This window comes from Clostridium merdae (assembly GCF_900176635.1).
Taxonomy (GTDB): Bacteria; Bacillota; Clostridia; order Oscillospirales; family Acutalibacteraceae; genus Faecalispora; species Faecalispora merdae.
Window position 1 is genome coordinate 230,687 of the sequence record NZ_FXLN01000003.1, and the last position, 57,671, is coordinate 288,357.

Sequence of the window (57,671 nt, forward strand, 5' to 3'; positions counted from 1 at the left end):
TGAGCATGAATAGTCAGCATAGTAATTTGGTTCATTACCTCTATCCTTTCTATCTTCTCGTTGTTCTACTTCTATATCTTACACTTCTTTATAGAATGATAATATTTCTTGTTACCCCTTGAATGGTGTAATATAAAGAGTGTAATGCAAAAGTAGGAAAAACACAATGTCTGAAAAAACACTTTATTGAATGGATTATCATCTATTTACTGCTTTAATCTTTTCTTTTCTCCCGAAAAATGTTATAAAGAAATAGAATGTGTTTTCAGAAGCTTAAAAAGACTTTTCCAAAAAGCAAGCAACACACAACCAGAACGGAGGAATTCAATTTGCCGGAGAAACCGAATCGCTACATTTATTTACTTTCTGCAGGGCACCTCTTTACCGATATGAACCAAGGGGCACTGCCTGTTATACTCCCATTTTTAATAGCAGCGTACCATTTTAACTATGCGGAAGTTGCCAGCCTTGTTTTGGCATCCACCGTAGTTTCTTCCATTATTCAGCCGGTTTTCGGAAGTATGGCAGATAAAACACCAAGACCATGGATGATGGCAGTAGGGGTTCTGCTAGCTGGCGGTGGAATGGCGGCGGTTGGCTTTCTCTCGGACTTTCGGATGCTCTTTCTCTCGATCATGCTGAGCGGCGTTGGTGTTGCGGCATTCCACCCGGAAGGTGCGCGGATGGCCAATAAGGTTTCGGGTGAGAAAAAGGGCGCCGGCGTGAGCATCTTTTCCTTTGGCGGTAACGCAGGCTTTGCCGTTGGGCCTATACTGGCTGCGGCATCCATTGCTATGTTCGGTCTAAAGGGAACCGCGGTTTTGGCAATCCCCTGCATTCTCATGGCAGTTACATTCTTTGTACAAATCGGGAAAATGAACTCTTTTTCCGCTTCCACAGCTACCGCGGTACATAAAACCGAAAGCCCTCCGGAACCAGATCAGTGGAAGCCTTTCTCCCTGCTCAGCATTTTACTGTTTGGTCGCTCCATTGTTTTTTGCGGGCTAAGCACCTTTTTGCCACTCTTTTTCATACAGATACTGCATCAATCGGATACAGTAGGCAGTACACTACTCAGCTTTTACTTTGTAATTGGTGCCGCCAGCACCTTAATTGGAGGCCGGCTGGGCGACCGATACGGTTTTATTAAAATTACCCGCATCGGCTTTGTGCTTTTAGTGCCGGTAATGGCTGCCTTGGCGTTTACGCGCAGTCTGGCACCTACCGTACTGCTACTGATTCCTCTCGGATTTGCCTTGTATTCCCCCAGCAGTCTTACGGTGGTACTAGGGCAGAAGTACCTGCCGAGCCGCATGGGTCTTGCTTCGGGAATCACGCTGGGTCTCTCCGTGAGTATTGGCGGAATGGTCGCCCCCTTACTCGGGCGTTTGGCAGATGCCCATGGCTTGCTGGCCGCTATGTATGCGCTGGCTATTATATCGGCAATACCGGCGATTATGTCCTTTACACTAAAGGACGAAGAAAAACAAATGCCTGAATTACCAATAGAAGACGCTTAAAAGGAGCCGGAATCGCAGTCAGCGATTCCGGCTCCTTTTTAATGAACGACTGCGTTCACGCGGCAAATTGCCTTCTTCATCTCTCGAACATATTCCTCCACATGTGGCACACTGTCTCCTCCATAAATACCGATGATTTTTACTATGGCAGAGCCAACAATCACTCCGTCCGAAATCTCCGCCATCTGTTTTGCCTGCTCTGGGGTCGAAATGCCAAAGCCCACCGCTACGGGGGTATCTGTCACTTCTCGAACCAATGCAGCTATCTCTTGTACTTCAGTGGAGAATTCTGATCGTACTCCGGTAACCCCTAAGGAAGACACACAATACAAAAATCCTTGAGCCTGCTGTGCAATTTGTTTTACCCTGCTATGAGAGGTTGGGGAAACGAGAGATACAAAGTCGATGCCGTACTGTTTGCAAACGGGCTCGAATTCTTCTTTTTCTTCAAAGGGTACATCTGGCAGAATTAGGCCATCCATCCCAATTTCAGCGGCAGTTTTGAGAAACCTCTCCGTTCCATAAGAGAACACCACATTTGCATAGGTCATAAACACCAGTGGAACGGTTACCTTTTTTCTCACACGACGTACCATCTCAAAAACGAGGTCTGTCGTAACACCGTTTTTTAAGGCACGCAAATTTGCCGCTTGAATCACAGGTCCTTCTGCTGTGGGGTCTGAAAATGGAATCCCCAGTTCAATCACATCTGCTCCCGCATTCGCAATGGATTCAATCAGCCGCTCCGTCGTTTCTAAGTCCGGGTCTCCACAAGTTAGAAAGGCAACAAATGCCTTTCCGTTTGAAAAAGCTTGTTTTAGTCGATTCATTCGTATAAATCCTCCCCTCTGTACCGCGCAATGGCGGCGCAGTCCTTGTCGCCGCGACCAGAAAGATTCACAACGATAATTTGATGATTCTGCATGGTTGGCGCAAGCTTTAAGGCATAAGCGATGGCATGCGCGCTCTCAATCGCAGGGATGATTCCCTCTGTTCGAGAGAGGAATTCAAACGCGTTTACCGCCTCATCATCCATAATAGCCACATATTCCGCACGGCCAATATCGTAAAGATTTGCATGCTCCGGCCCCACCCCTGGATAATCTAGCCCAGCGGAAATGGAATACACCGGTGCAATCTGCCCGTATTCATCCTGGCAAAAATACGATTTCATACCGTGAAAAATCCCCAGTTTTCCCGTTGTAATGGTTGCGGCTGTTTCAAATGAATCGATGCCGCGTCCGGCTGCCTCACAACCAATCAGCCGCACAGAAGGCTCCTCTATAAAGTGATAAAATGCACCAATTGCATTAGAGCCGCCGCCGACACATGCCAGAACCGCATCCGGCAATCGCCCCTCTTTTTGCATCATCTGCTCTTTGATTTCCTTTGAAATTACCGCCTGAAAATCACGCACGATGGTTGGGAACGGGTGAGGTCCCATTACAGAGCCAAGAACATAGTGGGTGTCGGCAATCCGAGTGGTCCATTCCCGCATTGTCTCTGAAACGGCGTCCTTTAGTGTGGCCGTGCCGCTTGTAACCGGGTGAACCTTTGCCCCAAGCAGCCGCATTTTGTACACATTAAGTGCCTGCCTCTTTGTGTCTTCCTCACCCATGAATATTTCGCACTCCATGCCCATCAAAGCGGCGGCGGTTGCGGTAGCTACCCCGTGCTGCCCCGCTCCGGTTTCGGCAATTACACGTGTTTTCCCCATTTTCTTTGCCAGCAGTACCTGCCCGAGAACGTTGTTAATTTTGTGCGCTCCGGTGTGGTTTAAATCCTCTCGCTTGAGGTATATTTTTGCCCCACCAAGGTGCTTCGTCATATTCTCTGCGTAGTAGAGTAATGACGGTCGTCCTGCATAATTGTTCAATAGCTCTGTCAGCTCTTTGTTAAACTGCGGGTCCTCTTTATACTGTTGATACGCCTGCTCCAATTCGATGACAGCCGTCATCAGCGTTTCTGGAATGTACTGGCCGCCATGAACACCAAATCTTCCTTTTGCCATGTGAATCACTCCTTTGTTTGGTTTGCCCAGTGGAATTCTTCTGCTTCTCGTGCCGCGGTAACGGCGGCAATGATTTTTTCCCGGTCTTTCTGTTTTTCCGTTTCTACTCCGGAACTGATGTCTACCATAAAAGGGGCAAAGCGGGCAATCGCCTGCGGAATGTTCTGTAATGTTAAGCCGCCTGCCAGCACAAAGGGGCGAGTCATGCCTGTAATCAGCGACCAATCAAACGCTTCTCCCGTTCCATAGCCATTGTCGAGCAGTATAAGGTCTGCTGTGCTTTTTTCTGCCTTGCGAAGGTCTTCTACGGCTCGCACTCGGAATGCCTGCCAGATTGGCACTCCGGGAATACGCAATTTTAACTGGTTGATATACTCCGCGCTTTCGCCGCCATGCAACTGTACGATTTGAATTACTCCCTTATGGCAAAGTGTTGCGATTTGCTCCTGCTCAGCATTTACAAACACCCCTACCACCGATATGGAGGGATGAATTTTTTTACGGAGAACCTCCGCCTGTTGCACAGTCACATTGCGGTGGCTTTTTTCATAGAACACAAACCCCGCATAATCTGGCATTGCTTCATTGATAAAGTCAGCATCGCACAGGCGGTATATCCCGCAGATTTTTATCTTAGTCATAATGCGGCCCTCCGAAATTCCTCCAGCAATGCACTCCGATTTGCTGCTTTCATCAGTGCCTCCCCTACCAAAACTGCATCGGCTCCTGCTGCTTTCAGGCAGGCAATGTCCTTAGTTCCCGAGACACCCGATTCTGCAACAAATAGAACATTTGCAGGGATTTTTTCCCGTAGTCGAGCGGCATTCTCAAAATTGACGGTAAAGTCTTTGAGGTTACGGTTATTTACTCCAATCATCTGTGCACCAGCCTGCACCGCAGACTCAATTTCAGCTTCATCGTGCGCTTCCACCAAGGCAGATAGTCCTAATGCATCGCAAATCTCAAGGTAATGTGCAATGGTTCTGGTATCAAGCAAAGCACAAATGAGAAGCACAGCGTCCGCTCCCAGCATCTTAGATTCATAAAGCTGGTATTCGTCTACTGTAAAATCCTTACGAAGCATAGGAGTAGAAACCACTTCCCGAATGGTACGAAAAATTTCATCCGACCCCATAAACCACTTTGGCTCCGTCAAGCAAGAAATACAATCTGCCCCAGCAGACTGATATTCCTTTGCGATAGAAAGATATGGAAAGTCTTCTGACAAAACACCCTTAGATGGCGACGCTTTTTTCACCTCACATATAAAGGACATTTCTTTTGTTTGTAAAGCCTGCTTAAATCGCTGTTTCTTTGGCAATTGAAGTGCAGCATCACGCAGCTTTTCCAAAGGGAATAGTTCTTTTGCAGTTGCCACGCGCTGAATGGCATACGCCGCAATTTCATCCAGTATCATGACGCCGCCTCTTCTTTCCGGTTGGACTCCCGTATGAATTCTTGCAGTTTTTCCATCGCTTTGCCGCTGTCAATCAGCTTTCCGGCTAGATGAACACCATCTGCTAAAGAATCTGACTTTCCCGCTACATACAGCCCGGCTCCCGCATTGAGCAGCACCGCATCTCGCTTCGCACCTGTTATACCATTTAGAATATCAAGCGTTATTTCTGCATTCTCCTGCGGGGTTCCGCCAACCAATTCCGATTTATCGCAGGCAGTCAGGCCAAAATCCTGCGGGCGAACAACATAGGTTTTAAAGCAGTCGTCCTGAAATTCGCATACGGTGGTTGGCGATGAAAGCGAGATTTCATCGAGCTTATCCTGCCCGTAAACTACCATGCCTCGCCTTACTCCCAAATTGCTTAGAACATGAGCAAGCGGCTCTACCATTTTTTCATCATATACTCCAAGCACCTGCAAATTGGCGTGTGCGGGGTTCGTCAGCGGACCTAAAATATTAAAAATCGTGCGAATCCCCAGCTCTTTTCGTACAGGGCCAACGTACTTCATCGAGGAATGATAAGCCTGCGCGAAGAAAAAGCAAATACCCACATTTTGAAGCAGAGACACACAATCTTCCGGCGAAAGATTAATGTTCACCCCCAGTGCCTCAAGGCAGTCTGCCGCACCGCTGCGGGAGGAGGCCGCACGGTTACCGTGCTTTGCCACCCGAACTCCACCTGCCGCAATCACGATGGATGAGGTAGTGGAGATATTGAAGGAATTCGAGCCGTCCCCACCCGTTCCAACAATCTCGAGTAAATCCTCTTTGTAGTTTACCGGCAGAGCATGCGCACGCATCCCAGCGGCACAGGCGGTAATTTCTTCTATGGTTTCCCCCTTGGCAGAGAGTGCCGCAAGGAACGCAGCGGTTTGTACCGGCGATGTACCGCCGCTCATGATTTCGTTCATAACAGCCATTGCCTCGTCGTAGGTTAAATCGTTACGGTCAATCAGTTTTGAGGTTGCTTCTTTAATCATGGCGAACGCTCCTTTCACAACGCAAGAAAATTTCGAATCATTTGCATTCCGTTTTCGGTTAGGATAGATTCGGGGTGAAACTGCACCCCATAAATGGGGAACTCAGTGTGCATAACTGCCATAATTTCGCCGTCCTCTGTTTGGGCAGTCACCGTAAGGCAATCCGGCATAGTATCCGCAACGGCGGCGAGAGAATGGTAGCGGGCGGCGTTTAGCTGTTTTGGGAGCCCCGTAAACAGCGGGCAGTCCTCCTCCAACGTAATAACGGATTGCTTACCGTGCATTAACTGCTTTGCATGAGCGATGGTAGCACCGTATGCCTCGCAGATTGCCTGATGCCCCAAGCACACACCAAGCAGCGGAATCGATTGCCCCAGCTCTTTTGCGGCTCTTATACAAATCCCTGCATCTGCTGGGTAACCCGGGCCGGGTGAAAGGATAATATGCGAGGGAGCAAGCCCCTTTACCTGCTCTACCGTCAGTTCATCATTGCGCACAACACGAACATCGGGTTGATTGGTACCAACAAACTGATACAGGTTATACGAAAAGCTGTCGTAGTTATCAATCAGCAGAATCATTGTTCAGCCCCCCCTGCGCAACTTCTAATGCTCGAATTACGGCTTTGGCCTTTTGAATACATTCTCGGTACTCGTTTTCCGGCACACTGTCTGCCACAATTCCCGCACCCGAACGAACAAACACCTTGCCATTCTTTTTGTAAGCGATACGAATGGCAATGCAGGTGTCTAAATTTCCGGTAAAATCCATGTACCCAATGGCACCGCCGTAAATGCCGCGCTTGTTGTTTTCCAACTCATTAATAATCTGGCAGGCACGAATTTTTGGGGCACCCGAAAGTGTACCCGCAGGCAGAATCGCATCAATTGCATCCGCCGCGTCGCAGTCTTCTCGCAAGGTACCCCGAACAGTGGAACCAATGTGCATTACGTGGGAAAAGCGTTCAATTTGCATATACTGCTCTACCTGTACACTGCCAAACTCACTGATTCTGCCAATGTCGTTACGACCCAAATCCACCAGCATATTGTGCTCGGCACATTCCTTTTCGTCGGCTAAAAGCTCTTGTTCCAACCGTTTGTCTTCCGCCGCCGTTTTACCGCGAGGGCGGGTACCTGCTAGCGGAAACGTGTGCAGAACACCGTTCTGCAGGCGAACCAGCGTTTCGGGTGAGGCACCGGCAATCTCCATATCGTCGCTCGACAAATAAAACATATAGGGTGATGGATTTGTAGTACGCAGTACACGGTAGGTATCCAGCAGACTTCCCTCAAATCTTGCTTCCAGTCGGTTAGAGAGCACCACTTGAAAAATATCTCCCTCGAGAATGTGTTCCTTCGCCCGCTGTACCATCGCGCAATATTGCGTTTCATCAAAAAGAGCGTGTACCGGGGAGGTCATCTTTCCCGCTTCTTCCTGCTTTGCCTCTCCATTTACAAGCAGCTCCCGCAGTTTTTTGAGCTCCATTTCTGCACGGTGGTATTCGGTCTCAAGTTGATCACACCGTGCGTTTACAATCAGAATTACCTTTTGGCGGTAATGGTCAAAGGCAATTACTTTATCGAACAGCATCAAATCCAAATCTCGAAAGTCCTCATCGTTATTTGCATCTAAAACTAGGGATGGTTCTGCATATTTGATGTAGTCATAGGAAAAATAACCCACAAGTCCGCCGGTAAAGGGAGGCAGGTTTTCCATACGCGGACTGCGGTTGTCTGCCAGCACTTGGCGAATTACTTCTTTGGGGTGCTTTGTTTGTACCGTAATGGAGGAACCGGCACGCAGGGTGAGAACTCCGTCGGTACAGGTTAGCTTTAGGGCGGGGTCGAACCCAAGAAAGCTGTACCTCCCCCACACTTGGCTGTTTTCTACGGATTCCAGCAAGCAGCAATGTCTGCTCACATTTTTGAGCTTTCGCAGTGCCTCAATGGGGGTAAGGCAGTCGGCATACAGCTCACAGTGAATCGGAATGACTTGGTATTTGCCAGACTGTGCCATGTTCTTCGCTTCTGAAAACGCTGGATTTGCCATACTTCATCAACCTTTCTTTTGCCAGAAGACGACAAAAAAGCCCGCCCCTGACAAAGTAAAATTTGTCAAGGACGAGCTGAAGGCTCGCGGTGCCACCCTGATTCACGGTATAACAACCGTGCTCTTAGCGAGATACTAACATATCCCCGGCAACTCACGCATGCCTACGCGTCGCAGAATACTCGGGTTTCCCCTTTGACTGCGCCCTCTGCGGTCCATTTGATGACTTGTTTTCTGCCCGACTCTCAGCACCGCGGGCTCTCTGTAAGAGCATAATCACCGTTATCTCCGCATCAACGGTTTCATTATTTAATTTTCACTAAGTTACCACAGAAAAGTTCTGCTGTCAATACTCTGTTTAAAGAAAAACTCGTTTTGTCTTTGGAACACAATATTCAAATCGATGCTATTTGTTACAATCGTTCTTTTCATCCATACAGGCAATGTATTTTACTCCCCACACACCCACAGCATCCAACACCGGCTGAAAATCCCGGCCAAGCTGGCTAAGCGAGTATTCCACCTTGGGCGGTATTTGGTTATATACCGTGCGTTCAATCAACCCGTTTTCCTGCATCATATGCAGTTGCTTTGTGAGTGTGGCCTGTGTTAGGCGCGGCAGTGCCCGTTGTAGCTCGTTAAAACGCATGGTTTTCATGCTAAGCTGGTATAATATCAAAATCGTCCATTTTCCGGTTAACAGCTTTTGCACCGTTACATAAGGGCAAATGCCGAATAAATCTTTTTCCATACAATACGCTCCCTCAAACCCCTTGAATAAAAAACAGTATCCTAAAAGATACTAACAATACAAAATGATTGTACTTGAATTATTTTTTGTACTATGTTTAAATAGTAGCAAGAAAAAGATGATAAGTCAATAAAAGGAGATAATTATATGCTGGAAGTATGCGAGTTTTTAAAGCAGTGCGGAACTTATTATGTAGCCACGATGGATGGTAACCAGCCTCGAGTTCGCCCCTTTGGCACGGCAGAAATTTTTGAAGGCAAGCTTTACATTCAAACCGGCAAGGTAAAAAATGTGTATCGCCAAATGAAAGATAACCCTCTTATCGAAATTAGCGGAATGGCCGGCGGGCGTTGGATTCGCCTGCAAGCAACGGCAGTTGAGGATGACCGGATAGAAGCACGGCAGCATATGTTGGACGCTTACCCTTCCTTAGAAAAAATGTATCGTGCCGATGACGGAAACACCGTTGTTTTTTCCTTGGAAAATGCCACCGCCACCATTTGCTCCTTTACAGATGAGCCGAAAGTCATTCGTTTTTAATCCTTCCTTTTATAAAAAACAGCGAGCTGAAAAGCTCGCTGTTTTTTTGTCTTTCTCCGTTTTCGACGGCACATCTAACGTTTTATAGGTACAGTTTTTATTTCGAATACTCCATTAAACAGTTAGTGTGATGTGCCTTTTTAAAGATAAGCATCGATTTTCATTCGCAGCCTATTTTGTAGTTGCACTGGGTGTTTGAAAAAGTCCTTAAAAACAAGACTATTGCTGGTAACAGCTGATACAACGCAATTCTATGGGCAACCTATGTTAAAAATAACGGTGAAAACCACATCATTTTTACTAATTTCTTTTCCAACATGGCCCTTTGTTTTCATTCAATTTTTCACTTGACGAATGAGCTTTTTTTGCAATATAATGTTGTATGTTAAACAGTTCTATATAATACAATTAATCACATTAATTAATGTTCCTTAAAGACATAAAAAAATTAAAAATCGGGAAGGAAACCTACCTATGAATAAAATGAGAGTTGGGCGCGAGCTGCGCTCGCTAAACAACTTGATACGGCGGTATATTGAATTTTCTGCACCCCGCAATGAAATTGATACCGTTACCGGGAACAACGGCTGGATTATCGGTTTTATTGCGGAGCGCTCCAAACAACAGGAGGTTTACCAAAGGGACATTGAAGAATACTTTACGATTACGCGATCTACCGCTTCCCGTGTGCTGAGCCTCATGGAACAAAAAGGGCTGATAGAGCGGCACCCCGTAGCACAGGATGCACGGCTTAAAAAAATAATACTCACCCAAAAGGCAATGGATATTCGGCAAATGAGGCTGGAAGACGCTAGAAAGATGGAAGCCACACTCATTCAGGGCTTTAATGAAGATGAAATAGAGACCCTACTTTCTTACATTGAACGAATGAAAACCAACTTAACCAATACGCAGGAGGAGCATAATAACCCATGATCAAGAAACTTCTCTCCAGTGTGCGGGAGTACAAAAGAGACTCCATACTCGCACCCATTCTCGTAACTGTTGAAGCAATTATTGAAATTTTGATTCCAACCATTATGGCTTTCTTAATTGATAATGGAATTAGTAAGAACGATATGTCCTATGTGTTAAAAATGGGATTCGTTCTGGTGATTGCTGCAGCTTTTTCCTTACTTACTGGTATATTAGCAGGCCGCAGTGCGGCGGTTGCGTCCGCAGGCTTTGCTAGGAACCTCAGGCACGATATGTTCTACAATGTTCAAAATTTTTCTTTCTCAAATATTGATAAATTTTCAACCGCCAGCATTATCACGCGCCTTACTACGGACGTAACCAACGTGCAAAACTCTTACCAAATGCTGATGCGCCTTGGGGTTCGTTCCCCCATGGTAATTGTTTTCGCCCTTATTTTCTCTTTTCGAATTGATGCAAAGCTTTCTCTTATCTTTCTCGCAATTACCCCAGTGCTAGGTGTGGGTCTATACTTTATAATGTCTCGCGTTCACCCGATTTTCGTACGTGTTTTTAAAACCTACGATAAACTAAACAGCATCGTACAGGAAAATCTGCACGGCATTCGCGTGGTTAAATCTTATATTCGTGAAGAGCACGAAGAGAAAAAATTTACGGATGTATCTCAAACCATTTTTAATGATTTTACTACTGCCGAAAAGCGGCTGTCTTTCATTATGCCGCTCATGCAGTTCTGTCTGTACACGGGCATGCTCCTGCTTTCTTGGTTCGGCGCACAGCAAATTATTGCTAGCGGCAACAACCCCGCTTTGGGGCTCTCTACCGGTGAGCTTGCCGGCCTAATCACCTATGCCATGCAGATTTTAATGAGCCTGATGATGCTCTCCATGGTATTTGTTATGATTATTATCTCCCGTGCATCCGCAGAACGCATGGTTGAAATTTTAGACGAAGAGAGTGACCTTAAAAATCCAGAAAATCCGGTTTATTCTGTAAAAGACGGCTCTATCACCTTTGACGATGTAATATTTTCTTACGCGCGCCAAACCGATAAACCGGTATTGGATCATATCTCCTTTGAAATTCAATCCGGTGAAACAATTGGCATTATTGGCGGTACCGGCTCTTCCAAATCGAGTCTTGTGCAGCTCATTCCCCGCTTGTACGACACCGTGAGTGGTGCAGTAACCGTTGGCGGAGTCAACGTAAGAGATTATGATATTGAAACCCTGCGTAATGAGGTTGCAATGGTCCTACAAAAGAACGTGCTGTTCTCCGGTACCATTAAAGAGAACCTTCGTTGGGGTAATGAGAACGCAACCGACGAAGAATTGGTGCACGCCTGCGAGCTTGCACAGGCAGACAGCTTTATTCAGGAATTCCCGGATGGCTACGACACCCACATTGAGCAGGGCGGCACAAACGTTTCCGGCGGCCAGCGCCAACGCCTGTGTATTGCACGAGCACTGCTGAAAAAACCAAAAATATTAATTCTGGATGACTCCACCAGCGCCGTGGATACCAAAACAGATAGCCTGATACGCCAGGCCTTCCGAGAAAGCATTCCAGACACAACAAAGATTATTATCGCACAGCGCGTTTCCTCCGTTCAGGATGCCGATAAAATCATTGTATTAGACGACGGCAGTATTAACGCAATTGGCTCGCATGACCATTTGCTGGAGAACTGCGCTATTTACCGTGAGGTTTATGAATCACAAAACAAAGGAGGGGTCCTGCATGAGTAACCCAACCACAACAGCAAATGCAAAACAGCACCCGGCAGGGCGGCCGCCAATGCCTCGCTTTAAGCCCGGAACAATCAAACGCCTTCTCTCTTACATGGCGGAGTACCGGATACGGCTCATTATCGTAGGAATCTGTATTGTCATCAGTGCAGCTGCCTCCGCGGCTTCTGCTCTATTTTTACAAATACTGGTTGACCAATATATTATTCCCTTGCTTGGGCAAACCAGCCCAGATTTCACCGGGTTGTTCCGAGCCATTTTAACCATGGCCTTTATTTTCCTCCTTGGTATCTCTTCCACCCTGTTTTACAATTGGATGATGGTCATAGTAGAGCAGGGTACGCTTAAGAAAATTCGCGACTCCATGTTTACGCACATGCAAAGCCTGCCGATTCGCTATTTCGACACCCACCCGCATGGCGATGTTATGAGCCGCTATACCAACGATACCGACACCCTGCGGCAAGCCATCTCACAGAGCTTCCCGCAAATGCTTTCCTCTATTATCTCCGTTACCGCGGCGTTTGTTTCCATGCTATACCTTAGTGTAGGCCTAACTGCCTTTGTTGCATTATTCGCCTTGCTTTTGCTCAAGGTAATTAAAACGCTAGTGGGCAGAAGTGGTACTTTTTTCGTGAAGCAACAGCGAGCATTGGGCGATGTAAACGGTTATATTGAAGAAATGATTAACGGGCAAAAGGTTATTAAAGTATTCTGTCATGAATACAAAACCAAAGAAGATTTTGATACCAAAAACGATGATCTTCGTTACTGCGCAACCGAAGCAAATAAATACGGCAATATTACCATGCCGGTTGTGGGCGGAATGGGGTATATGCTATATGTACTTTTGGCTATCATTGGTGGTGCGGCGGGAATCGCTGGGCTACCGAACCTGAGCCTGACTGGTGTAAATGTATTAACCATTGGTACCATCATATCTTTCTTGACTCTGTCCCGCAGCTTTATTAACCCCATTGGCCAAATTTCCATGCAGTTTAACATGGTGGTTATGGCTCTTGCCGGTGCTTCCCGTATTTTTGAACTGATGGATGAAGAAAGTGAGCAGGATGACGGTGCAGTAACATTGGTAAACGCCTGTGAGGTAAACGGCGAGCTTACCGAGTGCGAAGAACGTACTGAAATGTGGGCCTGGAAATACCCGCGTAACGACGGCTGTGTAACCTACACACCTCTGCATGGGGACATTCGCTTTCACGATGTCGATTTTGAGTATGAAGAGGGCAAGCCTGTACTGCATAACATTACGCTGTATGCCGAACCGGGCCAGAAGGTCGCTTTTGTTGGTGCTACGGGTGCCGGTAAAACCACCATCACGAATCTAATCAACCGTTTTTATGATATCGCGGACGGTAAAATACGTTATGATGGCATCAATATCAATAAAATTAAGAAAGCAGATTTACGCCGCTCCCTCGGCATTGTTCTTCAGGATGTAAATCTGTTCACCGGAACAGTGATGGACAATATCCGTTACGGCAAGCTCGATGCAACGGATGAAGAGTGTATTGCCGCGGCGAAGCTGGCAAATGCAGACGGCTTTATCCGAATGCTGCCCAAGGGCTACCAAACCGTATTGGAAAGCGACGGCAGTGGGCTTTCGCAGGGGCAGCGCCAGCTAATCTCGATTGCGCGTGCCGCAGTCGCAGACCCACCTGTTATGATTTTGGACGAAGCGACTTCTTCCATTGATACACGTACCGAAGCCATTGTGCAAAAAGGTATGGACGCACTCATGAAAGGGCGCACCGTTTTTGTTATTGCCCACCGTCTTTCCACCGTACAAAATGCTGATGTAATAATGGTTCTAGAGCATGGCCGCATTATTGAGCGCGGCAGCCACGACCAGCTCATAGAAGAAAAAGGCAAGTATTATCAGCTTTACACCGGTGCCTTTGAGTTGGAATAATTTCTGACCGAGATTGAGATTGTAACCTATCCAAAGAAAAATTCGATAAAAGTATTTACTAAAAAAGCAGATGCCGGTTTCTCATTTCGAAGAACCTGCATCTGCTCTTTATATTACGCTGTTGCCAAATGTAGCCTAGCTACCCGTTTTTGTTTGTCACGCTGGTGCTTACGCACACGAAGCACCGCATAAGTGCCGAACACCACTGTGTAAAGCACTACGGAAAACACATAGCTTACCTGATAGTACAGCTCCCCTCCGCTGCCTTCACTTAGCAGCTCTATCGCAGACGGAACCATCAACCCCATAATATAAATATATAAAAGGGCAAACCAAGCATAAGAGAGCCGTTGAATCTTCTTCCAAGTGCGAGCTTTCATTTTGCGGCGTACAGTACGGAACGAAGTAACCATCAACAAAATCATAACGACGAATAAAGGCACTGTAAAAATAAGCGCTACAACATCTCGTAGAGAAAGCTCCTGCGGAGTATAAAAGACTGCGGGCACATAGTAAATTCCATAAGCAATGGAATGTGCCAAGGTAATTAGGCTGCCAATTATGGCAAGCTCACCGCGAATTTGCATCAACTGCTTTGTAACGTCGTGCTTTTTCTCAATTGCACCTAAGAACATCACAATCACGAATAAGGCGGTGGCAAATGCACCACGCCAAAAGGGCGCGATTAGATATGTATATGTCCATTCCGGAAATACCTGGTATAGGTTTGCTACCCTGTAATAGAACAGGAAAGCAACCATAGCAATTGAAATAGCATAAAATACTCCCGGGTGCTTTTTGATTGCACCCCTGCATAGGACTGCAAATAAAAGCGCTTCTACCAAAGCGATTAAAAAAGTCACGTAAATATCTCCTTTCAATATGCGTACACGGCCGTACGCTCCTCAACACAAAGTAATCGAACTTTTTAGTTAGATAAAACTAACTTAGTGACTATATCATACTTTTTCAAACGTTGTCAAGTAATTCACACTCTATTTTAAAAATAAAAATGGTATGTTCTACGCAAGAAATATTTAAAAGAAAAAAGGAGGGCTATGTAGCCCTCCTCGTTACAATATCTTATTTATTTATGCAAAAACCACCGCAATAGGTACGCTGCACCGAGCAGAAAAAACGAGACTCCCAGTACTGTAATATATTTCTTCTTCCAAAACACCAAGTAGGCAATCCACTCTCGGATAAAGGCATTGAGTGCAAAATAGAGCTTCGTTCGCGAGCCCCTACCATCACAAGGGATGCCCAAATGCTTGGCCAAAAGCAAAGCACGAAATACATGGTACCGGTTCGTTACCAGCAGCAAATTTCCTACATCGCCTTGTGCGTCCTGCTCCATACATTCGTAAGAAAATAATAAATTCTCTTTTGTATTTACAGACCGGTCCTCCACTAAAATTGCTTCTTCCGGAACTCCGTTCTGCAACGCATATTGCTTCATTGCCTCTCCTTCTGCAATGGTCTCATCACTCCCTTGCCCGCCAGAAAAAACAATCTTGCTACCCGGATTTTGCTGATACGCCTCTATCCCCTTTTGGATTCTCCCCCCAAGCAAAGGAGTAACCTCCGTACCATTTCTCAACCCACAACCCAAAACAATAATATACCGGTACTTTTTGCGCCGATTGCGAATTAAATTGAGAAAACTGCTGATGGTATACAACGCAAAAGTAGATAGCGTGAACAGAAAGACAAAGGAAACATAAGCGTAGAAAAAGCTATAAATACTGTTTGTGCGAATGTCGCTGAGCAAAGGCCACACAATCAAAAAGGAAATATAAAATACACCAAATCCGAGTGAAAGCATATGCGAAACAGAAAAACCCTCTTTTCGTATCAGTTGAATCCCTGAAACAAACAGCGTGGTAAATAATACAAACGGGAACAGCATAATGCCAAAGACAACCAGAATTACGCCAACACTTAAAATAAAATTCGCCCAATCATTATTTAACATAAGTAATAAAATAGCAATGAAAAATAGAATTGGCAACACAGCGGCCAAAAATGTGATTCCCAGCTTAATGCTTCTTTTCTCATTGCGGTACTGCCAAAAAAACCAACCTACACCCACTATTGCCGCGACGAAAAACGGCAACAAAAAATACCATTGATACTCCATACCAATCTCCCTTATTCTAATAAATACGCTTAATATTACAAAAAACGCGGCAGTCATCTTTGACCGCCGCGGATACAATCTTTGATTGAATCGAAACGCCGATAAACCAATTTTCTCTATTCCAGGAAATGACCCGAAAGCTCGCCTTCTTTTTCATAAACAAAGATGGAAGCGCGTGTTTTCTTCGCTTCGTATAACGCATAATCCGCATTGAGGAAAAGGCGAACCGCATCCATATGGAGTGAATATGGCGCTAACCCAAAGCTGGCTGTCAGTTTTAGATTTGGCTGCCCAGGGAACAACAGTGCATCAAGTTCGCACTGAATGGTATTACAGGTATTCACGGCTTCTGCCATGCTTACCTCACGGAACAGCAGGCAGAATTCATCGCCGCCATAACGGTATGGTGTAGAAAGGCCGCAATTTTGGCGCAATACCTCTGCAAAGCTAACCAGAACACGGTCACCAACATGGTGCCCCCAACAGTCATTTATCTGCTTGAAATGATCAATATCTACCACCGCTAAAATGTACCCTAAATCTTGGTTACACTCTTCCATATCTTTAAAAGCGTTATGAAGTGCTTTGCGGTTATAAATCCCTGTCATATCATCCGTACGCACGCTTTCCCATAGCTGGTAGCGTTCCACCGAATTTTGCATACTCACTTGGTTGCGTTCCTTTTCAAAACGTATCGTTACCAAGCACACAACTGAGAACGTGAAAAGGACAAAAATAGAAGTATAAAAATTACCCAAGCGCGAGGAATCTTCAAAAACGCTTGCTTTTTCAGGGTCCCACTCAATACATAACTCTGAAAAAACAAAAGCCAATATACCCACTACTGCCGTAATTAACGTAACACGGTAACGTGCGTAAATAATAGTAAGCATAGTAGCACCCGCAAAGGTGTAATACAATGCAGGATATAAAGAATGAACCGAGAATAAAATAAACGAAATCGCCACATAGGTAAGCGATACCATATATATTTTCTTCGATTGTGAGATTTTCTTAGACTTTACCACACAGCTCTCAATTGCTATGCAGGCAAGGTTTGCTAGGCTTGGTACAATTACATACTTGAATAAATACTTCTGCTCCGATATCGCAATCATATTGTAACGAAAGAGAAGTACCCCAGCCACACACTCGCATACAATTGCAACTAATACAATCGCAAAAGAGATTTGGTAATGTAGAAAAAGCCAATCGCGATCTATCTTTGAATATTCTTTTTTAATTTCTTCCATATTCAAACTATTTTGCTTCTCTTCCTGCTTTTGCTGCAGAAAACGTGTCTCCACTTTGTTCCCTCCCGGCCAAACCCCTTTATAATCAAACTGCCATTTGACATATATTTATTCGGAGCCTGTACTGCGAATTGCCTTCGCTAGTCTTAGGTAAGACTCAAAGCCATGCTGTGCACTGTCTAGCAAAATGTATTTCTTTTTGTCTTGCAATATGGTTAATAATCCATTCATATTATAGCCATTATTTTCCATTTTTTCAACTGTAACGTTTATATTACCACCTATTTCATATAATATTCAACTTATCATTGTGTGCGTAGAAAACCATCTGTCATCCTCCCCAAAAGCATGCCACCAGACCTGTTTATTTTGTCCTTCGAATTGTGGCGATTTTTGCTTATACAATAACGATTCTAATCCTTAAAAAGTGTTTTCATAATAGAGAAACAGTGTTTTAATCATTGCACTTTTTATGTCTAAAGTCAATCTTCCATTGAAAGAAAAAAACACATTCAAGCTTTTTACAAAACTTATAGAAAAGTGAAGTGAAAATGGTCTCATTTTCGAAACGGAGCAGAAAAAAACCGCCGCCAAAAAGCACACAGCTTTCGCGGCAGTTCTTAGAAGCGTTTATGCCTGTTTAAAAGGCCTTTAATTCCCCCGGTTTTATACAAACTGGGTTGCCCTCTGCTAAAAACCATACTGCAACTGCACTGGGATTATAGACCTTTGTTTGTGCAGCGTTAAGCCTTAATGCTTTGATTGCCGTTACATATTCTTTTATTTCGATATTGGTTGCGTACCATACCTCTGGCTGGTTGCCAGCTTTACGGCAAAATTCTTCCATTATGTACCAGTTATTATCACGCGAAAACTCATAGCTGTGCCCCCACAGGTAAAAAAGGAGCAGGCGTGAATCCAGCGAGCGGCCGATGAAGCTTTCCCACAGGTTCCCAAGCCGATTATGGTGGCAAGTAGGGCTCCAGCGCATAAAATCACCCGGCACACGAAACTGTCCGGTTTCTTCCACCGTTCGTGCGTATTCCATTCCACAGCCTTTTAACAAAGAGATGACCTCGTCGTTATAATCGCCAAAAGGGTAGCTCATACCACGGATGATTTCGCCGGAGGCATTCTCCAGAATCCGCCGATTCTCCATTACCTCGGTAAGTACGAGGGAGGGTGGAAGCTGCGTAAGGGATGGGTGAGAATGCGTATGAACACTAATTTCATGCCCACGGTACAAATCAGAAAATTCGCTTACCGGAAGATACTCTTCCCTACATTCAAACGCCGTGTTTAAGTGGAAGGTTGCCCGTACCCCATTTTGGTTTATAATCTCTACCAAACGGCGATCCTCTACCCTTCCGTCATCGTAACTTAGCGTTAGGCATTTGCTTTTCCCGCCTGGCCAAAGTGAAAACTGCAAATCCGCCATGTTACATCCCGCCTTTCTTGTTCGTTTCTGATGCTCCTATTGAGTCGATTCCCAATATACGGTGAACCTCTTTTTGTATTTCAAAAATCCTTTTTTGCGTGAACTCCGGGTAATCGCGAAACCATTTCATATTGAGCGGAGAAGGGTGCGGTAAAACAAAGCACGGCTTTCCGTTTAGGGTCTTATTCTCAAACGCCAAGCTTGTTATTTTCTCGTTCGGGAAGAAATGACTAGCGGCGATTCCGCCAATAATAATATAAATCTCATTTTGAACCAGTTGCATTTCTCGCTGTAACCATTGCTTGGAACAAATCGGAGGCGGTCGTCGGTCACCACCATTAGGAGACTTACCAGGGTAGCAATGCGCCATAGATACAATATAAAAATAGTCGGGATTATAAAAATCATCGTCTGAAATACGGTACCATTCCCCACGCAATCTTCTGCCGCTGGCATCGTGAAAGGGTTTTCCCGTTTCATGCACGGTTCGGGAGGGAGCCTGACTTATCTGCATGATTTTTGCGTTGAAATTGCCCTGAATAATAGGGTGCGGCTCATAACCAAATGCTTCTTGGCACAAACGGCACTGTTTTATTTTCTTCTGCAAAAGAGTTAGCTCCTGCTTTGTCTTCTGATGATTCAAACCCACTCTCATTCCCCTTTGCATCAATTTTAAGCACGTCCCATTTTTCTGCAAATTCTAGTCTCATAAAATATTTGATACAATCTATTTTACTGCAAAAAAGGAATAGAAGATAGCTTTTTTCGAAATAAAGTGTTTGTAAGAAAAAGGAAAACCACCGGCTATCCGGTGGTTTTCTTCGCATTATCCCATGGTAATAGAGAACTTATTATCGCTAAATCCCTAGGCGGAACGTTTTCTTGCATTGGGCTAAAAGATGGTGCAATTGCTGGAAATTAGATTGCATATAAAATGAATTCGGTTGGGTACACCTGCGACCCATAATACCGCAAATAAAAACGGTATGTTGGGTCTGCTTCATAAATAATACGGGGCAACTTCCACATATCTTTGTAGTTATGGTAAACGCTTAATGCAAGCTTTGGGTGGTTCTTCTTTATTTTCTCCAAACAACCCATCAGTGCATCTTCTTCCCCGCCCTCAATATCCATTTTAATAAACGTAACATCTTCCGCAATGTCATCGTCAATTTTAACAATATCCACAGCCATGGAGCCGCTCTCTGTTAAGTGGTTGACAGAAGACAAATCATTACCTGAAAGATACATGGATCCATTGCGATTGCTGGCTCCCTTATCCCTTATTACAACGTTATCCATATGGAACAATTCTATATTTTTCTCAATATATTCAATGTTTGCGGGTGCAATTTCGTAGCAATACATTTTCTTATAGCAGTTTGGTCCAAATGTCTTTTGGTAATAAACCAGTGTATCGCCAATAAAGCCACCAATGTCTACAAAGACTTCATCCTTGCTGCAAGAGATAATGTCCAAATCAAAATACTGGTAGTACGTTTTGTCGTGAATCTGATCCACCTTTTCGGGGTTGCACATGAGCCAATAATACAGAATATTAACAAAGATTCGTTTGGAGCGGTTATCGCATAGGTTGTTGTAAACCCATTCAAAATCCTGCCAATGCTGCGCCAGCGAATTTGCTCTGTTTTCTGCCAGCTCATAATCCCCTTGCTCCGGGTAGTACGTCCCCCACAGCTTCTGCTCGTTGATAAAATTAATGGTATTCTGGTAAAGCTGATAATTGGTGTTTTTAAAATTCGCTAAGTTTTGTTTAATTGCCTCGGTTAATTCTTTTTCATTTCTTTCTTTCACAAACTGCAAAAAGCTTGTAAAGTCGGAATCTATTTGGTTTGGTAAGCTCTGAGAAGAAGCTTTGCTCGTATCGAGATTATTCTCATCCGGTAATTGTGATTCATTGGTCATCCGCTATCATTCTCCTTAAAAAGTGTATTCTTAGTATCATATGTATTAACAAATTGAATGGTGTAGTTATCCTTTTCGCAAAAATAACGAAAAAAGCTGCCCGATTCGTGCGGGCAGCTTTTTATGGAGTTTTATTCAGGTATTCTTCCAGGCAAATGCCTTGCTCGTGCATTGCTTCTGCCGCATCTACCCCAACATAGCGATAGTGCCACGGCTCATGGATAACACCGGTTATATCTGTTTTATTTTGAGGGTACCGCCGAATAAAGCCATATTTATAGCTGTTTTGATCGAGCCAGCGGTAAACCTCTTCCCCCTTTGAATGAATGCCATCGGCATTGATGTCTACACTAAGGCCTAACTGGTGCTCGCTGGTATCAGGTAGAGCAACCCAAGCTTCAGCCTTGGTTTTTGCTTCTTTATTGGAAAGCCCTTGTTTTTTATATTCCTGTATTTTTTCTTTCATGATGCTCTCTTGTACTTTTTTGGTGCGGTATCCAGAAGCCACCACCGGGTATATGTCTTCTCTTCTGGCGTCATCAAACATTTCCTGCAAGGAGGGATAAATGCGATTGTCGACGGATTCTCCATTCTCAAGCTCTACTAAATCAACTTTATATTCTTTTGGAATGGGATTCCATTTGTTCACTAAAATTAAGTACCAAGCAGAATTATCGTTCCCACTGCTTGTAGAAGAAGTGTTATAACTTGCACGGCTGGTTTGCTGTTGGGAAATATGCTCTTTGATTAGCGGATTATTCTCTGTTACCAAGCAATACAATAAAGCAGCAATGGCAATAACTAAGCAAGCATAAAACAGAAATTGAATCCGCTTTATTACTTTCCTTATCATAACCTTCCCCTCCTTTCGTTGAGAGTCAAAATGAATGCACCTGTTCTATATTTATCATACCAAACGGGTGCAATTATTATTTTAATATTTCATTGTTTGATTCCTAAGAAAATCCTAAGTTTTTATAAGTTTTTCTTAGGCTTGTTTAAAACGAAAAGATTCGTAATTCCTATTCCGGCTGTGGAAGAGTAACGGTAAATTGAACCACATGATTCTCACTTTGCGCGCTAATCGCACCGCCATGCAGTGTAAGGATTTCTTTTGCGATTGCAAGCCCTAGGCCTGCCCCCCCGGTATTGGAAGTGCGTGCTTCATCCATCCGGAAAAATTTCTCAAATATGGAGTTCAGCTTTTCGCGCGGAATGGTTTGCCCTTCGTTTTGAAATGTAATTATTGTCTCACTTTTCAACTGTTCCGCAGAAATTAAAATATCGGTATTGGGGTAGCTGTATGCCGCGGCATTTTTCAAAATATTATTAAATACCCTAGCTAAATACCCGGGGTCACCATATATGGTGAGGTTTTCATCTGCCCGAATGGTAGTTGTATTCCCATTTTCTGAAAGAATCGGGGTAAGCTCGTCTGTAATTTGCACCAGCATAAAATATAAATCTATTTTTTGATTCTCGATTTGTATTTGCTGAAGATTGTAACGAGTAATTTCAAAGAACTCGTTTATCATTTGTTCCAAACGGTATGCTTTTTCAAGCGTAATGTGAACGTATTTGGCCTTTTGCTCGGTAGGCATATCTGGCGCTTCTTCCAACAGACTCAAATAGCCAATAACAGAAGTAAGCGGTGTTTTAATATCGTGAGCTAGGTACATAACCAGCTCGTTCTTGCGCTGTTCCGCAGATTGCGCCTCAAAGGCACGCTTCTCCAGCGTTTGCTTTACGGTGTTTAGCTTCTTTTCGATGGCAGCCATTTCTGCCGGCAAATGAATGGCTGCATTTTCGTCCAGCAATGCGTCGATTCCCTTGTTAATCGCGTTAAAATAGTGTGTAAACCACTCCAGAAAAAAGGCAAGAAAGATTAAAAAAACTACTACAATCGCAACCAGCCATATCACGTCCATATAGTTACGAAATACTACCTGATAGAAATCTCTTGCACTTTCGTCTTCCATGCCAACAAAATTACGCAAAAAAGAGACCACCCAGTTCCCGCCCCTGCCCTTCCAAAAAAGGAAGTAAAGAACATAGATAATCACAAAAGCGATGACAGCCATTCCAAGAAGCCGAAAACTCATCTTTCGCTTTAGCTGTGTATAATCTGCCTTATACTTACGCTTCAATTTTATACCCTACTCCCCATATGGTTTTAATGTATTTGGGATTCTCTACGGTATCGTTCATCTTCTCTCTCAAATGCCGAATATGAACGGTGATGGTATTATTGCTTTTGTTGTAGTATTCGTCCTGCCAAATCGTTTGAAACAGCTCTTGTGCGCTAACCACATTTCCCTTTTGTTCTAGCAGAATGCGTAAGATAGAAAACTCCGTAGGAGTAAGCGCAATGGGACGCTCATCTAAAAAGCACTGGTGCGTTTTTACATCCATTACTAAACCCGAATGGGCGATAACGCTTTCTTCAGCATCCATTGTGTAGGATGGATTGTATTTTTTATACCTGCGAAGCTGTGCCTTTACTCTAGCGACCAGCTCCAGCGGACGAAATGGTTTTGTCATGTAGTCATCCGCTCCAAGTGTAAGGCCAGTAATTTTATCAATTTCTTCTTCCTTTGCTGTGAGCATTACAACAGGGTAAGTGTACTTCTCACGGATTTTGCGACACAGCTCAAACCCGCTTATCCCTGGTAACATAACATCCAAAATGGCAAGATCAAGCTCTATCTTTTCAATACAAGCCAACGCATCCTGTGCGGAATAAAACTTAAAGACCTTGTAGCCTTCGTTGTTTAAAAACAGTTCCACTAAGTCCGCAATCTCATGCTCATCGTCAACAATGAGTATTTTCTCCTGCAACGTAAACTCTCCTTACTTAAATTTAGCGTTTTCCTCTAACTTATTGTAATTATTATATACGAATCATGAATTAAAACCAAACTTTCCCTTATATGCATTTTTTTATTTTAATAAGTTCCCCCAATTTATGATAGACAGAGAAGAAACGGCAGCCAAAATAAGCCGCCGTTTCTTATCATCTTGTAAAGATACTATTACGAAACTCTTTTTAATTCAAACACCGTTGCCTCTAATTGTAAAATTAGTCTTTTATGATTGATAACCAGAAACGACATGGGTATTCCAAGTTCATCGGGTGAGGCGGATACCCCTAAGACTACCACATGATCACTGTTATTCATGCTTGGCATATCTATTTTATCAACACGATAAAACGAATCTTTATTATAGTGTATCTCTTCTATTTGATAAGCCGGGTTTTTTAGTTCGAATTGATAGTCCTTATAATTTTTTAATCCCTTAGATGAAAAGAAATCTTTTTGTATCGTAATCTCATCACCAATGATCTTTTGCCCGTTTGGGTATTCCGAGGCATCATTATAGGAATTCGCGAATCCCAATAGTTTTTCTACCTTCCAAGTACCCAAGATAAACTGTTCGGTTTCGCTGTCTATCTCCTTTCTCCCGATAAATGGCTCTGTCATATCCCAAGGAGCATCACTTTCCAGCTCACTCTCCGGCTCATTTCGAGAACTAATGGATGAACTTTCTACGGTAGAATTGTTCGCTGCCCCTGAGCCTGCTACTGCCCCGTTACTACACCCAACCAAACCAATGAATAAGATAGAAAGAAACAAAGGAAATGCCTTTTTCATACAAATGAATTCCTCCAATAAAAAATTAAAAAAGTAGTAGGTCCGCTTACTTAAAACCAGAAATGTACAAAAGCAAGCTGCTTGTAAAATGAATCATACTCCTACCAAACAACATCGTCAACCCAAATAAAACTAACTTATCAATTCCTTTTCCCTCTGGAATTTAATTAAGCAAAGAAATGGTGACGATGATGTATTGCCACCATTTTAAGCTATCTTAATACTTTAGCCCATAGCCAACCGGGAACAACACCTTATCGGTTCGAATATCCTTTACATCTGCGTAATAAGGCATGGGCAAGGTACCTTGAAAGCGACTCTTACCGGTAAGAATATTCGCCACACCATCCCCCTCACTGCCTGGGAGGTAACACATGACGATGCCGTCCCATTGCTTCATAGCATCGCTCAGAATTACATTTCTTCCCGCTACGATACAGGCCACGGTTGGCTTTCCTACCTTTTTGGCGAGCTCAATTGCATCGGAGTTCCCGCTGAGGGCAAGGTTCCTGGTAATGCTGATGTCTGCACTGTCTCCGTTCCATTCCGCATATGTCCGCTCACCCAAGCACAGCAGTGTTACATCGGCATCCGCGGCTTTCTTTGGGTCGGTGATAATCGTAAGCTGATACTCCCCTGCAAGCTGGTTTAAACCATCCAGTATGGTTTTTCCTTCGGGTATCCATTTGCGGCCGTTGAGGTTGGCATCCGCATTCCCCTTCCAAGTTATCGTCCAGCCTCCGCACTGCACCCCAACATCGTTGGCGGCAGGGCCTGTTACAAACACCTTTGCCCCTTTTCGAATCGGCAATACTGAATTCTCATTCTTGAGCAGAACAAGGCTTTGTTCCACCAAGGTTCTGGCCAAATCGCGGTATTCCTTGGAGCCAACACTGCTTTGCTTTGTGGTTACCTTCTCCATCATGGGGTCATCCAGAATCCCCATTTCATCCTTCACCGTTAAGATACGGGTAACCGCTTCGTTCACACGTTCCAGAGGAATTTTCTTCTCGTTTACGGCTTCCACTATGTAGCTTCGGCAATCTTCAAATCTAGAATCCTCCATCAACATATCAATACCAGCATTGATGGCAGTGATTGTTTGCTCTTTGAGGTTTGCACCGGGTATATTATGGATGGAATCCCAATCGCTTACAATAAAACCCTTGAAATCCATCTCATTTTTTAGGTAAGAGATATACTGTTCATTGGCGTGCATTTTGATTCCATTTACACTGCTATGGCTAATCATAATGGTTTTCACTCCGGCGTCAACCATAGACTGGTATACCTTTAATAAATCCTCTATTTCAGACTCGCTTAGCTGTGCATCTCCACGGTCAATGAGTCTTTTTTCGCCATCCAATTGTTCACCCGTTCCATATAGCACGTTGCCGTCTGCATAGAAATGCTTTGCACAAGGCAGAATCCCGCCATCCATAAGCCCTTTTGAAAATGCTGTTCCAAGCTTTGTAACTAAGCCCGTCTCGGAGGAATAGCTTTCATACGTGCGTCCCCATCTGGGATCCTGTGCGGTGGAAAGGCAGGGCGAAAAGCTCCACAGCATCCCGGTCAGCTTTGCTTCATCGGCTACCGCTAAACCCATTTTGTAGGTAAGCTCCTCATTATTTGCGGCACCAATTCCAATATTATGCGGAAAAATGACAGCACCCTTACAGGTATTTACCCCATGCACCGCATCATTCCCATAGATGTAAGGGATTTTTGCTCGTGAACTCAGCGCGCTTTTCTGGTATTTGAGAATAAGGTTCTTCCATTCTGCCGCGTTAAGGGAATTGGTGCCAAAGGTAGAAAGAATACTACCGTAATCGTGTACTTTCATGCTTTCTTCCGTTATGTTGTACACCGCTCCCTGTACCATTTGAGCCGCTTTTTGGTCAAGCGTTAACTGTGAAAGAAGCTTACTTACCTTTTCATTTCCAATCGTATCGTTATTGGAATGATTCGCGCTGAAAATCGGACTGCCATTGCAGCCGGTGAGTGCCAGAGCCAATGCCAAAAGAACACCGATTAGCCTTTGTTTCATAACCAACGCCCCTTTATAAAGTAAAGATGTTAACACACGAAGAACCACCCTAAGCCTAGTAAACTCGCTCTCTTTATTGTAGCTTCACTGGCAAAAAATTACAATTACAGTTCTCACAAAGTAATAGGGGTATTTATTCTAAAATAAACAAAGCCCTGTATTCTAAAAAATACAGGGCAACCTCTAAATATTCTTACGGGAATCCAAACTGGGATTCCCTTCTCTTTTCATCGGACTTACTCCTTAACCCATGAAAATAGATAATCGAGTCCAGGCGCTTGGAGGATAGGGTTTTTCAGACGAGTAAAATGACCTATTAAATCACGCTCCTGCGCTGACAGATGAAAATGGCAGGCTGCAATTCCTACATCTGTACGCTGAATATCAATACCCAGCTTGCTCTCTTTTTCCGAGTGAATTTTATAAAAATGAAAATGCCCATTGGATTTTACTACGCGCCAAGGCTGCTTATTCACTGCGGAAGGAGCCAGGCGCAGCATTTCCAGAGGGAAAGCATAGTCGCCTGCCGCTGCCTGTGTGAGCGGGTGAGCAAAATCCTCCTCAAAGAATAAAGCACTCCACTCCTGTCGTTGGTCTGATTTTGCAACAAAACGCATCATCGATTCCAACATCCGTTTTTTCTCTTGCGCATACCCGAATGGAGAAATTACGGGGAAGAATTCATCTGGATTTCGCTTCATGGCGGAGGAAAAAGCACTGCGGTCAAACGTGCCGCCGAGCCAGCAAGTGCCAAGCCCCAAAGAGGTGATGTATAAAATCAGCTTTTCAAAGGAATAACCCAAGGCTTCTAAACCCAGCTCGCACGGAGCAACGGATGCACCAATAAAATGGGAAGCACCCTTAATGACACCATAAGTACCAAGCTTTTCACCATTAGAAGTCACATTCTTTTCCAACAGGTGTAACGAAACCTCTACGGAAAAGGGGTTCGTCAGTTCCTCCATATAGCTTCTTATTTTACTGATTACCTCGGCAGGGATTGGCGTTTCTTGATACGAGCGAATACTCTGGCGCGCTCTTACCGTTTTCTCCACGGGGAAATTCATTTTCATCATACACCTCTCCAGTTATACGAGCGTTTTGTAAAGATGCGTTTCACCCGGTTTTTCCATATATTCTGCAAATTGAGCGATTGCTTCTTTAAAATGCGGAGAAGCGCTGTGACTGCTGAGAGCGGCTTCGTCCTCCCACTCCTCCAGCATGGTTAGAACCTGCGGATTTTTCACGTCTTGAAGTAATTCATACCGAATACAACCGGAGTCATTTTCTCTCGTGGCGTGAACCAATTGCGTTGCGAGCGCAATAAAGGCTTCCACTTTATCTGCTTTAATCGTATTTTGGGCAACTAGCTTTATCATTTGTCTCTCCCCCTTACCATTTTTCGTAGTGCACACGGTCAGCCTGATAGCGGTCAACAAAATGATTCTCTTGCCCATCCGGATAACCGACGGAGATGAGTGCAAAGGGGCGAATGTTTTTGGGAAGTGCGAACAGATTCCGCACACTATCCATCACAGAATCCACGGTGGCAACACCCAACCATACCCCACCAAGGCCTAAGTGAACGGCCTCAAGCAGTATGTTTTGCGCAGCGGCGCCCATATCCTGCTCCCAACCGGTGGGTACTTTCATTTTATCTTCATCCCCCAGAAGAACAAAGGTCACTGCCGACCCAGCAACGGGCTTTGCATATGGTGAGGTTTGCGATACTTTTTCTAGCATCTCTTTGTTTTCTACTACAATAAATTCCCACGCCTGCTGGTTTGCGGCAGAGGGAGCCTGCATGGCTGCATGAAGCAGCTTCTCCACTTTCTCTGCCTCAACGGGCTGATTTTTAAACTTACGAATACTTCTTCTATTAAAGATTTCTTTCATATTAAATAGCCTCCCATTCTTTTAAAATTAGTCTTTACAAAAAAATAGATTTCATTTGAAATATTATTAACCAAACTTAGGCTTGTTGTTTGTACATACAAATATAATAGCTTAATTGTAGTTTGTCAACCTCTTTTTACTATTTACTCAATATATGAATCATCAAGGGTTACGAATTCGCTTATTCGCATCAAACCTTATAGCCCCTATCACAATCTATTTAACTAGCACTTTCTTTCGGTTCGGCCTTCTTTTTATTTCCAGAAGCTTAGGAATGTCATCAAAAAAAGAAATTTCCTCTACCATTCAATCTTTTTAATATTTCGAAGGAATATTTTACTACATACTCTTCATTTTTAGAATTGGAAATGGGTTGCCTTGCTCATCCCATTCGGTGCGTTCAAACACTGTAAAGCCTGCATGTTTGTAAAATTCCACCGCATGAGGGTTTTGTTCATTCACATCTACATATTTTACCGAGTATTCTTCCTTTGCCTTTCTTATAAAAGCTTTTCCTATACCTTTACCAATACAATTGGGTTCTAAAAACAACATCTCTAATTTCTCTTGCGCGATACCCATAAACCCTACGACCTGATTCATTTCATACGCTACAATCAATTTCTCTATTTGCAACAGTGCACTCTTAACAATTGGTCGTAGCGAAGAAATATCTTCTTCGCTTAAAAATGTATGCGTAGCTTTTACGGAGGACTCCCATACGGCTGTCAACTGCTCTATTAATGCATCTATTCTACTTGGATTCTCCATAAACATTCGGTTTAACCACCCTAATTTATAATTCTCTTGTTGTTAAATAAGATCATCTTTATTTTATAGTATAAATCAACTTTTGGCAGGGGTAATTAAACACAGTAAGCAATTCGCCGTACTCGAATCCTAAGCTCAAATACAGCTTTCTCGCAGCAAGCCCAAGAGGATCTTCTTCCCGATAGGTAATTACACTTAACTGCGTTCCCTTTTCAAAGAGCGAACACACTTTTTGGATAAGCCCTTGTGTGATCCCCATTTTACGGTAGTTTGGGTGCACAGCCAAAAAAAGTAATTCTTTTTCATTTCGGGAAAAAGCCAAAGCTCCCACTACAATACCGCCCATTTTCACTACCAATGCTTCCTTTTGTAAGATACTTGTTTTAAGCCCATTTTGGTATTCTTCCTTTTCAAGACCGGGGAAATGCTCTTCCACCAGCTCTAACAAGTGCATCCAGCTCACTACATCTTGCATACCGGCAAACTCGGCTACCACACCGCCACCCCCAAGTATAGTTTTTATACTCTTATAGTAACACAAAGAGCCTGCCCTCCGCTAGAGAAGGCAGACTCCTGATTCATCTATTGTTCGGTGTTAGTTCAATCGGGTGATTACTTTTTTCTTCGAATATCAGCTGTTATTCCATAAGGGTCAAAGGTATAGGTAAAGCCATCAATCTCCTTAGCCCCGGTAACGGGTTTGCCGTTCATAAAGAACGTCCACTCACCTGCATCGTTTCTTGCCCAGCCCTGCGCCGTTGTAGGGTCTATGGTGAGTTTGGTATAGCGGTGGAGCATTGCGCTAACCTCTGCTCTGGTTGCATTTGCTTTGGGAGCAAACTGATTGTTCTTTTTACCCATGAGAACTCCCGCCTGCTGCATTGCTGCAACCGCTGCTTGGTATTTGTTACCGATGCTGGAAGCATCCGCAAAATCACCTGCACTGCGGGTCGCCGGCAATTCACGACCGGTAACATGCATGTAGTTTTGCAGAATCACCGCAATTTCTTCACGAGTGACCGCACTTTCAGGAGCAATTTTGTTATTGGCATTTCCCGTAAGAATACCCTTGCTATAGGCCCACTCAAGGTAAGGCATATAGTAGGAGCCGGCCTTTACATCCGTAAAGCTGTTCTTGGCATAAGAGGCCACATTTACACCGGCAAGCTTTCCGAGTGCAGTAACCAGGTCGCCTCTTGTAATGGCTGTATCGGGAGTAAACTTTGCATTTGCTCTTCCACCAAACAGGCCGCGCCCAACTGCATAATCAACGCTTTCCTTCGCCCAATGGCTTCTAATGTCTGTGAACTGAGCGGGGGGAGCCGTATATCCCACACCATAAACTGAGAAATGATTGGTAACAAAAATCAAACTCTTGCTGTTCACGTCGTAAGCGGAACCGGGAACACGAACTGCATTTCCGCTAACGTCCACATAGGTCATATACAAGTACCCTACGGCTTCATTGTTCGCCGGAGTGTAAGGTACACTTACATAAACCGTTCCGTTCCCAAAGTTTGTTACATGCTTACTGCCATTTTCGTAACTTGCTTTAAAATCAAAGGTTGGGCGGTTCCCAATGGTAGTTCTGGCCGCAGGGCTTAGCCTTGTTGCATCTGTTCTTGTTACAGTAAGCTGAACATCTGCATTTGCCTGGCGATTGATTTCGGTGACCGCTGCCAAATTAATGCCCAACGTGAGGTCCGGCCGGTCAATGGCCAATTCAATCCCGGCAACCTTATTCCCAATTACCTGCTGCTGAGTGGATTTAGGCAGATTAACCGAAAAATTAGTGGCGTTTGCACCATCTGCTGAAACGTTAATTTTAACGGTTATCTCACCAGCATTCAACCCTTTTTTCTCCGCTTCTGCCTTGGCATTTGCAATTGCATCCGCAATATTCTGGTCTGTAATGCGAACGCTGGCAGTTCCGCGACCATCTATCACAGCTTTGTTTGCGGTTTCTCCCGTTACAGGTTCGGCCGGTTTGTTGCTGGGAGCAGGAGTGCTGCTGTTGGAATCACTGCTCTTATCGCTCGAGGAGCCTTGCGCCGTAGTAACGCTCAGTTCAGCACTTAATGTGCCAGGGAGCGTAGTTGCGGTTGCCTTTTTGCGAGCCACAAAGTGGTATGCTGTGTTTGCCGTTAAGCCCAAAAACACATTGCTGTTTTGCCACGTAATACCGCCATCCTTTGAGTATTCGTAGCCTGCAATTGCATTTAGCTTCACACTGTTCGCGGTTTTGCTTTCCAGTGTTGGTGTGGTGGAGGCCGCTGGAACTGCAATGGTTACAACGGTGCGTTCGTTGGTCGTTTTGTCTTTTTGTCGAACCTTAACCGAACCTGCCGTAAACGTTAGGTTTGCAGTTTCTCCTTGTGTGCAAGGTTTCCAGGTACTGCCGCCATCCAAGCTGTATTCCATATTTGCCGTGGTGCCGGTGAGCTTTCCGTCGGCTATGTGATAGCCCACTCCTGTTAAATCCTCATCAACCGTTTTCTTCTTAAAGGTGACACAAATTGTTACCGGATAAGCAGGCATGGTGAAAGCATTGCTGCTAACCGTCACCGTTGTGCTTGTGTCCCCGGTTTTGCAAACCGAAATGGCATCCACCTCATAGCCGCTGTTCGCGGTGGGGGTGATGGTGACTTTTTCATTGGATTGTGCCGAGGTTACCGCACTGCCATCCACCTTCACGGTGTAGCTGCCGTTGGTGGCGGCATTCGCCGTGATGGCATAAGTGGCGAAGCTGACTTTCACGGCATCGCTGCCGGACATTACGAGCTTTTTGCTCGCAATGCTGCCGCTGCTGCTTGTAATCGCGTTTGTGCCGTCTGTGGCATTTTCAATCGTGGCAAGTTTTTCGGTGCCGCCAACGGTGAGTGCACCGGTGTACACATTCATCGCCGCAGAAATCCCCACTGCTGCACCATTTTTAGCGGTAACCCTTCCGCCGGTAACAGCAACCGAACTTATGGCCGAGATGCCACAGCTAGCACCGCCACTGGCTGCATTGCCGCCGATGGCGGTGACAGTTCCTTGGGAGATTTCCACCTTATCAGCGAAAACGCCGACGCTGGCAGACGAGTCATCATCACCAGTCGACGCACCGCCTGTGGCGGAAACTATGCCGCCGGTGATGGATATTTTCCCTGTTTGCGCCATGATACCTATACTTGGACGGAAATTTACCGCTCCTCCTTGACCCGTAACGGCACCTCCGGTAATTTTAATATCACCTTCGGCTGCGATGCCACCGCTTTCAGCCTTTCCGCCTCCGCCGTTGCCGGCAACGGTGCCACCGCTGATGTCGATGGTTGAATTGGAATAGATACCGTAGCTTTTATTTTCAGCGCCTGTTGGCCCACCAAAACCGCCTTTGGCAGAGATTATGCCTTCGGTGATGTTGAGCGCCCCGGCACTGTAAATACCGTGGCTAAAGCCTCCATAGGAATTGTTGCTTTTGGTGTATGCTGCTGTGCCGGCAAAGGCACTGAGCGTGCCGCCGCCTTTTATGTTCAGGGCACCAGCACCATAAACGCCATAGGTATATACAGCTTCACTGCCTGAACTGGTATAGCCGCTACTTGCGGAGTTTATGGTACCCTCCGTGAGCACAATGGTTGTGCCGCCAGGAACCTTCAGGGCGGTGGCGGTAGCGGCGGTGTTGATGTTCAGGCCGGAAAGGACAAGGGTGTTGGCGGCGTAGGAATTGCTTCCCACTGTGGTTTTGGCGGCGTACCATGTCCAGCCCTCAGCGGCATTGGTGTATACGTCACCGCTTTTGTTTGAGCGGTAGAGATTGGACTCGCTGATATCCGTCAAATCCAGCGCCGTAGTGCGAACGATTTTGCCGTTCTTGATCCACTTTGCGTAATAGCGGGTACCGGCGGCACCATCGTCGCTGTCGCCCAATTTTGTACCATCGCCATTCTGCTCGGTATACCAGCCGTCAAAATCGTAGTGGTATTCATCCATATAACTACCAGGGTCATTGGGCTTTTTTGTTTTAACGTATTTAAAGCAATTGTCGTAAACCGGGGTGGTCGTACCCCACAGCGCATTGAACACTGGGTAGCCACCGTTTATGCTCCCTGTATCGGCTTGCCATGTGTAGTAGTCACCGCTGGCTTCGGCATCGACCCAGCCGTTGAGGGCGTTAAAGAGGGTGCCATAGGCAAGGGCTTGCTGAGAGGTAAACTGCTCCTCCGTACCCGCCGCCAGTTTGCTATTGTTGCTGCCAATCGTGCCGCAGCCTGTGATGACAGGTTCGCAATTGGGGTGCACACGGCCAATGCCCTTTTCCGGCATACCTGTACCGCTGTTCAAATAATAACAACCCTTGATTGTGCCAGCGCCTATACAGCCTGCCACACCGCCGGAATGGCCACTTGTACCACTGGTGGTGACGCTGGAGGTACTGTAGCAATTGCTGACAGTGATGTCGTTGCTGCCAAAACCCACCAGCCCTCCGGCGTAGGAACCATAGCCGCTGCTGGCGCTCACGGTGCCTCCCATGACGAAGCAGTTCGTGATGGCCCCATCGAATGCTTCACCCGCCAGACCACCGGCAAACACCTGCTTAGAGTCAGTAGCGGTGTTGGAAACGACGATTGACGCATTCGCCAGCCCAACGTTTTTAATGGAACCGCCGGTCATACCAAACAACCCGGCATAGACCGCTTCATTACCCGCGTAAATATCCACCGTCAGCCCTGTGATAGTGTGCCCCTGTCCGTTAAAGCTACCGGTAAAAGAGCCATCGCTTGTTCCCACCGGCGTCCACTGGAAAGCAGACACGTCGATGTCATCGTCGAGGGAGACGGTGTAGTCAAGATAATTCTTGCCGCTAGCCGACCAGAACGCCGCACCCTTTGCGGTTTTGATAGTGAGGGTCTTTTTATTGGAATCGAGCACATAGTCGGTATTGGAATCCGCCGCCGGGGAAGCCGACGCGTACTCTTCCGCCGTGGGAAGAGATGATGGTACAATGTGAATGTATTGGAAGGTCTGAATATTAATATCATTCAGCGTTGTTCTTATGGCATTCATACCGCTCGCAATATTGCTTGCCATAACTAAAGGTGCAGGCTTGTAAAGAAGTAAGCTTGGCTTTTTATTTATGGCGGCAGAGCCTTGGGATGCGCCGTCAATATCGGTGGTGCTGGCCGTCACGGTTCCGCCCGATATCTCAAAGCTATTATTATTAGAGATAAAAATACCGTAGCTTTGGAATTCCGCAGCGCCACTGGTGGCGGATAGTCTGGCACTGTCTTTCACTTTGGTGTAACCGGAGACGTACACACCGTAGCTGCTCCCATTTTCTCCTGTTGAAGTACCGCCGGTGGCGATAAGGGAGGCGCTCCCTTGAATGGTAAGGGCATCGCCGACCATAACACCCCAACAGTTCCCATTTGTTGCGTTCCCGCTGTTGACGTTAACGGTAGCATTGTCTTGAATGCTAAGATCATGTGTGGTATACAAACCGTAGCTGACGCTAGATTCAGTATCTCCGCCGGTAGCATTTAATGCTCCGTTACCCTTTATTGTAAGGTTCCCATTATTGTATACAGCGAAGCTGCACTTGCCGCTGGACGGGCTAACTCCGGTAATAGTGTTATCACTTTTTAGTTCCAAGTTTAAATTACCATCTACATAAATTCCGGCGGGACCTTCGAAATCCTCTATCAAATGACCGCTGGTAATCGTAGCACCGTCTAATGTGAGAGTATTGGTGTCGTGGTTGTAGGTGACCGTACCCGTAATGCCATCCCCTGTAATTGCATTGGAGTTGGCACTGGTTACTTGAACATTACCTACCCAAACGTTATATTTCGTAGCGGGAGCTTCCCACTTTTCACCGAGCACGGGGTAACCCTTGTTTACTGGGTCGCTTGTGCTGTCGGCTTGCCATGTGTAGTAGTCGGTGCTGGCTTTGTTATTAACCCATTGATTTAGGCTGTCAATCAGAGCATTTTCCGTCCCTGCTCCAGCTTTCATTTGAACCTCTGTTAGCGGGTTACCAAGGTTTGAATTCGTTCCTGTAATGGTTGCGGTGCTTAAGTAGTAGCAGTTGGTGACAGTGGTGTTTTCAGCTTTAAAAGCTACAATACCGCCAGCGTAAGTATCGTTGTTTCCAGTGGTTGTGACATTGCCGGTATTGTAGCAATTTTCAATTTCTACATTGCTGGCATAGGAAACAATACCGCCGGCTCGGATGATACTTGTTCCGCTGATTGCAACACTTCCAGTGCTATAACAATTTTTGATTTTACCTTTTGACGCAAAGCCCACAATATTGCCAGCGTCATTTACATAACCTCCGGTAGCCTCAGTCACGGTTACAGAGGAGCCCAACAACCCTACATTTTCAATCGTGGCATTCAAAGTTTTTCCGAACAAGCCAACGGAGGATCCTATGACATTATTTACAGTAACTGTCATCCCCGTAATAGTGTGCCCCTGTCCGTCAAAGCTACCGGTAAAAGAGCCATCGCTTGTTCCCACCGGCGTCCACTGGAAAGCAGACACGTCGATGTCATCGGCGAGTAGGACGGTGTAGTCAAGATAATCCTTGTCGCTCGCCGACCAGAACGCCGCACCCTTTGCGGTTTTGATGGTGAGAGTCTTCTTATCGGAGTCTAGCACATAGTCGGTATCGGAAGCTGCCGCCGGAGAAGCCGCCGCGTACTCCGCCGCCGTGGGGAGGGAGGCAGGCTCAACGGAGAGATAGCGGAATTGATTGAGACGACTGTCGTTACTGCTTATCTCATCTGTAAGTCCGGTAAAGCCCCCTTTGAGAATAAAGCCTGTGGCCGTCAATGTGCCGGTGAGTGCATTGCCGGGGGAACCATACGGAGAGCTATAACCACCGGTTGCGCTAACTGTGGCACTGCCTGTGACGGTAAGATTTCCGCTGATTCCGGTGCCTCCTTTTGCGTTAGCGCCTCCATATAGACCGCCAATGGCGATGAGCGATGCACTGTTTCTAACGGTGACATTCCCGCTGACACCGGCGCCGCCGTTACCGGTATTACTCAAAGGAGTTGCTCCGCCTTGGCCTCCGGTGGCGGTAAGCGTCGCTGTGCCGGTAAGCGTAATATTTCCGCTAATTCCGCTGCCGCCGTTGCAGGCATTCATAGGGTCAACAATTCCAGCGAGTCCGCCGATAAACGAGCTGTCTTTTAGAAGATTCAAGATAACACTATCGCTTGTTACGGTAAATGCATTATCACCATCAACCTTTTCTGAGATTCTATTCGGTGCGTTAATTGTCACACCATCGAGATTCAGCGTCACATTTGCCGCGCTAACAACGATTCGGTCCGTGGTAGAAGTCTTTTCACTCGCCATGCCAACGGTATATTCCCCCGCCTTGCCAAACGTTAGCACGCCTTCATTATACGTCGGCGCCACGCCATCTTCATCTACGCTAACCGAAAAGTCGCCGTAGGTAGTCGAGCCTTCCACGGGGTCAGGAGGAGTAAAAGAGACATACTGTGCATTGGTTGTAGCTTCGGTTAAAACTACTGCAGTGCTTGCATTGCTTCCAGCCTTGACTGTATAGCCTTCTCTCACGGTGATTTTGCCGCCGCCACTTCGGCTGGCGTTGCTGATAGCCATACCGGCCGAGCCAGCTGTGCCCATCAACGCTGAACCACCGCTGCCACCGGTAACGGTAAGTGTAGCTGTACCCGTGACCGTTACATTTCCAATGACACCAGCACCGCCGTTACCAGCAGGAGTAATTTCCATTCCGGCAGTACCGCCAGTACCTCCCTGCAGACTGCAATCCGCAATCACATTCAAAGTGACTGTACCACTTGTCACTGTCAGCGCATTACCTCCAACATTATACATTGCGCCATTCGGTGCGGTAATGTTTACCCCGTCAAGGTTCAGCTTAACCTCACCTGTTGCATTGACCATGATGACATTGGAGGTAGTGGTTTTTTCGCCCGCCATAGCGACGGTATATTCCCCCGCCGTACCAAACGTTAGCACGCCTTCATTATACGTCGGCGCCGCGCCATCTTCATCTACACTAACCGAAAAGTCGCCGTAGGTAGTTGGCGCGCCCATACGAAGCATCATTTGTGCGGTTTCCACCTTCACTGTGATTTTTGGCAGTTCGGCGCTCACGGTATAGCCCTTGATTACCGGCGTAAATACATAAACACCCTCGGTGTTCTTATCGTATTCCGGTTTTGAATCCCATGTTACTGGAATCTCCGCCGTTTTCACTTCCAAATTTACCTGTTGTTCGCTGGCACTTCCTTCTAAAGTTGGGCTGGAAATGCTTTCTGTTGCAGTATCTTGATTCTGTATGGGCTCTTCCGAGCTTGGTGCAGATTGCTCTGCATCCGGTTTGGGTTCTTCGGAGCTTGGTGCAGGTTCCTCTGAATTCGGCTTGGGTTCTTCCGAACTCGGCGCAGATTGCTCTGCATCTGGTTTGGATTCTTCCGCGCTCGACGCAGGTTCTTCTGTACTCGACTTTGGCTCTTCGGATGTTTTGCCACTTTTATCCACGGCGGTTCGAACCGTTGCCGTTAACTCTTGTGGTAATTCCAAGTCTTTTAAATTGGTTCCCTTTGTTACCGTTTTATCGGTTTGAGTAAGTGGAGCAAATGAAATAATTTCTCCATTCGCACCCGCATTTGCCTCTTGTGCCATCGCCGAAAATGGCATCGTACTTAATACCATGCAAAAAGAAAGGCAAATACTTAAAATTCGATTTCTCATCTTGTTATATCCTCCTATTGTAATGCTCCGCATACGCTCACGCCCAGCGCATAAAGCTCTTGACCACACATTCATCCACGAAAGAATGCAGCCTTTTTTCAATTTCAGCTCAAAAATAACATACAATAAGAAAAAAATGAGTCTTTACACTTAAAAGACTCATTTTTACACCGAAAATATAACATTTTATTTTTTAAAATAAATTCTTTTATACCAGAAGTCTTACCCGAAAAAACCCATTTTCCACTTTGTAGAGCAGCTCGCCGTCATATTTTTTAGCAAAGGCGATAACACTCTTACTTCCAATGCCATGACCCTCCTCACGAGCAAAGGGATAGCCGTCTTCATCCAGAACTGTGCTTTCCTTACAGGGATTTTCCAATTCCAATAGCAGGCGCCCAACAATTCGGCATGTTAAACGGAGGTAAGGACTTCTATTTTCCGGTAGCTTTTCACAGGCCTGAATGGCATTTTCCATCAGATTGGAAAGCACCATGGAAAGCTCCAGAGCATCCACATTTACATCTCTTGGAATATCCAAAGTAATATCTGCCGGTATACCCGCATGCCCAGCAAGACCCGCATAGTGGCACACGGCGGCATTCACGGTTGGGTTTTCGCAGTATACCTTTCCCCATTTTGGCACCACCTGATTCTGCCTTTCCAGCAAAGCAACTGCCTCCTGTGCTTTCCCCTCCTCCAACAGTTCCAGCAGAACATTGTTAAAGTGGCGTCGGTCATGGGCGGCGCGGCTGTTCTGCGCCGATACCTCCTCCATAAGCTCCAGTCTTTGAGACATATTGCTAGCGGCCAGTTGCAGGTACTCTCGTTCCGCCTGCATTTTCTGGTTTTCTTCTTTCATCCGATACTCCCTCTGAAGATTTTTAAGGCCAAGTAAGATAGAACCATAAGCGGCAATGCCAGTAAAAATAACTAGAAGCAACGGTATGGCTTGTTTTGTCAGCATCACAATAATGTCATCCGTGCTTAAAACATAGTAGTTGAATGTTATGTAAAGACCCAGAGCAACGGCGAAGTATGCAGTCCAATGCTCTACCACCTGCCGATATAGCGGACGCACATAGCGAGTTAATATTATCAGAAAAGCACCGAATAGAATAACACGCATCAACGTATTGGCATAGATGGGATATGGCAAGAACCTACAAATTTCAAAGCTGAGGATAATCACAATATCACTAATATTTTGTACGGTTAGGTAAGAGAACAACCACTGCATAAAAGTATCTTTAAACAGAGGGCGCACCGCAAAGCATAGCACTGCAAACAACACGATGTCGAGCTTTGAAAGCAGGGTTAAATTCCCGCTGAGGTAACAATAGATTGCTGTACCCAAATCAGCAGCGAGAATTCCGAGCATCGTAAACAGTGTCACTTTTTTGGAGTACTTGGGCTGCAACAGTGTCATCATTAGCAGTACGTTTGCGGTTGTGGAAACCGCTGCCCGGAGAAAATCCGGGAAATGCTCCATCATCTCTGTTCCCCCTTTGCCATTAGGTAGTCCATATAAGCATCTCGAACAGCAGGGTATTGCTTTGCTGCTATGGGAACCATTTTCCCACCGTGCAGGGTAAAGCCATCTTTCGAGAATCGCTCCACCCGCCGTAAATTAACTACAAACGAGGTATGGCATTGCATAAAATGCTTGTCTTTTAATATGGGGGCGCTATATTCTGAAAAGCTTACCCGAATGGTTCGACTGAGTACGTCTTCCCCATTCAATAAGTGAAATAAAACAGAATGACTCCCGTATTCAAGAAACAGAATGTCCGATAGCTTGATTACCCGCATGCTGCCGGATGTTTTTATAGCAAAGGTCTTTTCCTCTGCAAAATCCGCTTTGGAGATAGCAAGAGCGAGTGTGTCGTAAAATGACTGCTTCTCAATGGGCTTTATTAAATAATTAATGGGTGCTGCGGCGTACGCCTGAAGCGCAAATTGCGGCTCGGTAGTGGCAAAAATAATTTGTGCCTCCCTGTCAAGCCGACGTATCACATTTCCCAGCTCCAAGCCATTGACCATCGGCATCACAATGTCCAATATATAAAGATGATAGCTCTGCATCTCCATTGCGGTGAGCAGTGCGTCTGGGTGAGCGAATTGCGTAATTTCAGCATCCAGATTTTGAGTGGATATGTACTGGTTTGTTAAAGAGACCAGGCATTGCAGCTCATTTGGCATATCGTCGCAAATTGCAATGCGGAGCATAGCTTTCACCTCTGTTCAACTTTCAAAACTATCCCATTCCGGTTCATCCCCCTCCCGCAGGTTAAGCAAACTAAATTTGCAGACTACCGAAACGAGAAAAATTCCAGCTTACAGGTGCCACATTTACCAGAATTTGTTTTCTTCGAGTTTTATTATAGCATTATTGCATTCGAAAAAAAACGACAAATTATACTCTTTTTATCGTAAAAAAGAAGATTTAAATTTGCTAAAAAGCCAAACCCAGGCAAAACGCATTGGGAAGAAAGCAGTGTATCCGTAGCTTACTGGTGGCTTAAAATTTCAACATTTATTCATATTTTTAATTATTTTTTACCACATTTTCATGGTAACATAAAAATCATGAAATGAGATATGGTTGAGATACTATGAGTATCAAAGTTTATTTCTTACAGGAGGTTCCAAAAATGAGGAGCTGGCAAAGTTTTTTTGTAGAATTACTATTAAAGCTAACAAGGAACCGGATGGACCCGGCTACTTTTTTAGAGAAAAGAAGAATGGAAGAGAAATCGCCCTATGTACTGCCAGAAAATTTACAGCGTAAATACGGCATCATGAAAAGCAATTCCTATTCGATTGATACCTATCTGTTAAAATCTTCTACCAAGCCAGATGCAAAACAGATTTTATTTATACCCGGCGGAGGCTACACCGACCACCCTTTAATCTGGCATTGGCGTTTTTTATATGGGTTAACCCAAAATCTGAACGCTACCATTACCGTACCCATTTACCCCAAGGCACCGGTTCACCAATACCAGGAATCCTTTGAGAAGGTTCTTCCCATCTATAAGGATTTATTGGCCAAGACCTCACCAGAAAACATTGTCATTATGGGCGACTCCGCAGGGGGCGGCTTTTCCCTCGCATTATCACAATTATTATTAAAGGAAGGCATACCGCAACCAAGCAACATTATTTTGCTTTCCCCATGGCTCGACATTACCTTACAGCACCCGGACATAGCAGCTATGGATAAAAGCGAACCCATGCTAAACCTGAATTTGCTAATAGAGGCTGGTAAAGCTTATGCGGGAGATACCCCAACCAGTAATTATCTGCTAAGCCCCATTAATGGCCCGTTGAAAGGGCTTGGAAAAATCACTGTGTTCATTGGAACTCACGAGTTCTTTTTACCAGATGCCCGAAAATTCAAGACACTTGCGCAACAGCAAAACGTAGAGATAAACTATTTTGAGTACCCCAAAATGAACCATGTGTTCCCGGTTTTTCCTATTCCGGAAGCAAAGCGCGCCATGCAGCAAATTGTAGATATTATTAATAAATAGCAATATGCTTTCTATTAAAAAGAGATTGTGAGTCAAATCTCATTTCTTTAAAAATATCGAGTAAAATTAAATTGCAGCTCAAAAAGAGCGCCCTTTCGAAGGGCGCTCTTTTTGAGCTGAGATAAAATGGGATGTGACGGTCATCCTTTCAATGGCTTTTATTGAAATCAACGCCAGATTACGCCGTTTATTATTTTAAATACTTAGAAATAAAATCTTTTGTCATTTCTACTATCTCATTGGCATTTGTCCAATGCAGATAATGACCTCCTTCCAGAGTTTCCATCTTTTGTATGGAAGGGTTCGAAATAACTTCCTTATGAAGAGGTAACCACTCCTCATCATCTTCCATGGAGGCTTTCGATAAAAAGGTTAATACCGGTAATTCTTTCGGATATTTTACATCATATAATTCTGTTGTGTTTTCATTTACCATATTAAATTCGTTTATCACCGTTGCATTTAACGAATTCCAAGCAGTTGCCATTTTCTTTAATTGAAGCTGGTCAGCAGAATAATAGTTGTTTTTGTTCATACCGTCATCAGCAATAGGGAATAGATACGTTACGTCTCTTACAATTCCAAATGTATTGAGCAGCGTTAAATAGGGAGACATATCTGGGTCTTTATTGATTTTAGTTTGGTTCGGAACTGATACATCAATTCCAATGATTGCTTCTACTTCCTTTGGGTAATTGATTGCATAGTACATCGCATATACACCAGAGATTGAGTGGGGCATTAATATATAGGGCCCTTGCACATTCAACTCTTTTAATGCAAGCCTTATTTCATTTACAATATTTTTAGTAGAACGCCCTTCCCTTGTTGTATCACTAAACCCATACCCAAAATATTCGAGAATCACAACCTTATAATTAGAGCTTAATCTTTCTGCCAGCGGCATAAAATCCGCAATTGGTGAAGCAGTTCCTAAACCGCTTAGTAATACAATTGTTTTCTCACCGGAACCAGTCACATAAGCTTGCATTTTTTTACCGTTGATATTGATCGACTGACCGATTTCATACTTATTTTTTTCAAACGACTTTAGAACCTGGTGTGTTAGTGCAGAAATCAACACTAGACCTACGATTATTCCCAGAACCCAAAGTAATACTTTTCCGCTCATTTTAAGTATTTTTTTCATATTTTATCTTCCCTAGCATTCTCTCTTTTTTACACAAAGTGTGTTCAACCTTCACTATTTCTATATCTCCTCCTATTTTAACTAACTTTCTTTATTTTACCCGTTGCATCATTTAAGAAAGAGACTGGCTTTATTTTTAGGAGCCAGCCTCTTTTCTCATTTAATTATCTAAAATTGGGGTCGCAGCAAAAGAATGAAGGAAGAATTTCTGTACAACCCAACTTACTCAACGTATGGATGCAAGGTTTTAAAACAAATAGTGGTCAAACTCATCCAAACGCATCTTTAATTCTTTGGCGGCTTTTTTAATCTCCACTTCATTTTGTTGAGAAAGGATAGAATCAAAATTCTGTAACAAATAATCAAGATAATCGCGGTCTTTGCCTAAGCTTTCTTGGTAGAGGCGATCACCCCTTGCAAGAAGAAGCCGGTACTCCATACGGTCTCTGGGGTGAATTTTGATTTCTTCCAGCATTTTTAGTCTTTCCTGTATCTCTTCATCGGTCATATCGACCGGGCCGTTTTTAATAATCAGGCTCTTTTTAAGGCCTGTACTTGCAACTGTAACCTCAACTTCCAATATTCCATTAATGTCGTAGGTATAGCGAACATCCACCTTCTGCTTTCCCGCAGGGGAAGGGGGAAGATTAATATGTAGCTGACCTAGGCTTAAATTATCTTCCACTCTGCGGCTTTCCCCCTGGTAGACATCAATCAAAATCTGTTCCTGATTCTCATTTATGGTGGAAAGGCTCTCAACTCTACTAACGGGTATGGGTGTATTCCTTTCAATAATCGGCAGAAAATACCCACTTTGATAGTGATTCTGCTGCATTTGTTTTGAAACATTTACACCTAACGTATAGGGGCAAACATCAGTAAGAATAATTTCATTTAGCGCTTCATCTCGGTCCATTAAAGCCGTTTGAATGGCTGTTCCAAGGGCAATTGCCTCATCTGGGTTAATGTTGGAGTACGGGAACTGCTGAAACAGCTTGCCTATGGTGGAACGAACCAGCGGCATTCTTGTGGAACCACCAACTAAAATAATCGTTTCAATCTCTTCGGGATGAAGCGACGAATCCCGAAGTGCTCTCTCAATTGGAATACGAAGTCGAGACAGTAACTTGTCCGCCAGATTTTCAAAATCATCGCGCCCAACCTCTAGCTCAAAGCTGTTGCTGCCAAGCGTGATACGAATGTTCATCGTATCGTATTTGCCAAGCCCGATTTTACACGCTTCGCATTGCTTATATAAGGCAGAAAGCTCCTTTGGTGTGAGAGACTGCTTGTCGATTCCATTGGCTTCCAGAAAATAGTTCATCAGCACTTCTGTAAAATCTTCGCCACCCAAATAATTATCGCCTGCAACCGATTTTACTTCAATTACGCCTTCAAACAGCTCTAGGATAGAAACATCGAACGTTCCTCCCCCTAAATCACAAATCAAAAAAGTGGTTTCACTGTCGCACTCATGAATACCATAGCACAGTGCAGCGGCAGTGGGTTCATTGATTAAGCGTGTTACTTTCAGCCCTGCCAGCTCCGCGGCTCGTTTTGTTGCTTTTCTCTGCAAATCGTTAAAATACGCCGGCACGCTGATGATTGCTTCTTCCACCGTATCGTTCAGGTAGGCTTCTGCATCCGCTTTGATTGCTCGAAGAACAAACGAAGATAAATCTTCCGGCGTAAATACGTACTTACCTAAATCGTATTTTTTATCGGTACCCATAAAGCGTTTAAAGGCGGCCACGGTCACTTGGGGATGCGAGATTAACCGTTCTTTGGCAACCTCCCCAACCAGAATTTCACCGTTCTCATCCACGCTCACAACGGAAGGCGTTAAATGTGAGCCAAACACATTTGGTATCATTACTGGGCCATTGGCTGTCCAGTAAGCTGCCAAGCTATTGGTAGTTCCCAAATCGATTCCTATTTTTGTCATAAGTACCTCCGGCTTATGTTACAAATTGTCTAGGGCTTGTATGTGATTTAAAACAAACTTCTTTTAAATCTATAAAAATGATTGCTTATTGGATCATTACAAAAGACTTTTTAACTGATCTAACATGCTAAGCATTTCGTCTACGCTTAAATCCAAATCTGTGTCCGCACTCATCAGTGTATTTATCATTTCTGCATTTGAATTTTCCATCGCAAAGTTAATGGCCTTTTTGCCCTCTTTGTTTTTTGCGTTAATATCGTAATCTGTTTCTTCTTCTAAGATGTATTCCACAATATTTAAATTGTCGTTTTCGGCGGCTTCCAGTAATACAGTATTGCCATCATTCCCTCTGTCGTTTAGGCTCAGCCCCTGCTCACGTAAATATTTAACAAGTTCAAGGGAACCAAATACTGCCGCAAGATGCAAATAGGTACGGCCTTTATGGTCAATAAAATGAATATCGGCACCATGCCTCACCAATAGCTTTACAGCCTTAAAATGATTCACCGCGACGGCATAGGTAAAGGCATTGTACTCTTCATCATCGACCACAAAAATATCGGCACCCTTTTGAATGAGTAACTCCACGGCCTCGTCTCTCTCATATATAATTGCTGCCAACAGCGGCGTATAGCCTCGTTTGTCTTTTGCTTCCAAATCGGCACCTTTTGCAATTAAATATTCCATGCCAGCGATTTTAGACTCGGATGCGCACCGAAACAGTGCCGTAAAGCCGTCCGCTGTTTTCAGGTTAATATCTGCACCATTTTGTAATAGGTAGTCCATCATTTCTACATCGCCATTTAACGCAGCTTCTATAAGCGGAGAAGAGAGCTTATAATCTGTAACATTACAATTGGCGCCCTGTTCCACCAGGTATTTTACGATGTTCCTTTTCCCGTTTTTTGCGGCCAGGATTAACGCGGTCTTTCCGTCTTTTTCGTCTACCTCGTTTACATCTGCCTTTTTCTCTTGCACAAGGTATTTCACGCGCTCAAGCATACCCGCAGAGCTTGAATAAATGATATTGAGAATCGAAGCATCCGCGCCATATTCCAAAAGCAGTTCGGTTGCTTGCTCATTGCCATTTTTGGCGGCGTAAAACAGCGGCGTACAATCTCGCTCTAAATCCTCATCAAATACAGAATCATTAACGGATGCACCAAGTTCAATTACATATTTCATAATGTCTACAAAGCCGCAAATGGAAGAAAACATTAAAATACTATTCAGCTTATCGGGGAGTTCCTTTTTCTTTACCCCAAACTCAATTAGTACCTTTAAGGGTTCGAGCTGATTGCTACCGGCTGCTACCTCAAATAAATCCATATCGTTGTATTTTGCATCTAAATGAGCGCCATGCTCAATTAAATACTCAGTGCAAGCCGCATTTTGCTTTACCGCAAGGGTAAGTGCAGTGATGCCCTCTTCGTCTACCTCATTAATATCTGCACCGTGTTCATGTAGCATTTGTAATATTCGAACATTGCCGGAATTTGCAGCCGAAAAAAACGCACTAAAGCCTAGCACATTTTTCACCTTTGCATTTGCTCCATACTTCAGAAGTAGCTCTACACTCTCTTCATTCTTTGATATAACTGCATAAATAAGTGCGGTTTTCCCATTTAGCTTTTCCGTTACTTCTAGATCCAAGTTCTTGTCTAAGAGCAGCTCTAAAGCGGTACTATCATCCGACTCCGCGGCATACATCAAAGCCGTTTTTCCATTTTTGTCTGCCGCGTTGCAGTCTGCGCCCTTTGCCAGCAAACACTTTACAATTTCAGGCTCCTCATTTAAAATTGCCTCAATGAGTGCCGTTCGGCCATCTGTGCCTTTTGCCTCGATATTTACATTATGTAGTAACAGTTCTTCAACCATATCGACATAGCCGTATTTGGCTGCATAAACAAGTGACGTTTTGCCTTGCTTATTGGTAACCTCACGGTCTGCACCATTTTCAAGCAAGCACTTTACTGCATTCATACTGCCGCTTCGTACTGCCATGTACAAATTTTGCTTTACAAACGCAAGCAGTACTTCATCCATTTCACTAATATAGAAATAGCCGTCAAGCAGTTCCCATACCTCTTTGGGGAGGAGACAGTGGCTCATGAGGAAGTCCTTCATCCGGTAGCCTAACCGTTCCCTGCTTACCAGCTTGGAGACTGTCTCATGATTCATCAATTCTTGCCAACAATTAATATCGCTGCGAGTGATGGGGTCATCATAAGTAGAAAACACCAACTCCATAAACTCATCAAATTCATGGGTTAGGGGAGGCAATGTAGTTATGTCTTGCTGGTAAAATTGCTCCGATTCCTCTTCTTCCTCGTAATTCGTGGAATCAGATAGAACCTCCAGCAGTTCTACCTGCGGTTTACCCGCTGCGTGGTAGGAGGATGCAGCGCTCTCTGCTTGGCTTTTGATAAAATCCAGCGCAGCAGAATAGGCCTCTCGCAGCCTTTGGTAACCTTGGGGATTCTCTTCTGGGTGATTTTGCTTTAATAGCTTTGCATATGCCCTTTTTACGTCTTTAACATTAGTGGTCGGCTCGATACTTAAAATATTCCATATGCTCATAATAATCTCCTATCTTTTTCAAGGTATTCGATGCAATTTTGGATTCCTTTGTGTGTTTGCAAGTATTCAATTATTGCGCTATTTTTTGAAATACACTCCTGAAAGAAAATACGGCTAAGCTGATAATACCGTTTCATAGGGGTAAATTACAAGAAATATTTTAAAAAAAAGGAATTATCTGCCATAATGTGCAGATAATTCCCGTTTATTCTACTATTTTAAGACGAATGGTAACAAAAAATAAGATTCACTCTTGCCGTATAACCGGTAGACCTTCCTATTCTTTTCGAAAAGAATCCTTTATCCCGCGGCCCAAATCTCTATCTCAATCTTTATTTCATCCAGACCCAAAGCATTTACATAAGCAATTGTCATAGAGGGTGGGTTTTCGCCGAAAAAGGTACCATACACTTGGTCAAAAAAGTCCCAGTCAATTTCTTCTTTCGACCAGATATTTACCTTTATAACGTTATCTGGTACCAACTCTACGCTCTTAAGTAGATTCGATATATTTATAAATGTATTCTTTACTTGTAGATTCAACTCTTCCGGAATATAGCCGTTCAAATCTGCTCCAATTTGTCCCGAAAACGTATAGAGCACCGCATTTGGCTCAATTTTTGTAATGTGGCTATAATTCCCCACAGCCTTGCTAATTTCTGTTGAAGCTAATCTCGTAACTACATGATTCATTTCATAACAACCTTTCTCTATCGGATAAATAATTTCTAACACCATATACCACAATCAATATACAGTTATCCACTGCTAGAAATTTATCTATCAAAAACAGAGATAGAATGTTCATTTCTTTTGATACTGCAATTTATAATAAATCTCATCCCGTTCCCCCCTTTCCCATAAAATTATAGAGGTAGCCCGAATCTTTGTCAAATACGGCTGTATGGGCAAGAGGCTGGGTTAAGCTGGTACAAGCTCGTGCCCTCCCCTCTATTGACAAACAAATTCTACCGCAGTAGAATAGAATCAAAGCCATTCTACTCTAGTAAAATGTAAAGGGGCATTCCCATGCAAATTAAATTGTTTGATTCTGAACTAAAGGTAATGGATGTTCTTTGGAAGAACGGCGATACAACCGCAAAGAATGTAGCAGAGCGATTAAAAGAGCAGGTAGGCTGGAGCAAAACAACAACCTATACGCTCATTAAACGGTGTATTGAAAAAGGTGCAATTGAACGCATTGAACCGAATTTTGTATGCCATGCTCTTGTTACAATTGAACAGGCAAGGGAATTTGAAACCACGGAACTAATTAACAAAATGTTCGACGGTGCCGCAGACCAGCTTGTGGCCTCTCTTTTGGGAGGGAAAAAGCTCTCTTCCGAAGAAATTGAAAGGCTGAAACGACTTGTTGATCATTTGGAGTAAAGGAGGATGAGCATGAGCTTACTAAGCATGAGTTTTTCGGCAGCAATTCTCATTCTGGTTATTGTAATGATTCGCAGGTCGCTGCTACACAAACTGCCAAAACGAACCTTTCTTCTTTTATGGGGTGTGGCATTATGCCGTCTATTAATCCCCTTTACCATTTCATCGCGCCTGAGTATCTATTCCATCGCAAATACAATAATCGGCAGTTTTTCGAAAACAGATTTATCACTGGCTCAAATACCGGTTGTGCAAAACAATATCGTTGTTAGAAATCCCGTTCCCCTTCTACTAAAGGCAGAACAAGCGAGCTTATCCCCCATTACAGTAATTTGGCTAATTGGCTTTTTGGCCTTTGCTTTGTTCTTCCTTGTAACACACCTGCGCTGCCTCAGAGAATATAAGATGGCACTACCCATTCATCATCCTTTTATAGCGAAGTGGCAGCAGGAACACCAGATGAGGAGAACCGCTGAAATTCGGCAATCGGATCAAATCAACACACCCTTAACCTATGGCATTTTACGGCCGGTTGTACTTCTCCCAAAGCAAACTGATTGGGAAGACGAAACCAGGTTGCGATATGTTCTCGCGCACGAATTTACTCATGTGCAGCGGTTTGATACGTTTACAAAGTTCATTATGGTAACCGCGTTGTGTATCCATTGGTTTAACCCCTTTGTATGGCTGATGTTTGTGCTGCTCAATAGAGACATTGAAATTTCTTGTGATGAAGCTGTTATAAGGTCGTTTGGCGGGAGCGAATTAGCAACATATGCACTCACACTAATTGCCATGGAAGAAAAGAAAAGCTACCTTGCACCACTTGCCAATCATTTTTGCAAATGCTCCATGGAAGAAAGAGTTCGTTCAATTATGAATTACAAAAAGACTTCTCTATTCACAAGAATAGCATCAATCGGATTAGTAGCTGTTTTGATTACGGCTTTTGCTACCTCTGCACAAGCAAATGAGAACAAAGGGTTCCATGCAGCCATTCCCCTATCTCCAGTACTAAAGACCTCAAACCCTGATTCATCATTTCTTTTTGACAAGGTGGAGCTCTATTATTATGACAATGGCTGCCCCTACCTGCACGACGTTAAAACGAACAATACAGACAAAACCATTATTGAAATGCAGTATGGGATGCTGGGGTATGATAAGCTGGGTAATCCACTGAAATTGCAATGGAATTTTCTAGATTCATCCTCACAAGCAACCTATGATTATTTGGTAAAAGAGGAATCCGAGCTTTTACCAAAGCAAACCCTTGGCGTAAATGGCGGTTGGTCTTTATACGACAGTGAAACAATGGACTGGCCCCAAATACCTAATGCCGGCCCGAACAAGGTAGCATATGCCTTATTTGAAATAAAAGAGATTCATTTTGCGGATGGCAGTGTGTGGAACAACAAAGAGTATAGCACTTGGCTTGAAGCATATAAGGGCAGAGCGGTGGATGTTTCCATATTCAAAAGCTATTATCCCCGTGAAATAAAAATTACGGAGTGATTCATATGCTTAACCTCAATATAACAAGAAAAATAACCTTCACTCAATATGTGAGTGAAGGTTATTTATTTATAGAAATGTCTTATAGCTATTTAAGATAAGGATTAAAATTTTAAAGAGGCTTATTTCAAAATAGAGTTGCTGTGAATATAAAATTCTTCCTGACTGGGTTGAAACTTTTTCTCTTTTTTCTCAAGACCGTCATCAAAACGCTCCGCTTCTTTTTCGTCAACCGCCATTACGGGGCTGTCGTAGTAGACCCATTTTCGATTATCTAACGCTTCCGGCTTGAGTTCCTTGACCAGCATAGCGGATGGGAAGGTGCCGTTCTCCATACAAATGTTATACTTTTTACAGCTTTTAAAGCCACGGCTTACATAGTTACCCGGGTTCCCAAAAATAACAACTACATCGTAGCCAAGTTCAATCGCTTTACGAAAAGAATGCTCTAACAGCATTTTCCCGTAGCCTTTTCTTTGGTAATCCGGATGAATGCAGAGCGGGCCAAAGGTAAGAATCTGTTTTACTTCGCCAGACTCATCAACCAGCTTTGCTTTTGTGTACATAACATTCCCAATGATTTGGTCATCCACTTCAATGACAAAATCCAACTCCGGCAAAAAGTCCTCGTGGGATCGCATTACATGAACTAAATAATGTTCAATGCACCCTGGGTTATATAAATTCCAGAATGCCTCCCTTGTAATTTCTTCTACCTTCTTATAATCGGCTTCTTTCTCATTGCGAATTTTAACAATACCGTTCATTTTGAAACCTCCCCTAACCATTCTTTTTTTATAACGGATATTTCAACTATACAAAACAACCAGCCACGTGGCAATAGAAACTTGCATTTCACATTACTATAAATTTATTTTGCACTGCCATTGCCATATCAATTGTTTTTTTCCCAACGATTTCATCAAATCGGATGGTAGCGTAGGTGCCGTCAAATTCCGTGATGACACCTTTCCCAAACTTGGAATGCGTAACGCTCCTGCCCGCTTCTACATTGGTAAGTAAGATTTTTTGAGGCTGCGCAGTGATGCCCGTTTTCTTAATTTCCGTTCGTTTATGAGGCTGCTTCGGCTTGCTTTTGGGTGCAGCTTCGTAGGTAACCGTTGTATCGCGCTGCTCTAAAAGCTGTGCGATTGTTAACAACTGAAGCGTGCCCAACTCATACTCTACAAGCACAGAATACCCGCATTGTGCAACCACAGTACCTTTTCCATTGTCTTTATGTACATAGGTTTTGCCACATAATCTTTGCTGAAATAACGCCATAATATTGTCTGCGCCCATTACCTCTACCGGCAGAGAGTTTAAAACCTCCGTTGTAAAAGCGGATTGCTCACTACGGCAGTGAAAAAGAGAAAGCTCATTTTTCGCGCGGGTCATGGCGACATAATATAAGCGGCGTTCTTCTTCATACTCTCTTAGCTCCTCCGGAGACGAAGAATCTGGGGCGGGATTTTTCGGGAGCGTACCGTTAAATACATCAAGCAAATATACTCTCTCATATTCCAACCCCTTACTCGAGTGGATGGTCGACAAAACAAGCTTGTTCGAGCTGCTGTTTTTATGCTCTTTTATGATCTCTTGCAGTTCCTTTAGTCTACGGAGCAAATCACGCGGGCTAGATTCTTTTTCGCCGAGCATACACAAAATAGCAAACTTTCCTTCGTCCAGCTTATTTTCATTTACATAGTGCCGATACCCTGCTGTATTCCAAATGAGTTGAACGGCCTTAGACGCGCTGCTTTCCACAATCATCGGCAATATGGTTCGTAAATTATTAACGCTTTCCTTGGCAAAGCTATTGAGCTCTGGAAATTGAACGAACTCTTCCAGAATCGGCTTTCCCGTTCGCTTGCTTTGTTCGCAAGCGAAAATAGCGGCTTTCTTTGATAAAGGGCTACCAAATTTGTAATAGATTCGCATAAAGGCTTCTGCATCCTGTTGGTTATACGAAAAGTTTATAATATCTGTTATATCTGCAACAATGCGATGCGAAAAGAACGCTCCATCAAATTGCCTGCAATGATAGGGAATCCCATTTCGCTCCAGCATATCGATGAGGGGAAGGGCACTGTCGTTATTTCGATAAAGAATCGCCGTTTCGGAATCACAATTCTGTGCCAGCGCAAAAAGATATTGGTATTGCGTGACTCGATTTGCTGCATCAACTACCCGTATAGGCACTCCGCTGCCGCGCGTTGGTACGATTGACTTGTTATGGCGATAGCGATTTTTAGACACAAACGCGTTTGCCACACTTACGATTTCATTTGTAGAACGATAGTTATGTTCAAGCAACATGATTTTCGCGTTTGGGTAGTCATTGCTAAAGTTCAGTAATGCATCTGGATATGCGGCGCGAAAACCATATATGCTCTGGTCTTCATCGCCAACCATAAAAAGATTGCCGTGCTTTTTTGCCAACAGCTGAATAATGGTGTGCTGTATTTTAGAGGTATCCTGCGACTCATCCACACAAATATAGCGATATTGCTCTTGAAAATGCGCGAGGACTGGCGGAACCAAATTGAGAATATTGAGCGCATATTTCATTTGGTCATCGTAATCCATTTGTCTGTTTGACTTAAGCTCTTTACAGTATTGCTCGTATATCTGAGGCATATGTGGGGTGCTAAAATCACAATTTTCAATTTCTTCCTCTGACAGCATCATATTTTTAATGTAAGTAATAGAAGTGCGAATATCTTTTATGATGCTCTCAGTGGCGTAATCGTTATTGATTCTTTGATAAAGCTGTCCGACCAAATGTGCCAATACACCATCGTCCGTAATCAATTCAAAGGGTTGCCCTTTCCCATGGTTCTGGTTGTAGTAGTCTATTATTTTTGCCGAAAGGCTGTTCATTGTACGGAACTCCATGTTGCGGCTAAAGCTTTCTCCAAACAGAGAGATAAAACGTTGGCGCATTTCATTGGTACTGGCGACTGTATAGGTCGTGGTCAAAATGCTCTCCGGTGAGATACCAAGGCAGTAAACCATATACCCTAACCGTGTGATAAGCACTGTGGTTTTACCGCTCCCGGGAACGGCAAGAAGCAGTATTGCCCCGTCTACCGTCTGTACCGCCTCTTTTTGTTGTTTATTTAGGCGAGACAGAAATCTCTGCGAAAACTCTTCTTGCGTCATTTATTGAATCTCCTTATTGATATAAAAATGAAAGCGGTATCCACCTTATACATACAAATATTCCGTATTCTAAACAGGAAATACACTGGCAAACAAAATGCGATAAGTAGAGAGCTTGTCCCTACAAACTTATTTAGGCAAGCACCTAGCATTTTTAAACCTTGCAGTATTTATATTGTTTCTAGCTGCTCTACCGTTCTCTCGTTTTTTACGTTGCCTGTATTTAGCGTTGTTTTGGGTTCAATAAGCATAACATGTACTTCATCCTCCGCTATCGGCATATGTTCTACACCTTTTGGTACTACAAAGAATTCACCCTCGTTTAAAACAACATCTTCATTACGAAGCCTCATTACTAGACTACCTCTAATCACAAGAAACAATTCATCCTCATTTTCATGCGAATGCCATACAAACTCACCCTTTAACTTTACAAGTTTTATATAAGTATCATTTAACTCACCCACAATTTTGGGTGACCAGTAGTCATAAAAAGCACTCAACTTTTCTTCCATATTCACTTTCTTCACTGGGAAAAGCCTCCTTTTTAAATACGTTTCTATTCTATCAATTCGTTTACAGCATATTAGAAATAAACCATTCCTTTCTCCTTCTTATTGTTAATATTGCAATTGCGAGCAGTAAAACAATGGTTGTAATGAGACCACCTTCGGGGCCAAAATCCCCTCCAGTATAAACAACAGAGCCAATTTGCTGTGTTTGAAATAGCCTTATACCATTATCTGCAAAGCCGCTAACAGGCAGCCCATAAATATTACCAAGAGCAAAATTCCAAGCAAAATGCAGTCCGCAAACACCCCATATATTCCCATCCTTGATAGCATAACCGGCAAAAAACACACCCGAAAGTATTAGATTTAGAAAAGATAAAGCGGTTACTCCTGCACTAAATAAATGAAGTATCCCAAATAGGATGGCGGTTATGAAAACTGCCGTAAGCGGCGAACTTTGTTGCTCTAATCTGGGAATCATCCACCCTCTTATTGCTATTTCTTCAGAAGCACTTTGTATCATCCAACCAAACGCCATTATTGCTAGCTTTAAAATTACATAGCTGGAGGCCTGTGATTCGTATTGAATGGTAATCATTCCAGTTGCAAACAGAATTAGGGTAACGATTGAAATCGTACCAAAGCCAAGAACAAATCCAGTAATGTAATGCCGGAAAGGATTCTTGGCTTGAAAACCAATTGAATTTACAGGTCTTTTTTCCACAAACTTCACCCATAAAAAGAAAAGAGCAATTTGTGTTCCGCAAACTATTAGCTTTTTAAATGCGAGAGTTTCATTGGTATTTGTATCTAGTGCAAGGGCATTAAAAATTGCATACGTAAAAAATCGACCGATTCCAAATCCAATTAACCATAAAGCAAAATAAACAGCTATGGCTAACGGGATTTTTAACTGAATGCTACTTGCTTTCTGTTGAAAGAGTTCACTTCTTTTTAAATATAGATGAATGCTTTTCAAAGTGCCCTCCTATTCTAAATTATTTTTTCATTTTTAGTGGAAGATTACATTCTTGCGATACAAAAGTACCCATTACACATCTTGATGATGCAAGAGTGGCAAGTTAGAAAAACGACTAAAATGTAATTTCTTTATATACAGCTCTAGGAGCGACCCTATGGTATCAAAAACAAAATGCTTGGTTTCTGAATCAATTCCTCGTATAGCCTCCAAAGCTTTGAGTGCTTTTACGTTCCAATCCTCCGTTAAATCACTAAAATTTACAACTCCAATGGATTCAAATACGCTATAAAGGGTTGAAATAAATAACTCCCGCTTCTCGTCACTCAAAGAAGAGAGCCACTCATTAATAACCGTATTGATGTACTCCGCATCTTTCGTGATGCCTTGTGTATATAGAAAATCTGTTTTATCAATTACCCACGAGAATGGGTCATGCTGCATAATCCAAAATTCGTTGCTTTCTACTACAATGTAATCCTCTTGATGCTGCAAAAGCATTCCCACTAAAGATGATTGAGGCAGCGTTTTGTGTATCTTGTCCTTAATTTTAGTATATTTTTCGCTTACGAAAATTTCATCTCGAAAACCGGGGCCGTCATGGCTATAAATGCCCACAATACGGTCTTGGATAGATTGATTGCACTCCATGGCAGAATATACTGCAATATTCCCGCCCTTTGAATGCCCACCAACCATGAGAGCATGTGGGAAGCGTTGCGCAACCGCATTCAAATATAGAACCCCCTCCTGCTGCGCTGGCACAGGAGAAATAAACGCCATATTAAAATCCTCTTTCCAACCGACAAGGGTCGCATCGGTACCCCGATAGGCAATATACGCAGTTTTATCATCAATGAGGTAGGTGACCGCTGCAAACTGCTTTTGTAAGGTAATGTCTAAACTATCGGAATAGCAGCACATGCAAATGTCTCGAAATCTAGGGCTCATTCCAAGAGCAAGCAACAGTTTATGGTTGCTTTTGGGGTCTCGTACATTATATAACATGTGTGGAATATGCTCTGCTTTGAGTAAATCGCCGATTCTTACAGGTTCTTCCGCATCCTCTAACCCAGGTACCACTTTATTAAAATGAATATAGCTAAATTGAGATAATACTAAGCTGTCTACCCGATTGAATGTAGCGGTTTTAAAGTCCTCCATTTGCGACTCAACATAATCAACAATATTCATATTTTATATCTCCTAAGCAATGATTCACACACTAGTATCTTGCAATTGCTAAATGTTATTATACTCATTAATTGATGGGAGGACTTGTCAAGGCAGTATTCATTCTTTCTTGTTAATCTGGTTTCGTGGAATTCCATGGATTAAGCATATTATATAGGTTTCACATAGGTTGAACAAGGGCTCATTTTTTACATATTGTTTGAAACCCTTCTAGATAATCAAAGGTCCACCGGGTACACCGATGGACCTTTGATTATCGTAAATGCTCTTCTAAAAGACTGAAATTGCAATTCATAGCTTTTGAATTTTGTATAACTTCTGTTCGCTAGCTCTGATTTTTGTTAAATCTCCACTGCACAGGGCATCCAAAGTTTCATATATTTTATCGGCGGGCCAGTCCCACCATTTAAGCTCCAGTAGATAAGAAATTAAGTCATCATCAAAACGTTGGCGAATAACCCGCGCGGGGTTTCCTCCTGCGATATGGTATGCTGGAATGTCCTTTACCACAACGGAATTTGCGGCGATGATTGCGCCATCGCCAATGTGTACTCCCGGCATAACGGTGACATTTTGCCCAATCCATACATCGTTCCCAACAACCGTATCACCTTTGAAGGGAAGATCTTCGAGTGACGGAGTCGCCTTTTCCCAACCATGTCCCATAATGTTGAATGGATACGTGGTAACACTGCACATCCTATGGTTTGCACCATTCATAACAAATTCAATCCCTTTGGCAATGGCGCAGAATTTACCAATGATAAGCTTGTCTCCTAAAAATTCGTAATGATGCGTAACGTGTTCCTCAAATCGTTCCGCCCCGTTGATATCATCATAATAGGTGTAATCACCAACCGTAATATTCGGTCTGGTAATTACATTCTTGATATAGCAAACGCTTTTTATGTTTTCGTTCGGATAAATTACATTAGGGTCTGGCCCATACTGCATATAGATACCTCTCTATTTTTTTCGTATTGGGTTGTCTTCCATCATATCATATAGATTGCAAACACTTTTCCAATTTCGTACCGTAGCCGTATGAAACACCTTGGAAATGTAGCCGGCTAGTTTTGATTTTCGTATACTTTGGTGGCAAAGGAGATAACATTCCCTTTTTCTCTCTCGTAGTATGTCTGACCCGACATACTTTCTGCGAATGGCCTCAATCTGCGATTGCTCCGGTAGACTTTCTAGAAAACAAACATATAGGTGCTCTACTTGAGGGGCTGCCGTTTCGGCAGCAATCATCTCATCTAGTGAGAACGGCATTTGCGCAATAAGATACTGAATCTCATCTATATTTCTGATAATCACGCCAATTTCAAACCCAAACCGTTTCACGAAACCATCGCTAACCGTATTGTATAAAGAAGCTTCATCAAGATCGGAATCCAATACCACATTTCCGCTTTGGACATAGGTTCGAATGTTTTTGAAATTCAGGTCAAGCAGCAGTTGCTTTAAGTCGTTCATCTTAATGATGTTTTTGCCACCAACATTGATTCCACGAAACAATACTACATATTTCATCCGCTTCACCTTTTTGTTCTATAATGATAAAGATGTCTGTTTTATGAGTAGGCATTAATCAATGTTTAATTTAAATGAGAAGTTGTCCTTTTGCAATAATTTTCACATCTTCAGCCACGTTGATATGTCCTGTGGATTGAATCCGAAAATACTTTTATCTTGCTTGGTCTTCTACAAAACCACCTTGGCAACACCGAATTATTCCGGACCTCTGTATCGAAAATACTCTTTGGGATCAGTATATATCCCATTAATCCAAATCGATGCGGTAGGACAAAAATTATAGCAACGCATACAAGCAGTACATTCAGCTGAAAACTCAAATTGTTGATTATTAAGCTTTATACAGCGTGTCGGGCAATTATTTAAACATAACATGC

Annotated in this window: 49 protein-coding genes and 1 other annotated feature (2 of these 50 running past the window's edge); of the genes, 8 read left to right on the forward strand and 41 right to left on the reverse strand. The window is 43.8% G+C overall.

What is annotated here, in order from left to right:
* Positions 1–35: the 5' portion of an MBL fold metallo-hydrolase gene (locus CAN90_RS02915; protein ID WP_085832333.1), read on the reverse strand. Its footprint begins 658 nt before the window's first position; only the first 35 of its 693 coding nucleotides appear in the window; the start codon lies at positions 33–35; the stop codon falls past the left edge of the window.
* Between the two features lie 294 nt (positions 36–329).
* Here CAN90_RS02915 and CAN90_RS02920 point away from each other — a divergent pair, with 294 nt between their 5' ends.
* Positions 330–1,520 (forward strand): MFS transporter, encoded by a 1,191-nt coding sequence (locus tag CAN90_RS02920; RefSeq protein WP_085832334.1) that lies wholly within the window; start codon positions 330–332, stop codon positions 1,518–1,520.
* A 38-nt stretch (positions 1,521–1,558) separates the two neighbouring features.
* Here CAN90_RS02920 and trpA read toward each other — a convergent pair whose 3' ends face one another.
* From trpA to CAN90_RS02960, 8 genes are all read right to left on the reverse strand, one after another.
* The gene (trpA, locus tag CAN90_RS02925; RefSeq protein WP_085832335.1) at positions 1,559–2,350 is read right to left on the reverse strand and encodes a tryptophan synthase subunit alpha; all 792 of its coding nucleotides are present in this window, start codon (positions 2,348–2,350) and stop codon (positions 1,559–1,561) included.
* Positions 2,347–3,531 (reverse strand): tryptophan synthase subunit beta, encoded by a 1,185-nt coding sequence (gene trpB, locus CAN90_RS02930; RefSeq protein ID WP_085832336.1) that lies wholly within the window; start codon positions 3,529–3,531, stop codon positions 2,347–2,349. Before trpB ends, trpA begins: the two co-directional genes overlap by 4 nt.
* A gap of 5 nt (positions 3,532–3,536) precedes the next feature.
* Complete coding sequence (locus CAN90_RS02935) at positions 3,537–4,172, reverse strand: phosphoribosylanthranilate isomerase (RefSeq protein ID WP_085832337.1); 636 nt, start codon at positions 4,170–4,172, stop codon at positions 3,537–3,539.
* Positions 4,169–4,948 carry an indole-3-glycerol phosphate synthase TrpC gene (gene trpC / locus CAN90_RS02940; protein ID WP_085832339.1) on the reverse strand — a complete coding sequence of 260 codons (780 nt, stop codon included), beginning with the start codon at positions 4,946–4,948 and terminating at the stop codon, positions 4,169–4,171. The genes CAN90_RS02935 and trpC overlap by 4 nt, the downstream gene beginning before the upstream one ends.
* Positions 4,945–5,970, reverse strand: coding sequence for an anthranilate phosphoribosyltransferase (gene trpD, locus CAN90_RS02945; protein WP_085832341.1), 1,026 nt, complete (start codon positions 5,968–5,970; stop codon positions 4,945–4,947). The genes trpC and trpD overlap by 4 nt, the downstream gene beginning before the upstream one ends.
* Before the next feature lie 14 nt (positions 5,971–5,984).
* Positions 5,985–6,551 (reverse strand): anthranilate synthase component II, encoded by a 567-nt coding sequence (locus CAN90_RS02950; protein WP_085832342.1) that lies wholly within the window; start codon positions 6,549–6,551, stop codon positions 5,985–5,987.
* Entirely contained in the window at positions 6,535–8,022 is a 1,488-nt protein-coding gene (gene trpE / locus CAN90_RS02955; RefSeq protein ID WP_085832344.1) for an anthranilate synthase component I, read from the reverse strand. The genes CAN90_RS02950 and trpE overlap by 17 nt, the downstream gene beginning before the upstream one ends.
* 64 nt (positions 8,023–8,086) lie before the next feature.
* Positions 8,087–8,328: a binding site (T-box leader), on the reverse strand.
* Positions 8,329–8,428: 100 nt separating this feature from the next.
* Positions 8,429–8,773, reverse strand: coding sequence for a winged helix-turn-helix transcriptional regulator (locus CAN90_RS02960; RefSeq protein WP_085832346.1), 345 nt, complete (start codon positions 8,771–8,773; stop codon positions 8,429–8,431).
* Between the two features lie 147 nt (positions 8,774–8,920).
* Between CAN90_RS02960 and CAN90_RS02965 the strand changes: the two genes are divergently transcribed.
* The 4 genes from CAN90_RS02965 (at position 8,921) to CAN90_RS02980 (ending at position 13,927) form a co-directional block, all read left to right on the forward strand.
* Entirely contained in the window at positions 8,921–9,313 is a 393-nt protein-coding gene (locus CAN90_RS02965; protein ID WP_085832347.1) for a pyridoxamine 5'-phosphate oxidase family protein, read from the forward strand.
* 474 nt (positions 9,314–9,787) lie between these two features.
* Positions 9,788–10,249, forward strand: coding sequence for a MarR family winged helix-turn-helix transcriptional regulator (locus CAN90_RS02970; RefSeq protein WP_085832349.1), 462 nt, complete (start codon positions 9,788–9,790; stop codon positions 10,247–10,249).
* Positions 10,246–11,997, forward strand: a complete 1,752-nt coding sequence (locus tag CAN90_RS02975; protein WP_085832350.1) for an ABC transporter ATP-binding protein — start codon at positions 10,246–10,248, stop codon at positions 11,995–11,997. Before CAN90_RS02970 ends, CAN90_RS02975 begins: the two co-directional genes overlap by 4 nt.
* The gene (locus CAN90_RS02980; RefSeq protein WP_085832351.1) at positions 11,990–13,927 is read left to right on the forward strand and encodes an ABC transporter ATP-binding protein; all 1,938 of its coding nucleotides are present in this window, start codon (positions 11,990–11,992) and stop codon (positions 13,925–13,927) included. The genes CAN90_RS02975 and CAN90_RS02980 overlap by 8 nt, the downstream gene beginning before the upstream one ends.
* Positions 13,928–14,040: 113 nt before the next feature.
* On the opposite strand, the gene CAN90_RS02985 is transcribed toward CAN90_RS02980, so the two are convergent.
* The 20 genes from CAN90_RS02985 to CAN90_RS03075 form a co-directional block, all read right to left on the reverse strand.
* Positions 14,041–14,790, reverse strand: a complete 750-nt coding sequence (locus tag CAN90_RS02985) for a ferric reductase-like transmembrane domain-containing protein (RefSeq protein ID WP_085832352.1) — start codon at positions 14,788–14,790, stop codon at positions 14,041–14,043.
* A 224-nt stretch (positions 14,791–15,014) separates the two neighbouring features.
* The gene (locus CAN90_RS02990) at positions 15,015–16,067 is read right to left on the reverse strand and encodes a YdcF family protein (RefSeq protein WP_085832353.1); all 1,053 of its coding nucleotides are present in this window, start codon (positions 16,065–16,067) and stop codon (positions 15,015–15,017) included.
* A 116-nt stretch (positions 16,068–16,183) separates the two neighbouring features.
* Entirely contained in the window at positions 16,184–17,374 is a 1,191-nt protein-coding gene (locus CAN90_RS02995; RefSeq protein WP_085832354.1) for a GGDEF domain-containing protein, read from the reverse strand.
* A gap of 54 nt (positions 17,375–17,428) precedes the next feature.
* Complete coding sequence (locus CAN90_RS13865; protein WP_278335033.1) at positions 17,429–17,551, reverse strand: hypothetical protein; 123 nt, start codon at positions 17,549–17,551, stop codon at positions 17,429–17,431.
* Between the two features lie 409 nt (positions 17,552–17,960).
* On the reverse strand, positions 17,961–18,758 hold the full coding sequence (locus CAN90_RS03000) for a polysaccharide deacetylase family protein (RefSeq protein WP_085832355.1): 798 nt from the start codon (positions 18,756–18,758) through the stop codon (positions 17,961–17,963).
* A 1-nt stretch (position 18,759) separates the two neighbouring features.
* Positions 18,760–19,407 carry a uracil-DNA glycosylase family protein gene (locus CAN90_RS03005; RefSeq protein ID WP_242953559.1) on the reverse strand — a complete coding sequence of 216 codons (648 nt, stop codon included), beginning with the start codon at positions 19,405–19,407 and terminating at the stop codon, positions 18,760–18,762.
* 269 nt (positions 19,408–19,676) lie between these two features.
* Complete coding sequence (locus tag CAN90_RS03010; protein ID WP_085832357.1) at positions 19,677–20,684, reverse strand: FkbM family methyltransferase; 1,008 nt, start codon at positions 20,682–20,684, stop codon at positions 19,677–19,679.
* A 121-nt stretch (positions 20,685–20,805) separates the two neighbouring features.
* The gene (locus tag CAN90_RS03015; protein WP_085832358.1) at positions 20,806–21,537 is read right to left on the reverse strand and encodes a M15 family metallopeptidase; all 732 of its coding nucleotides are present in this window, start codon (positions 21,535–21,537) and stop codon (positions 20,806–20,808) included.
* 169 nt (positions 21,538–21,706) lie between these two features.
* Positions 21,707–22,786 (reverse strand): sensor histidine kinase, encoded by a 1,080-nt coding sequence (locus CAN90_RS03020; protein WP_085832815.1) that lies wholly within the window; start codon positions 22,784–22,786, stop codon positions 21,707–21,709.
* 34 nt (positions 22,787–22,820) lie between these two features.
* Complete coding sequence (gene vanR / locus CAN90_RS03025; protein ID WP_085832359.1) at positions 22,821–23,522, reverse strand: VanR-ABDEGLN family response regulator transcription factor; 702 nt, start codon at positions 23,520–23,522, stop codon at positions 22,821–22,823.
* A 194-nt stretch (positions 23,523–23,716) separates the two neighbouring features.
* The gene (locus tag CAN90_RS03030) at positions 23,717–24,337 is read right to left on the reverse strand and encodes a hypothetical protein (RefSeq protein ID WP_200807578.1); all 621 of its coding nucleotides are present in this window, start codon (positions 24,335–24,337) and stop codon (positions 23,717–23,719) included.
* A 217-nt stretch (positions 24,338–24,554) separates the two neighbouring features.
* Positions 24,555–26,384: a glycoside hydrolase family 3 protein gene (locus CAN90_RS03035; RefSeq protein WP_085832360.1), complete on the reverse strand. Its 1,830-nt coding sequence runs from the start codon at positions 26,382–26,384 to the stop codon at positions 24,555–24,557.
* A gap of 236 nt (positions 26,385–26,620) precedes the next feature.
* The gene (locus CAN90_RS03040) at positions 26,621–27,460 is read right to left on the reverse strand and encodes a nitroreductase family protein (protein ID WP_242953560.1); all 840 of its coding nucleotides are present in this window, start codon (positions 27,458–27,460) and stop codon (positions 26,621–26,623) included.
* A 12-nt stretch (positions 27,461–27,472) separates the two neighbouring features.
* Entirely contained in the window at positions 27,473–27,763 is a 291-nt protein-coding gene (locus CAN90_RS03045; protein WP_143750787.1) for a putative quinol monooxygenase, read from the reverse strand.
* Between the two features lie 13 nt (positions 27,764–27,776).
* Positions 27,777–28,280, reverse strand: coding sequence for a nitroreductase family protein (locus tag CAN90_RS03050; protein ID WP_085832363.1), 504 nt, complete (start codon positions 28,278–28,280; stop codon positions 27,777–27,779).
* Between the two features lie 339 nt (positions 28,281–28,619).
* The gene (locus CAN90_RS03055) at positions 28,620–29,057 is read right to left on the reverse strand and encodes a GNAT family N-acetyltransferase (RefSeq protein WP_085832364.1); all 438 of its coding nucleotides are present in this window, start codon (positions 29,055–29,057) and stop codon (positions 28,620–28,622) included.
* Between the two features lie 52 nt (positions 29,058–29,109).
* Complete coding sequence (locus CAN90_RS03060; protein WP_242953561.1) at positions 29,110–29,592, reverse strand: GNAT family N-acetyltransferase; 483 nt, start codon at positions 29,590–29,592, stop codon at positions 29,110–29,112.
* Between the two features lie 71 nt (positions 29,593–29,663).
* Positions 29,664–37,790: an S-layer homology domain-containing protein gene (locus CAN90_RS03065; protein ID WP_085832365.1), complete on the reverse strand. Its 8,127-nt coding sequence runs from the start codon at positions 37,788–37,790 to the stop codon at positions 29,664–29,666.
* A gap of 208 nt (positions 37,791–37,998) precedes the next feature.
* A complete protein-coding gene (locus CAN90_RS03070; RefSeq protein WP_085832366.1) occupies positions 37,999–39,285 on the reverse strand; it encodes a sensor histidine kinase in 1,287 nt (428 codons plus the stop codon).
* A complete protein-coding gene (locus CAN90_RS03075; RefSeq protein WP_085832367.1) occupies positions 39,282–40,019 on the reverse strand; it encodes a LytR/AlgR family response regulator transcription factor in 738 nt (245 codons plus the stop codon). Before CAN90_RS03075 ends, CAN90_RS03070 begins: the two co-directional genes overlap by 4 nt.
* A gap of 425 nt (positions 40,020–40,444) precedes the next feature.
* On the opposite strand from CAN90_RS03075, the gene CAN90_RS03085 reads away from it, so the two are divergent.
* On the forward strand, positions 40,445–41,326 hold the full coding sequence (locus CAN90_RS03085) for an alpha/beta hydrolase fold domain-containing protein (protein WP_085832369.1): 882 nt from the start codon (positions 40,445–40,447) through the stop codon (positions 41,324–41,326).
* A gap of 190 nt (positions 41,327–41,516) precedes the next feature.
* Here the strand turns inward: CAN90_RS03085 and CAN90_RS03090 are convergent, their stop codons facing one another.
* The 4 genes from CAN90_RS03090 to CAN90_RS03105 all read right to left on the reverse strand — a co-directional run bounded on the left by CAN90_RS03090 (position 41,517) and on the right by CAN90_RS03105 (position 47,694).
* Positions 41,517–42,476, reverse strand: coding sequence for an alpha/beta hydrolase (locus CAN90_RS03090; RefSeq protein WP_085832370.1), 960 nt, complete (start codon positions 42,474–42,476; stop codon positions 41,517–41,519).
* 247 nt (positions 42,477–42,723) lie between these two features.
* A complete protein-coding gene (locus CAN90_RS03095; RefSeq protein WP_085832371.1) occupies positions 42,724–44,421 on the reverse strand; it encodes a molecular chaperone HscC in 1,698 nt (565 codons plus the stop codon).
* Positions 44,422–44,517: 96 nt separating this feature from the next.
* On the reverse strand, positions 44,518–47,001 hold the full coding sequence (locus tag CAN90_RS03100) for an ankyrin repeat domain-containing protein (RefSeq protein WP_085832372.1): 2,484 nt from the start codon (positions 46,999–47,001) through the stop codon (positions 44,518–44,520).
* Between the two features lie 300 nt (positions 47,002–47,301).
* Entirely contained in the window at positions 47,302–47,694 is a 393-nt protein-coding gene (locus CAN90_RS03105; protein WP_085832373.1) for a RidA family protein, read from the reverse strand.
* A 336-nt stretch (positions 47,695–48,030) separates the two neighbouring features.
* On the opposite strand from CAN90_RS03105, the gene CAN90_RS03110 reads away from it, so the two are divergent.
* Both CAN90_RS03110 and CAN90_RS03115 read left to right on the forward strand, forming a co-directional pair.
* Positions 48,031–48,390 carry a BlaI/MecI/CopY family transcriptional regulator gene (locus CAN90_RS03110; RefSeq protein ID WP_085832374.1) on the forward strand — a complete coding sequence of 120 codons (360 nt, stop codon included), beginning with the start codon at positions 48,031–48,033 and terminating at the stop codon, positions 48,388–48,390.
* 12 nt (positions 48,391–48,402) lie between these two features.
* A complete protein-coding gene (locus CAN90_RS03115; protein ID WP_159450352.1) occupies positions 48,403–49,905 on the forward strand; it encodes a M56 family metallopeptidase in 1,503 nt (500 codons plus the stop codon).
* 122 nt (positions 49,906–50,027) lie between these two features.
* Here CAN90_RS03115 and CAN90_RS03120 read toward each other — a convergent pair whose 3' ends face one another.
* From CAN90_RS03120 to CAN90_RS03155, 8 genes are all read right to left on the reverse strand, one after another.
* The gene (locus tag CAN90_RS03120) at positions 50,028–50,672 is read right to left on the reverse strand and encodes a GNAT family N-acetyltransferase (RefSeq protein WP_085832376.1); all 645 of its coding nucleotides are present in this window, start codon (positions 50,670–50,672) and stop codon (positions 50,028–50,030) included.
* 88 nt (positions 50,673–50,760) lie between these two features.
* Positions 50,761–53,070, reverse strand: a complete 2,310-nt coding sequence (locus CAN90_RS03125; protein WP_085832377.1) for an ATP-dependent helicase — start codon at positions 53,068–53,070, stop codon at positions 50,761–50,763.
* Positions 53,071–53,240: 170 nt separating this feature from the next.
* Entirely contained in the window at positions 53,241–53,600 is a 360-nt protein-coding gene (locus CAN90_RS03130) for a cupin domain-containing protein (protein WP_085832378.1), read from the reverse strand.
* A gap of 46 nt (positions 53,601–53,646) precedes the next feature.
* A complete protein-coding gene (locus CAN90_RS03135; protein WP_085832379.1) occupies positions 53,647–54,561 on the reverse strand; it encodes a CPBP family intramembrane glutamic endopeptidase in 915 nt (304 codons plus the stop codon).
* 72 nt (positions 54,562–54,633) lie between these two features.
* On the reverse strand, positions 54,634–55,755 hold the full coding sequence (locus CAN90_RS03140) for a DUF2974 domain-containing protein (RefSeq protein ID WP_085832380.1): 1,122 nt from the start codon (positions 55,753–55,755) through the stop codon (positions 54,634–54,636).
* A 291-nt stretch (positions 55,756–56,046) separates the two neighbouring features.
* On the reverse strand, positions 56,047–56,709 hold the full coding sequence (locus CAN90_RS03145; protein ID WP_085832381.1) for a Vat family streptogramin A O-acetyltransferase: 663 nt from the start codon (positions 56,707–56,709) through the stop codon (positions 56,047–56,049).
* Between the two features lie 12 nt (positions 56,710–56,721).
* On the reverse strand, positions 56,722–57,291 hold the full coding sequence (locus CAN90_RS03150; RefSeq protein WP_085832382.1) for a DUF1697 domain-containing protein: 570 nt from the start codon (positions 57,289–57,291) through the stop codon (positions 56,722–56,724).
* 198 nt (positions 57,292–57,489) lie between these two features.
* A protein-coding gene (locus CAN90_RS03155) for an EFR1 family ferrodoxin (protein ID WP_085832383.1) crosses the window boundary here: on the reverse strand, positions 57,490–57,671 show its end. 634 nt of this gene lie beyond the right edge of the window; 182 of the gene's 816 nt are visible here — the last part of the coding sequence; its start codon lies beyond the right edge, outside the window — the gene reads right to left on this strand; it ends in the stop codon at positions 57,490–57,492.

Excerpts from the sequence above, each read along its gene's own strand:
- trpA (WP_085832335.1), bottom strand. The coding sequence starts at position 2,350 with ATGAATCGACTAAAACAAGCTTTTTCAAACGGAAAGGCATTTGTTGCC.
- trpB (WP_085832336.1), bottom strand. The coding sequence starts at position 3,531 with ATGGCAAAAGGAAGATTTGGTGTTCATGGCGGCCAGTACATTCCAGAA.
- CAN90_RS02935 (WP_085832337.1), bottom strand. The coding sequence starts at position 4,172 with ATGACTAAGATAAAAATCTGCGGGATATACCGCCTGTGCGATGCTGAC.
- trpC (WP_085832339.1), bottom strand. The coding sequence starts at position 4,948 with ATGATACTGGATGAAATTGCGGCGTATGCCATTCAGCGCGTGGCAACT.
- trpD (WP_085832341.1), bottom strand. The coding sequence starts at position 5,970 with ATGATTAAAGAAGCAACCTCAAAACTGATTGACCGTAACGATTTAACC.
- CAN90_RS02950 (WP_085832342.1), bottom strand. The coding sequence starts at position 6,551 with ATGATTCTGCTGATTGATAACTACGACAGCTTTTCGTATAACCTGTAT.
- trpE (WP_085832344.1), bottom strand. The coding sequence starts at position 8,022 with ATGGCAAATCCAGCGTTTTCAGAAGCGAAGAACATGGCACAGTCTGGC.
- CAN90_RS02960 (WP_085832346.1), bottom strand. The coding sequence starts at position 8,773 with ATGGAAAAAGATTTATTCGGCATTTGCCCTTATGTAACGGTGCAAAAG.
- CAN90_RS02965 (WP_085832347.1), top strand. The coding sequence starts at position 8,921 with ATGCTGGAAGTATGCGAGTTTTTAAAGCAGTGCGGAACTTATTATGTA.
- CAN90_RS02970 (WP_085832349.1), top strand. The coding sequence starts at position 9,788 with ATGAATAAAATGAGAGTTGGGCGCGAGCTGCGCTCGCTAAACAACTTG.
- CAN90_RS02975 (WP_085832350.1), top strand. The coding sequence starts at position 10,246 with ATGATCAAGAAACTTCTCTCCAGTGTGCGGGAGTACAAAAGAGACTCC.
- CAN90_RS02980 (WP_085832351.1), top strand. The coding sequence starts at position 11,990 with ATGAGTAACCCAACCACAACAGCAAATGCAAAACAGCACCCGGCAGGG.
- CAN90_RS02990 (WP_085832353.1), bottom strand. The coding sequence starts at position 16,067 with ATGGAGTATCAATGGTATTTTTTGTTGCCGTTTTTCGTCGCGGCAATA.
- CAN90_RS13865 (WP_278335033.1), bottom strand. The coding sequence starts at position 17,551 with ATGAATGGATTATTAACCATATTGCAAGACAAAAAGAAATACATTTTG.
- CAN90_RS03000 (WP_085832355.1), bottom strand. The coding sequence starts at position 18,758 with ATGGCGGATTTGCAGTTTTCACTTTGGCCAGGCGGGAAAAGCAAATGC.
- CAN90_RS03010 (WP_085832357.1), bottom strand. The coding sequence starts at position 20,684 with ATGACCAATGAATCACAATTACCGGATGAGAATAATCTCGATACGAGC.
- CAN90_RS03015 (WP_085832358.1), bottom strand. The coding sequence starts at position 21,537 with ATGATAAGGAAAGTAATAAAGCGGATTCAATTTCTGTTTTATGCTTGC.
- CAN90_RS03020 (WP_085832815.1), bottom strand. The coding sequence starts at position 22,786 with ATGAGTTTTCGGCTTCTTGGAATGGCTGTCATCGCTTTTGTGATTATC.
- CAN90_RS03030 (WP_200807578.1), bottom strand. The coding sequence starts at position 24,337 with ATGAAAAAGGCATTTCCTTTGTTTCTTTCTATCTTATTCATTGGTTTG.
- CAN90_RS03035 (WP_085832360.1), bottom strand. The coding sequence starts at position 26,384 with ATGAAACAAAGGCTAATCGGTGTTCTTTTGGCATTGGCTCTGGCACTC.
- CAN90_RS03040 (WP_242953560.1), bottom strand. The coding sequence starts at position 27,460 with ATGATGAAAATGAATTTCCCCGTGGAGAAAACGGTAAGAGCGCGCCAG.
- CAN90_RS03045 (WP_143750787.1), bottom strand. The coding sequence starts at position 27,763 with ATGATAAAGCTAGTTGCCCAAAATACGATTAAAGCAGATAAAGTGGAA.
- CAN90_RS03050 (WP_085832363.1), bottom strand. The coding sequence starts at position 28,280 with ATGAAAGAAATCTTTAATAGAAGAAGTATTCGTAAGTTTAAAAATCAG.
- CAN90_RS03055 (WP_085832364.1), bottom strand. The coding sequence starts at position 29,057 with ATGTTTATGGAGAATCCAAGTAGAATAGATGCATTAATAGAGCAGTTG.
- CAN90_RS03065 (WP_085832365.1), bottom strand. The coding sequence starts at position 37,790 with ATGAGAAATCGAATTTTAAGTATTTGCCTTTCTTTTTGCATGGTATTA.
- CAN90_RS03070 (WP_085832366.1), bottom strand. The coding sequence starts at position 39,285 with ATGATGGAGCATTTCCCGGATTTTCTCCGGGCAGCGGTTTCCACAACC.
- CAN90_RS03075 (WP_085832367.1), bottom strand. The coding sequence starts at position 40,019 with ATGCTCCGCATTGCAATTTGCGACGATATGCCAAATGAGCTGCAATGC.
- CAN90_RS03085 (WP_085832369.1), top strand. The coding sequence starts at position 40,445 with ATGAGGAGCTGGCAAAGTTTTTTTGTAGAATTACTATTAAAGCTAACA.
- CAN90_RS03090 (WP_085832370.1), bottom strand. The coding sequence starts at position 42,476 with ATGAAAAAAATACTTAAAATGAGCGGAAAAGTATTACTTTGGGTTCTG.
- CAN90_RS03095 (WP_085832371.1), bottom strand. The coding sequence starts at position 44,421 with ATGACAAAAATAGGAATCGATTTGGGAACTACCAATAGCTTGGCAGCT.
- CAN90_RS03100 (WP_085832372.1), bottom strand. The coding sequence starts at position 47,001 with ATGAGCATATGGAATATTTTAAGTATCGAGCCGACCACTAATGTTAAA.
- CAN90_RS03105 (WP_085832373.1), bottom strand. The coding sequence starts at position 47,694 with ATGAATCATGTAGTTACGAGATTAGCTTCAACAGAAATTAGCAAGGCT.
- CAN90_RS03110 (WP_085832374.1), top strand. The coding sequence starts at position 48,031 with ATGCAAATTAAATTGTTTGATTCTGAACTAAAGGTAATGGATGTTCTT.
- CAN90_RS03115 (WP_159450352.1), top strand. The coding sequence starts at position 48,403 with ATGAGCTTACTAAGCATGAGTTTTTCGGCAGCAATTCTCATTCTGGTT.
- CAN90_RS03120 (WP_085832376.1), bottom strand. The coding sequence starts at position 50,672 with ATGAACGGTATTGTTAAAATTCGCAATGAGAAAGAAGCCGATTATAAG.
- CAN90_RS03125 (WP_085832377.1), bottom strand. The coding sequence starts at position 53,070 with ATGACGCAAGAAGAGTTTTCGCAGAGATTTCTGTCTCGCCTAAATAAA.
- CAN90_RS03140 (WP_085832380.1), bottom strand. The coding sequence starts at position 55,755 with ATGAATATTGTTGATTATGTTGAGTCGCAAATGGAGGACTTTAAAACC.
- CAN90_RS03145 (WP_085832381.1), bottom strand. The coding sequence starts at position 56,709 with ATGCAGTATGGGCCAGACCCTAATGTAATTTATCCGAACGAAAACATA.
- CAN90_RS03150 (WP_085832382.1), bottom strand. The coding sequence starts at position 57,291 with ATGAAATATGTAGTATTGTTTCGTGGAATCAATGTTGGTGGCAAAAAC.